Raw genomic sequence first — 57,671 nt, 5'->3', positions numbered from 1 at the left:
GATGTCGAAGGCCAGCTTGACCTTGTCGCTGACCATGACGCCACCGGTCTCCAGGGCGGCGTTCCAGGTCAGGCCCCAGTCGGAGCGCAGGATCTCGGTGCTGCCCTCGAAGCCGACGCGCTGGTTTCCGTAGACGTCGGTGGCCGAGCCGTTGAACTCCAGGTCGATGGCGAGCGGCTTCGTGACGCCCTTGATGGTCAGGTCGCCGACGATGCGGTACGTGTCGCCGCCGAGCTGCTCGGCGCGCGTGGAACGGAACGTCATGTGCGGGAACTGCTCGGCGTCGAAGAAATCGCCGCTGCGCAGGTGGCCGTCGCGGTCGGCGATACCGGTGTCGATGCTCTCGATCCGGATGTCGATGGCCGCGGTGGACTTCGACGGGTCGGTGCCGTCCAGGTGCAGCGTGCCCTCGTGCTCGGTGAAGGAGCCGCGCACGTTGGTCACCATGGCGTGGCGCACGGTGAAGCTGATGGCGCTGTGCGCCGGGTCGATGCTGTAGTCACCGGACAGGGCGGCCAGGGCGGGGTCCACCGGGAGGGTGGTGGCGGTGGCGGCCGGGGCGGTGGGGGACTTGCGGTTGAACAGAGCCATGGCTCCTCCTCGGGGACGGGTGGTGCGGGGGTGAGTGCACAGGTGGCGTCCAAGGTGGTTGTTTAACCTTCAACCTTCGACGGGATTCACTGTAAGGGCATCTGGTTCAAAATTCAACATCTTCGACGACGGGTGCGGAGGCGAGCGCGCGGATCGGTGTGCGATGCACGGTGACGGCCCTCTGGCGACGCGCGTAGAACTACGGCACTATCTGTCCCGCTCCACCTGCACAGCGGCCCCACAGGCAACGCGAACAACGCCGACATCGCACTCAATGCAGTCATCGCTGTCCTCGCAGTCATCAGCAGGAGGAATCCCCAATGAAACTCCGCCCGGTTCTCGCCGCACTCACGCTCGTCCTCGGTGTCCTCTTCGCGCCCGGCGTCGGCGTCCTCGGAGGCGCCACCGACGCCTTCGCCGTGACGAAGATCAGTCACGCCACCGCCACGTCGATGTTCCGCTCATCCGGCATCACCTGGTCGTCGTCCGGCGGCTGCTCCGACCGGAACGTCGCCACCTGCACCTCCTTCGACCAGCTCAACCTGGCCACCGCGCAGGGCGCCCAGACGCTGAAGGGGGCGCTCGGCTGCGCGATGAACATCACCGGAGGCACCGAGACGGGCCACGCGTCCGGCACGTACTCGCACTGGAACGGCTACAAGCTCGACATCGCCAAGACCACCTGCCTGACGAACTACGTCAAGAACACCTTCACGTACATCGGCCTGCGCGGTGACGGCTACCCGCAGTGGAAGTCCGGCGCTGGCAATGTGTACGCGGACGAGGGCAGCCACTGGGACGTCACGTTCTACAACTGCGGCGGCTGCTAAGGGCTGTCCCGCAATTCCTGGTGGATCAGCGCGCGGCGTCAGATGCGGTGCATCGCAAGGCGGAGGGACGTCCGCATACTGGATGTATGTGGACGTTCCGGCAACGCGGCGAGGTGCCGTAGCTGTCGTCGCGCGCCCGCCGGGAATTGCGGGACAGCCCTTAGGTAAGAAGGGCCCGTTTGTCTCACCGCTCAGCGGGTTCCCAGGCCCTGGGGAGACCACCACTCGGCCATGAAGCGGAACTCGATGGCGAGGACCAGTACTGCCTCGTGCAGATCTGGCGGATCAGTCAGACGTGACAACCTGTGGGCCGCTCCCAAAGGCGGCCCACAGTCCGGCCAGACCGCCTTCACGCATCTGATCCAGTCACCAATGGTGACGGCGAACGGGTCGTAATTCAGGATGCCGCCGTTCTCGTATCAGGCGCCGGGCCTCCTGGTCCTCCACCGGGTCGATGAAGCGCCGCGGGCCGGCTTACTGCTGGTCGGTGAAGTGCGGGTCCTTCTTCTGGTTGTAGATCTCCTCGCCCGACGCGTTGAAGGCATGGACGTAGGGGCTCGGGCCCGCATACTGCGGGCCGGGGTTGTCGGTGGAGCGAGCCGCCGCGTAGACGAACGCGCCGCCCGCCATGACCGCCGGGTACTGCTTCGGGTCGTCGCCGTAGCTGATGGCGATCTTGGCAATGTTGGATTTGTAGTGCCCGGCGCCCAGCATGAGGTATCGCCCCTGGCCGACGGGCTCGCGAACGGAGTCGAAATACTCGATCGTATGGCCGGTGCCCCACAGGCGATTGTTGATGAACGTGGGCGGGGAATCCTGGCTGTTGCCCTTGTCGCCCTTCGACTGGCACTGCACGTACTGATCGGCGGAGTTGACGGCGATGACCACGCCGTCCCCGTCCTGCGAGGCGACGGGAGCGCGGGCCGCGGCCACCGCGTGGTAGCGCGATGCATCCGAACCCAGGCAGGAGGCCAGGATCTTGGCGACGGTCCCGGCGTCGATCGGGGTCGTCGCCCCGCTGGTGATGGTGAATGCGTCCGGGGCGGAATCCGTACGGGCCGACGACGGCGCCGAGCCGGCTCCGCCCGACGTGGAGCCGCGCATTGTGCTCGGACTCGGTGACGCGACGGCGCTCGTCGGGTTTCCGGCGGGGCCGGCGAGAAGCGGCTTGGCATCCCCTGCCCCGCTGAAGACGGCCACGGCCGCGACGCTCACCGCCGCGACCCCGGCGGCAACACCTAGCGGCACTCCCATCCGCGTCGCAGCGAAGCACGGTTGTCCTCTGGACCGACCTTCATCAGTAGCTCCTCTCGGGTCCGCCGGTGGTTCGGCAGATCACGATCGGAAGGAGCCGCAGGCCACGGCAGAGCCGAGTCGCGGTCAAGCACCGTCTCCGATCGCCGGCGCCAGGCATGCAAGAACACGGTCGACGTGAGGTCTTCAGCCTCGGACCAGTCGGCCGTCCGCCGGAACAGGTAGTTGTAGACGGTCTTCCCATGACGGTCGAAGATCTGGCCGAACGCCTCCCGGTCGCCGTCGACGGCCCTCGCCCACAGCTCCCGGTCAGATGTCCCTCCGACCGGTACGGCGGGACCGGCGTTGTTCAGTTCCATGCTGTGTACGTGTCCGGCAACCGGCCGAAGGTTCCCGGACGTTGCTTGATGCCGCACCGGTTCTTCCCCGCACCGGCTTGGACTTTCGGACAGCGGCTGTTGGACTGCCGCTGTCCGCGGGGGCGTTGGGCGTTGACCGGGTGGTCAGGCGCGGATACCCAGTGACCATGTCCCGAAGATTCAGATCCGTCCGCGCGCTCGTCGCCGCGTCCTCCGCCGTATTCGCCCTGGCCGGGCCCCTCCCGTCCGCCTCCGCCACCACCGCGCCCGCGACCGGAGCCGCCGGGGGCGCGGCCGTCATCGGCTCGGCCCAGCTCTCGGTCGCCGTCGCCAGGGACTTCCCGCGGGTCGTCTCGTACACCGACCGCACCACCGGATCGCGGCTGCTCGGCAGTACGCAGCCGGTCACCGCAGTCACCCTCAACGGCAAGCCGTACCCGGTCCAGGTGAAGGGCGCGCCCGTCGTCCGGGCCGCGTCCGCCGCATACACCCTCACCTTCGCAGCCCTGGCCGGGGTCGAGATCGACGCGAAGCTCTCCGTCTCGGGACGCGTCACCACGTTCAAGGTGACCGCCGTACGGGACACCGCGGCGTTCCGGGTCGGGACCATCGACATCCCCGGCCACGACCTGGTCTCGGTGGGGTCCGACGACGCGGGAGCCGCCACCGCCTTCACCCGGCTCGACGCGGATTCGACCCGTACCGCCGATGTCTTCGGCAAGGTCACAGCGGACACCAAGGCCGACGCCTCGCCGGTCGGGGCGACGTACGCCATCGTCAGCACCGGGCAGCTCGCCGCGGCCGTCGAGTCCAACTCCTCGTACGACAAGCCGGCCGGCGCCACCAACGGCGACGCGGCCCGCTTCTGGCACCAGGCGCAGAAGGAGGCCGACGGCAGCGTCCGGGTCGGCGTCCGGTCCGGACAGTGGACCTACCGGGGCGCGGGCGCGGCCAAGCCGGAGACCGGGAACAACCTGCCCTGGGCGAAGGTCGTCGTCACCCCGGACGCCAACGGTGACAAGACCGTCGACTGGCAGGACGGCGCAGTCGCGTTCCGTACGATCGGCATCGAGCCCAAGGGCGGGAACGAGACGCCGGACCGGGTGATAACCCACATCCCGTTCAACTTCGCCAGCCAGGCCACCCACCCCTTCCTCCGCACGCTGGACGACGTCAAGCGCATCTCGCTCGCCACCGACGGCCTCGGTCAGCTCGCGCTGCTCAAGGGCTACCAGTCGGAGGGCCACGACTCGGCGCACCCCGACTACGGCGGCAACTACAACACCCGGGCCGGCGGCCTGACCGACCTGAACAAGCTTCTCAAGGACGGTAAGAAGTGGGGCGCCACGTTCGGGGCGCACATCAACGCCACCGAGGCCTACCCGGTCGCCCACCACTTCGACGACAGCCTGGTCGACAAGGGCGCACAGGGCTGGAACTGGCTTGACCAGAGCTACTACATCGACCAGCGCCACGACATCAACAGCGGCGACCTCGCCGCCCGGCTCCAGCAGCTGCGGAACGAGACCGACCCCAACCTCTCGCTGCTCTACCTGGACGTCTACTACACACACGGCTGGATCGCCGACAAGACCGCCGAGGCCGTCCGCGAGCAGGGCTGGAACCTGGCGTCCGAGTGGGCGGACAAGTTCGAGCGGGACACGCTCTGGTCGCACTGGGCCAATGACCTGGACTACGGCGACGCCCACAACAAGGGCCTCAACTCGAAGATCATCCGGTTCATCCGGAACGACGAGAAGGACGTCTGGAACAACGATCCGGTCCTCGGCCAGACCGCCATCCAGGAGTTCGAGGGCTGGACGGGCGAGACCAACTGGACGAAGTTCTACGACACCGTCTGGCAGAAGGACCTCCCCGCCAAGTACCTCCAGCACCAGAAGATCACCCGCTGGGACGGCAACGACATCACCTTCACCGGCGGGGTCACCGGCACGGTCAAGGACGGCAGGCGGGCCGTCTACGACCACGGGCGGCAGGTCATCGACGGGACCGGCTACCTGATCCCGTGGGACGGCGGAAAGAAGCTCTACCACTACAACGAGGCCGGCGGCACGACCAGTTGGGAGGTGCCGGGGAGCGGCGCGTACACCGTCTACAAGCTCACCGACAACGGCCGCACAAGCGTCGGCACCGTCAAGCCGGTCAAGGGGCGGATCACCCTGACAGCGGCCGCGGGCCAGCCGTACGTGCTCTACCCGGACCACGCCCCGAAGCAGGCCGACCCCCGCTGGGGCCAGGACACCCTGGTCAGGGACCCCGGCTTCAACGACGCGAAGCTGAGCGACTGGCAGCGGACCGGCACCGCCGTACGGGCCACCGACAGCCAGGGCCGCAACAGCGCCGCGCTCTCCGGAAGCGGCACGGCGGCCGTCTCCCAGCAGCTCAAGGGACTCAAGCCCGGGGCCCGCTACTCCGCATCCGCCTGGATCGAGGTCCAGCCCGGCGGTTCGAGGCGTACGACGCTCTCGGCGGGCGGGAAGTCGGTGGCGGTCGAGCGGTCGACCGCGAAGAACATGGTCGCCGCCTCCGACTGGCACGGCACGTACTTCCAGCGGGCGGCGGTCAACTTCACGGCGCCGGGGAACGGCGCCACCACGCTCAGGATCGAGGCCGCGAAGGGCTCGGCGGCCACCGTGCGGCTCGATGACATCCGGGTGGTGGCGAACGCTCCGACGGTCAGGGCGGGAACGGTCGCGTCCGAGGACTTCGAACACGTCGACCAGGGCTGGGGCCCGTTCCTCAAGGGCGACGCGGGCGGCGACACCGACCCCCGCACCCATATCGCGCAGAAACACGCCCCGTACACCCAGGCGGGGTGGAACGGGAAGGCCATCGACGACGTCGTCGGCGACGGCCAGTCGCTGAAGTCGCACGAGGAGAACACCGGCCTCGTCTACCGGACCGCGCCGTGGACCGTCCCGATGGCCGAAGGACACGCGTATCAGGTGCAGTTCGACTACCAGTCGAGCGACGCGGGCGCCTATGCGTGGGTCGACGGCTACGACCGTGCGTCGGGCTCCGGCGCCGCGTCGGTGGAGACCCGGAGCACCCCCATCGGCAGACAGCGGACCACCGGGCACTTCAGCGAGCAGCTCACGGCCGGCTGTGGGGACACCTTCACCGGGCTGCGCAAGGCCGAAGGGGCGCCCGACGGCGCCGACTTCGTGCTCGACAACTTCACGGTGACCGACCTGGGCCCGGCGAGCGGACAGGCCGCCTGCGGCACGCTCTCCGTCGACCCGGCCGGCCAGACACTGGAACCGGGTGCGAAGAACGAGGTCTCGGCCACCTTCACCAACTACGAGGCCACCGCGGCGACCGGTGTATCGGTGAGCCTGGACCTGCCCCACGGCTGGCAGGCCGAGCCCGCGGGGCCGGTCACCTTCGACACCGTGGCCCCTGGAGCCAAGGCCACCGGCAGCTGGCAGGTCACCCCGCCGGTGGACGCGGCATACCAGCCGTACGAGCTGCGCTCCACCGGCTCGTACACGGTCGGCGGCAGCACCCGGAAGCTGACCGCGTCCGCCTCGGTCCGCACGCTCCCGCCGCCGCCCACCGAGGACAGCTACGCGAGCGACCTCGACTGGACGTCCATGGTGAACGGCTGGGGACCGGCCGAGAAGGACATGGACAACGGCGAGACAGCGGCGGGGGACGGCACACCGCTGACCATCGGCGGCAAGGTGTACGCGAAGGGGCTCGGCACCGCGTCGCCCGGCACCATCCGCTACTACCTGGGCGGCCGGTGCACGTCCTTCACCGCGCAGGCGGGTCTCGACAGCTCGCAGGGGACGCGCGGCAGCGTGCAGTTGAGTGTGGTCGCCGACGGCACGGAAAAGGTGAAGTCGCCGGTGCTCAAGGGAGCCGACGGTGCCTGGCCGCTGACGGCCGACGTGACCGGGGCGAAGTACGTCGACCTCGTCACCGGTGACGGCGGCGACGGGCCGGGCAACGACCACGCGGACTGGGGCGACGCCCGCTTCCACTGCGGCGGCTGACGGGCCGGCCGCTGGCGGTTGAAGGGCGGCTGCTTGAAGGTCGGCCGCTTGAAGGCCGGCCGGGAAAGCGCTTGCTCCCGGTTCGCGGTGATCCGGGAGCAAGCGCTTTCTATTCGTCTTGTCCAGACCATTGCTAGGCCGTTGAGGCCCTGCTACACCAGCGGTTAGCAGATCCACGCAGATCCACGCCCCTGTCTCCGGGAGTCTCCTGTGCCCTCGCTGCCCCCTTGGTCCCGTCGTGCCTTCCTCGCCACCGCGGGCGCCGGCGCGCTCACGCTGACGTCTGTGCCGTTCGCGAACGCGGCCCCGTCCGCGCTGTCCGCCGCCGGGACGGCCGAGGCCGCGGGCACCGGCTCCGACGACGAGTTCGCGACGCTGCGCGGCCGCTGGCTGGAGCTGGCGCTCGGCACCGGCTACGACGCGACCGCCGAGCCGTACGCCTCCCAGCTCAAAGCGACCGGCCAACTCGCCGCGAAGTTCCGGGCATCGATGGCCCCGGCCGACAAGTCCCTCTGGGCGGACTACCCCTTCGACCCGCCGGCCGGTATCACCCAGAGCTACTCGCGGCTGTGGACGATGGCCCAGGGATACCTCCAGGACGGCACCGGGCTCACCGGAGACGCCGGCCTGCTCGCCGATGTGATCACCGGCATCGACCACCTCTCCGCGAAGATCTACAACCCCGCGACAACGGTCTACGGCAACTGGTGGGAGTGGCAGATCGGCAGCCCACGGCTGCTGATGGACCTGGTCGCCGCCCTCTACGAGCACCTGACCGACACCCAGATCCAGGCCGCCTGCGCGGCCGTCGACCACTTCATCCCGGACTCGGTGCTCGCCGACTACTCCGGCACGTCGACCGGCGCCAACCGGGTCGACCTCTGCCGCTCGGTCACCATGCGCGGGGTGAACGGCCGCTCCCCGGAGAAGATCGCGCTGGCCCGCGACGCTCTCTCGCCCGTCTTCCCGTACGTCACCAGGAGCGACGGGCTCTACCCCGACGGCTCGTTCCTCCAGCACACGTCGATCGCCTACTCGGGCACCTACGGCCAGGTCATGCTGGACGGCCTCGGCCGGCTCTTCACCCTGCTCGCGGGCTCCACCTGGGATGTCACCGACCCCAACCGGCAGATCATCCTGGACAGCGTCGAGCACGCCTACGCGCCCATCATCTACAACGGCCTGGCCATGGACAGCGTCAACGGGCGTGCGGTCAGCCGCGGTTACCTCGCCAACGACGACCAGCACGTGATGCGCAGCGACCACTTCCACGGGAAGGGGCTGATCGCCGCCATCGCGGTCATAGCGGGCGGTGCGTCCGATGCCGAGCGGCTGCGCTGGCAGGGGATGGTCAAGGGCTGGATCGAGCGGGACACCACGGCCCCGATCCTCACCTCGCCGCAGTTCGGCGTCGCCGACCTCTCCCGGCTGCACGCGGTCGCCGCCGCCCCGGTGGCGGCCGCCCCCGAACCGGTCGCCCACAACCTCTTCGCCTCCATGGACCGGGCGGTGCACCGCCGCCCCGGCTGGGCGGCGAACATCTCGATGTCCTCCGAGCGGATCTCGTACTACGAGTGCGGCAACGGCGAGAACCTGCACGGCTGGCACACCGGCGCCGGAATGCTCTACTGGTGGCCGGGCAAGCAGGCGAACGACCAGTACACCGACTGGTTCTGGCCGACCGTCGACCCGTACCGGATGCCGGGAACCACCGTGTCCACGAAGCGACTTGCTGACAAGGCGGGCGGTGAGTGGGGCGCCGCCAAGCCGGCGGTCCAGTGGGTGGGCGGGGCGAGCGACGGCGAGTTCGCGGCCGTCGGCCAGCATGTGAAGGGGCTGCTCTCCACCCTCCAGGCCCGCAAGTCCTGGTTCTGCGTCGGGGACACGGTGATCTGCCTGGGCGCGGGGATCACCGCCACCGACGGCGTCCCGGTCGAGACGGTGGTCGACAACCGCAACCTCGGAGCCGACGGCACGGGCGCGTTCACCCTGGACGGTGGCGGCCGGCCGCGCTGGGCCCACCTCGCGGGCCACGGCGGGTGGGTCTTCCCTGGCGGCACCGACGCGCTGCACACCCTGCGCGAGGCCCGCACCGGGGCCTGGCACGACATCAACACCACCAGCTCGACCGAGCGGCAGACCCGCACCTTCCAGACCCTCTGGCTCGACCACGGCACGGACCCGGTGGACGCCTCGTACGCGTATCTGCTGATGCCCGGCGCCTCCCCCCGCACGCTCGCGGCCCGCGCGGCCGACCGCGGCTGGCTGGAGGTACTGACCAATACGGCGGCACAGCAGGCGGTCGCCGTACGCTCGCTCGGGCTGACCGCGGTGAACTTCTGGCAGGCCGGTACGGTGGAGCGGCTCACCGCCTCCGCTCCGGCGAGTGTGCTGGTGCGGCGCAAGCGGGGCACCGCCACCCTGCACATCAGTGAGCCGCCCCGGACCGGAATGCCGGTGGAGATCGTCTGGAAGCAGCCGGTACGCAGGGTGACCAGCGCGGATTCCTCCGTTCAGGTGGTCTCGACCGGCGGCTCCCTGCGGCTGCGGATCGCCCCGGGCACATCGGGCGCGATGCACGCCTGCGAGGTCGTACTCGGCTGACCGGACACCGGAAGGCCCGGCCGCGCTCCCGTCCCGCCAGGGCAGCCCCCTCCCGAGACGCTTGTGGGGACTCCACAATCCAGGGTGGTGCTGGACTGGCACTTCGGCTGCGTCGCCGGGCTCTTCTGTCCAGGGCGGCCAGGAAACTGGTCCGGAGACTGTGCGAAGTGCACTGCGCGTTTTCTTGGCGCAGTTCGTAGGGTCGGGACATGACCGTTTTGGACGAGACCGCGGGCCGGAGCACCGACGCACGTGGACGGGTGGCGGAACTGCTGGCCCTGCGCGAGCAGGCCAGGAGCGGGCCCAGTGAGCGAGCGACCGAGGCCCAGCACGCGAAGGGCAAGCTGACCGCGCGCGAGCGCATCGAGCTTCTGGTGGACCCGGGCTCGTTCAAGGAGGTCGAGCAGCTGCGCCGCCACCGGGCGACCGGCTTCGGCCTGGAGGCCAAGAAGCCGTACACCGACGGTGTGATCACCGGGTGGGGCACGGTCGAGGGCCGGACGGTCTTCGTCTACGCGCACGACTTCCGGATCTTCGGCGGCGCGCTGGGCGAGGCCCACGCCACGAAGATCCACAAGATCATGGACATGGCCATCTCGGCGGGTGCCCCGCTGGTCTCGCTGAACGACGGCGCGGGCGCCCGTATCCAGGAGGGTGTCAGCGCTCTCGCCGGGTACGGCGGGATCTTCCAGCGCAACACGCGTGCTTCGGGTGTGATCCCGCAGATCAGTGTGATGCTCGGCCCGTGCGCGGGCGGCGCCGCCTACAGCCCCGCGCTCACGGACTTCGTGTTCATGGTGCGTGAGACGTCGCAGATGTTCATCACGGGCCCGGACGTGGTCCGCGCGGTGACGGGTGAGGAGATCACCCAGAACGGCCTCGGCGGCGCCGACGTGCACGCCGAGACCTCGGGCGTCGCGCACTTCGCGTACGACGACGAGGAGACCTGCATCGCGGAGGTCCGCTACCTCATCTCGATGCTGCCGTCGAACAACCGGGAGAACCCGCCCTCGCACCCCAGCGAGGACCCGGCGGACCGCCGCTCGGAGCGGCTGCTGGACCTCGTACCGGCGGACGGCAACCGCCCCTACGACATGCACCAGGTCATCGAGGAGCTCGTCGACGACGGCGACTTCCTGGAGATCCACGAGCGCTGGGCGCGGAACATCATCTGCGCGCTGGCCCGGATGGACGGCCAGGTCGTGGGCATCGTGGCGAACCAGCCGCAGGCTCTGGCGGGTGTCCTGGACATCGAGGCGTCCGAGAAGGCGGCCCGCTTCGTCCAGATGTGCGACGCGTTCAACATCCCGATCATCACCCTCCTGGACGTGCCCGGGTTCCTGCCCGGCGTGGACCAGGAGCACGGCGGGATCATCCGCCACGGCGCGAAGCTGCTGTACGCGTACTGCAACGCCACCGTCCCGCGGATCTCGCTGATCCTGCGCAAGGCGTACGGCGGCGCGTACATCGTCATGGACTCCCAGTCCATCGGCGCCGACCTCACCTACGCCTGGCCGACGAACGAGATCGCGGTGATGGGTGCCGAGGGCGCCGCCAACGTGATCTTCCGCAAGCAGATCGCCGAAGCCGAGGACCCCGAGGCCATGCGCGCCCGGATGGTCAAGGAGTACAAGGCCGAGCTGATGCACCCGTACTACGCGGCCGAGCGCGGTCTGGTGGACGACGTCATCGACCCGGCCGAGACCCGCGAGGTGCTCATCGCCTCGCTCGCGATGCTGCGTACGAAGCACGCCGACCTGCCCTCGCGCAAGCACGGCAACCCGCCGCAGTAATCCACAGCCACAAGCCACAGCACGTATGTCCCAGTAAGGGGAAAGACCTTGAGTACTCCCACCGCCGCCGCATCGCTGCTGCGCGTCGAGAAGGGCCACGCGGAGCCGGAGGAGCTGGCCGCGATCACCGCGATCCTGCTGGCCCGCGCCGGCAACCAGCCCGAGGCCCCGCTGCACACGCCCCGCACCACGGCCGGCTGGCGCCGCCTGGAGCGCACCCCGGGCTTCCGCGCCCCGCACTCCTGGCAGGGCTGAGCCCGCCGACAGCGGCCCGCCCGCACCGGACACAGCGAAAGGCGCCCGCATCCTCTCCGGAGGGTGCGGGCGCCTTTCGCTGTACGGCCTGGGCCCCGCTAACGCAGGCGGGCCATCAGTGCGTGCTCCACCAGCGTGATCAGCGCGCTCTTTGCGTCTGCGCGGTGTCGTGCGTCGGTGGTGAGGATGGGGGTGTCGGGGCCGATCTGGAGGGCTTCGCGTACTTCGTCGGGGGTGTAGGGCTGGTGTCCGTCGAAGCCGTTGAGGGCGATGACGAAGGGGAGGCCCGAGTTCTCGAAGTAGTCGACCGCGGGGAAGCAGTCGGCGAGACGGCGGGTGTCGACGAGTACGACGGCGCCGATGGCGCCGCGTACGAGGTCGTCCCACATGAACCAGAAGCGGTCCTGTCCTGGGGTGCCGAACAGGTAGAGGATCAGGTCCTGGTCGAGGGTGATGCGTCCGAAGTCCATGGCCACCGTGGTGGTGGTCTTGTCCCCGGTGTGTGTGAGGTCGTCGATGCCCGCGGACGCGGACGTCATGACTGCCTCGGTACGCAGCGGGTTGATCTCCGAGACGGCGCCGACGAACGTGGTCTTGCCCACGCCGAAGCCCCCTGCCACCACGATCTTCGCGGAGGTAGTGGAGCGGGCTGCACCGCCGCTAGAGCTTGCGAAGTCCACTGAGCACCCTTTCGAGCAGTGTCACGTCTGGCTGGCCGCCGACGGCATCGTCGCCGCCGGGCTGATGGATGGCGACAAGCCCGGCCTCCGCCAGATCGGCGACGAGGATCCGGGCGACGCCGAGAGGAATCGTAAGGAGTGCCGAGACCTCGGCAACAGACTTGATCTCGACACAGAGCCGGCAGATCCGCTGATGCTCGGGCAACTGCCCTTGCAGCTGCGACGGTTCTGCCGTGGTGCTGACCAGCGCCTCGATGGCGAGCTGGTAACGCGGCCGGGTCCGGCCGCCGGTCATGGCGTACGGGCGTACCAGGGGATTGCGGTCCTGAGCCGGAGCCGGATCGGGCTGCTGATGCGGCGTCCAGTGCGGCTGTACCGGCTGGATGCGCGGCGGCTGGTCGTACGGCGACGGGGGCTCCGGCTGCTGGTGCTGCCTGCCGTGTCTGCCCGGCGCGGAGGGAAGGTCGAAACGGTCCCGGTCGTACCCGCCCGGAACCCGCTGTTCACCGTAGTAAGGGTGACCGCCTGGGGGTGTTGCCACGTTTCCTCCTCCGACTGCCCGTCGCCTGTTCCTGTGGAGCGCGCCACCGCACCTTATGGCGCGGTGGCGAGAAACGCACTGTCTGTTTGCTAGTTGAGAAGACTGCCCTGCAGTTCGGCGCGGAGATCCGGGGTCAGGACACTGCCCGCACGGTCCACCAGAAGGGCCATCTCGTAACCCACCAGACCGATATCGGCCTCGGGGTGAGCGAGGACGGCCAGCGAGGAGCCGTCCGAGACGGACATGATGAAGAGGAAGCCGCGCTCCATCTCCACGACGGTCTGGTTGACATGACCGCCCTCGAAGATCCGGGACGCCCCCGCGGTGAGCGAGGTCAGCCCGGAAGCTACGGCCGCCAGCTGGTCGGCACGGTCACGCGGGAACCCCTCGGACATCGCCAGAAGGAGTCCGTCGGCGGAGACCACCACTGTGTGGGACACCCCGGGGGTGTTGTCCACGAAGTTGGTGATCAACCAGTTCAGGTTCTGCGCCGCCTGGCTCATCGGGCTCACACTAACGCTCCTGGTTGTAGGTGCTGTCAGGGCCGCCGTGGTGATCCCCGGTGGCCTGACTGTTCGTGTCACTACCTGCGTTGCGCCCCCGCAGGACCCCGCGGCGCAGGTTGCTCAACCTGCCCCCGACGTCCTCGGGCGCGCGGGAGACCTGGGGGCCGCCCTGCGGGGTCTGTTCGGCTTTGCCCTCGACCAGGTTGGCCTTGGGCACCCGCCGGGGGAGACCGGAGGGGGTGACCCCGCCCGCCTTCGGCTCGCGCAGCTTGTCCGCCCGCTGCCAGCGCTCGTCGTTCGACGAACGCCAGCCGTCGGGACGGCTGCTCTCCCCGCTGTCCTCCCCGTCGTTCTGCTCCTCAGGATTCCGCTGTCCGGCCTGGGGGCGACCGGAGTTCTGCTGACCGGGCCGGTGTGCTCCGGGGGCCGCCTTCGGGGCCTGCTGCTGACCGCCACGGCGGGGAAGGCCGGCGTCGGTCAGTTCGTGGGAGGTGCTCGGAGACGGTCCCGGACGGTCGAAGCCTACGCGTTCGGAAGCGGCTGCGGGAGCGCCCTGTGCAGATTCCGCCTCCGGCTGGTAAGCCGACCGAAAACCGTCCTGGTACGTGGCCTGACCAGCCCAGTCGCCCTGCTGGGACTGCGGCTCGAACGCGCTGTCGTACTGCGGCTGCCGGCCGTCGGACGCCGGGTGGCCGGATTCCGGATATGCCCCGTCCCGGTAGCCGTCCGGCGCCGTGTGGGCCGCGTAACCGTTCGGGTCGTACGGCGCCTGCTGTGCCTCCTGGCCGTACTGCGCGTAGCCGTTCCCGGGCTGCGTGTAGCCATTGCCGGGCTGCGGGTACTGCTGCCCCTGCCCGTACGGCTGCTCAGGCTCCGCCGCCTCGTCGCGGAACAGCGGCCTGCCGCCTCCGTCGTGGCCACCCTCCACTGCCGCCCGGCGTTCCTCACGCATCAGCGAGCGGTTGACCGGGTCAAGGCGGCGCGGTTCGCTGTCGCCGTAACGAGTGTCGTCGAAGCCGAGTTCGGCGGCCGTGCGCTGTGGAGCCTGCGGGAACGACTGCTGCTCGCGCGGCTGCTGCTCCGGGATGATCGAGGAGACGCTGAAGTCGTCCGCGGGCAGCTGCTCGCCGCCACCGCCGTGCGTGATGGCGTCCGGGAGCATGACGAGCGACGTGGTGCCCGCCTGCTCACCCGAGGGGCGCAGCTGCACGCGTACGCCGTGCCGGTCGGCGAGGCGACCGACCACGAACAGGCCCATGCGCTGCGAGATCGCCGCGTCCACGGTCGGCGGATTGGCCAGCTTGTGGTTGATGTCCGCGAAGTCCTCGGCGGTGAGGCCGATGCCCTTGTCGTGGATCTCGATCATCACCCGGCCGTCAGGCAGCCGGGTCGCCGTGACGCGCACCTTGGTCTGCGGCGAGGAGAACGTGGTGGCGTTCTCCAGCAGCTCGGCGAGCAGATGCACCAGGTCGGTGACGGACTGCCCGTGGATCTCGGTCTCGGGGACCCCGGTCAGCTCGATGCGCTCGTACGACTCCACCTCGGACGAGGCCGCCCTGAGCACATCGACCAGCGGGACCGGCTGGTTCCAGCGCCGCCCCGGCTCCTCGCCCGCCAGCACGAGCAGGTTCTCGCCGTTGCGGCGCATCCGGGTCGCGAGGTGGTCGAGCTTGAAGAGGCTCTCCAGCTGCTCAGGCTCGGCCTCGTTGTTCTCCAGGTCGGTGATCAGCGTCAGCTGGCCCTCGATGAGCGACTGGTTGCGGCGCGAGAGGTTGGTGAAGATCGCGTTGACGTTGCCCCGGAGCATGGCCTGCTCCGACGCGAGCCTGACCGCCTCGCGGTGCACCTGGTCGAAGGCGCGCGCCACCTCGCCGATCTCGTCCTGGGTGTGGATCGGAATGGGCTCGACCCGGGTGTCCACCCGGCCCGGCTCCGTGCGCGAGAGCTGGTCGACGAGCATCGGCAGCCGCTGCTCGGCGACCCCGAAGGCGGCGGTGCGCAGGCGCCGCATCGCCCGGCTCATCTGGCGGGCCATCATCCCGGCCAGGATGAAGGCGACCAGGAGGGCGACGAGGACGACCGCGCCGTTGGTGATGGCGTCGTTCTTCGCGTTGTGCGAGATCGTCGCCGCGTCGCCGACCGCGTTGTCGACCAGGTTCTTCTCGACCGTGCTGTAGCCGTTGAACCTGGTGCCGGCCACGATGGACCAGGACTCGGGGTCGATGCCCTTGGCCTTCAGCGCCGCGGGTGTCTGGCCCCTGCCGATCTCGGACGCGATGCCGTCGAACATCGACCCGCCCTTGGACGGCGGGTTCACATAGTGCTTCCCGGCACCCTTGGCCGCCTCCTTGTCGCGGGAGACATAGTTCTTGGCACTGGCGGCCTGAGCGGCCATCTCCGTCTTCAGCGCGGCGGCGTCCGCCTCGGTGCCGCCGGACACGTACTCCTGGAGCGCGATCTGCTCCAGGTAGTTGTACGAGTTGAAGGCGACGACCTGCGCCTGGAAGGTCGCGGGGTCCTGGCTCGGGCGCACCAGCAGATGCGTACCGATGGAGCGCTGAAGCGATTCTGCAGCCTGGGCCAGCTGGAGCGCGTAGACCGTGCGGCCGTAGCTGTTGATGTTGCTGGTGCCGAGGCCGAGTTCATTGGAGAACTCCATCAGCGAGTGCTGGACCTTGACGTAGCCCTCTTCGGTCTTCACCGGGTCCATCGCCGCGGTGTACGCGGTCTTGCGCAGCGTGGCGAGGGTGGGCTCCTCGTCGCGGAAGAGCTTGAGGCGGCGCTGGAGGTCCTTGGTCTTCGGCAGGTTCTTCACCGCGGCGTCGAAGGACTTGGCGGCCGCGTCGGTGCGGCTGTAGGCGCGCTTGACGTTGAAGTCAATACGGTGGTTGGAGAGCAACGGCTCAGCGCTGTTGTCACGCTCTTCCAGCAGCGCCTCGCCGTACGCCGAAGCGGCCCGTACGACGAGAGCGACCTGCTCGGCGTCCCGCGCGCTGTTCCAGGTGGTGATCGAGCTCTTGACCTGGAACCCGCCCATGACGAGGCCGACGATCACCGGGATCAGCAGAATCGCGTTGAGCTTGGTGGGCACACGCCAGTTGCGCGGCGCCAGCCGGCTGCCGCTCGCGCCGGTGTCACTGCCCCCGGCGGCGGAGCCGGACCGGGCGCCAGGAGACGTCGCCGACTGCGGCGGCGGCGTGAAGTTCCCCCGCGCCTGCTCCGCCGCGGAGCTCTTCGTGCTTCGCCTCACTCGACCAACAACCTCTCGGCGCCGGCACCAACGCTGTGCCGTCCATCATTCAGAGCCGTACTCGGACCGGCCGTCGGACGGTGGTCCTACTCAGGAGTTCGCCGAATTCCAGCACGTCGGGCGGCGTGGCTCCAAACAGCTGGAACCCGCCGCACCGAGTGGCGTATGCCTCAGATAAAACGGTCAAAAAGAGCGAGCGGCGCCAAAAGCAGAGGCGGGCGTGAGCGGAGCGGCACCATCTGGATGCAACGGGTGTCCGCGGTCGATGAATTCTCTGTCGAAACGTTATGAACATGGGGGCGGATCGTGTCAAAGACCACAGTCCGCCCCAGGTCGGCTACGACAACTGCCGTAGAAGGACGACTACTTGAGACGTGCCATCAGTGCGTGCTCGACGAGTGTGATGAGTCCGCTCTTTGCGTCTGCGCGGTGTCGTGCGTCGGTGGTGAGGATGGGGGTGTCGGGGCCGATCTGGAGGGCTTCGCGTACTTCGTCGGGGGTGTAGGGCTGGTGTCCGTCGAAGCCGTTGAGGGCGATGACGAAGGGGAGGCCCGAGTTCTCGAAGTAGTCGACCGCGGGGAAGCAGTCCGAAAGGCGGCGGGTGTCGACGAGTACGACGGCGCCGATGGCGCCGCGTACGAGGTCGTCCCACATGAACCAGAAGCGGTCCTGTCCTGGGGTGCCGAACAGGTAGAGGATCAGGTCCTGGTCGAGGGTGATGCGTCCGAAGTCCATGGCCACCGTGGTGGTGGTCTTGTCCCCGGTGTGTGTGAGGTCGTCGATGCCCGCGGACGCGGACGTCATGACTGCCTCGGTACGCAGCGGGTTGATCTCCGAGACGGCGCCGACGAACGTGGTCTTGCCCACGCCGAAGCCCCCCGCCACCACGATCTTCGCCGAGGTGGTCGATCTGGCCGCCCCGCCGCTAGAGCTTGCGAAGTCCACTGAGCACCCTTTCGAGCAGTGTCACGTCCGGCGTGCCGCCGGCCTCTCCGTTGCCCGGCTGGTGGATGGCCACCATGCCGGCCTCCGCCAGGTCGGCCACGAGGATCCGCGCCACACCCAGGGGCATCGAGAGCAGTGCCGACACCTCGGCCACCGACTTGACCTCACGGCACAGATGGCAGATCCGCTGGTGTTCGGGGAGCAGGCCCGCGAGGTGCACCGGGTCGGCCGTGGTGCTGACCAGCGCCTCGATGGCGAGCTGGTAGCGGGGCCGGGTCCGGCCGCCGGTCATGGCGTACGGACGTACCAGTGGCTGGTCGCCCTCACTGTCGTACGACGCGTCGTGCAGCACGCCGTACGGATCGTGAGAGGCGGGGGGCGGGGTCATGGATCCTCCGGGCGTGACAGCGAAGAGACGGAATGCCGTCTGACTGGGCCGGTGGGGGGCGGGATGCGGCCGGACGGTAGGTGATGAACGTACGGGCAGAACCTGTGGGGAGGCGTCTCTAGTGGAGCAGGCTCCCCTGGAGTTCGGCGCGCAGGTCCGGGGTGAGGACGCTGCCCGCACGGTCGACGAGCAGGGCCATCTCGTACCCGACCAGGCCGATGTCGCAGTCCGGGTGGGAGAGCACGGCGAGCGATGAGCCGTCCGAGACCGACATGAGGAAGAGGAAGCCGCGCTCCATCTCCACCACGGTCTGGGCGACTTCGCCGCCTTCGAAGATCCGGGAGGCGCCCGCCGTGAGCGAGGTCAGCCCGGACGCCACGGCCGCCAGCTGGTCGGCACGGTCACGCGGAAAGCCTTCGGACATGGCCAGCAGAAGTCCGTCGGCGGAGACCACCACTGTGTGGGACACCCCGGGGGTGTTGTCCACGAAGTTCGTGATCAACCAGTTCAGATTCTGCGCCGCCTGGCTCATCGGACTCAACTAGTGCTCCTGCTGGTGAGAGGGGCCGGTTCCGGCCTGGCGACCCTGTTGGATTCCGCGCCGGAGATTGGTCAGCCGGCCGCGTACGTCGTCGGGCGCACGCGAAACCTGCGGACCGGCCTGGTGGGCCTGCTGCTGTGCGGTGCCGGGCACCAGATTGGCACGCGGTACGCGTCGGGGCAGACCGGATGTGGTGACACCACCGGCAGCGGGCTTCTTCGCCCGCTCGGCCTGCCGTACGAGTTCATCGTTGGGCGATGCCCGCCAGTTGCTGCCTGGGGCAGTCTGGGCCATGGGGTCGCGGGGCGGCGCCGCGGGAGCGGCCTGCTCGGGCTGCTGGGGAGCGGCCGGTCCCTGCGGCTGTGCGGTCCTCGCGGACTGCGCGCCGTGGAACCAGTTGGTCTCCAGGGTGTCGTAGAGCGGGGTACGTCCGTCCCCGGGGCCGGCGGCCGGCGGCAGTGCGTCGTACTGCGGCTGCGCGGGCAGGCTCTGCGGCGCAGGCGGTCGCGGCGCACCGAAGTCGGCCTCGGTGCGGTCACGCTGCTGCGGGGCGCCGCCGGGACCCTGCGAAGGGGCGGGCGGGCGCGGGGAGTCGAAACCGCCGAAGTCCGACAGCCCGGCTCGCGGGAACTGCGCCGTGGACGCGGGGTCCTGCGACTGCTGCGGGTCCTGGTACGGGAGGTCCTGCTGGAACAGCTCGTCCTGGGGCCGGCCCTGCTGGAACCGGCCATCCTGCTGCTGGGCCTGCGGTATCTGCGGCACCTGGGGTATCTGCGGGCGCCGCTGCGGGCCGCGCACGTCCGGGCGCTCGAAGACGTCGGCACGCTCGAACCGGCCGGTGCTCCCCGGGGGCGGGCCGTCGAAGTCCGGGCGCTGGAACTCGGCGGTGGAGCCGGGGCCCTGGCGATCGGCGGAGAGCCGGTCGCTGCCGAACAGGTCGTCCGCCGGGGCGCGCTCGCCGGACTGGCGCCGCGGACGCAGCGGCTGGCGGTACTGGGCGCCGGAGTTGCCGGTGCCGGCCGCGCCGGAGTCGCTCGTACCCGGACCGAACGCGTCGGGGAACGCGCCGGTGTCCGGCTCCTCGTGGCCGCGCGGCATGTCCTGGGCCGCCCGCTGCGGCAGTTCATTGCCCCAGCTGGTGGTCTGCGGACGCTGCGGCGGCTGCGGGCCCTGCGGCTGCTGCGACTGCGGGCCGCGGGTCTGCGGACCGCCGGGGTTGCCGCCGGGCAGCTCCGCGCGCGGGCCACCGGTCGGCGGCAGCTGCTGCTGACGGTCGGCCGGGGGCTGGAACATGCTGTCCCCGGGCTGCTGCTGACGGTCGGCCGGGGGCTGGAACATGCTGTCCCCGGGCTGCTGCGGGCGCTGCGGTCCGTTGCCGCCGCGTCCCGGGGCGTCGCCCTGACCACCCTGGCCGCCGCGACCGCCCTGGGCGGCCCTGCGCGGCATGGGCGCCCCGGCGCCGAAGGCGTTGACCGCCGGAGCGGGTGCGGAGCCGCCCTGCGGCTGCCCCTGCTGCTGCGGGCCGCCGGGCTGGATGGAACGGTCACCGTCGCGGGCGGGCAGCGCTGCGCGCGGACCCGTACCCGAGACCTGACCGCGCGGGGCACCGGCACCGATACCGGCACCAGCGGGGGCACCAGCGCCGGCACCTGCGCGGCCCGGGGCGCCCGCGCCCTGCTGCGACTGCCCCAGCTGCTGCTGCGGCGGCTGCTGGCCACCGGGCACACCCGGCTTGGCCGGAGCCTTCTTGCCACCCTGCGCGACATCGACGGGCAGCATGACCAGTGCGGTCGTACCGCCGGAGTCGGAGGGGCGGAGCTGGATGCGGATGCCGTGGCGCAGCGAAAGGCGGCCGACCACGAACAGACCCATGCGGCGGGAGACCGAGACATCCACGGTGGGCGGCGACGCGAGCCGCTCGTTGATCGCGGCGAGGTCCTCGGGGGAGAGGCCGATACCGGTGTCGTGGATCTCGACGAGCACCCGTCCGTCGGGCAGCGCGTGACCGGTCACGCGGACCTTCGTCTGCGGCGAGGAGAACGATGTGGCGTTCTCCAGCAGCTCGGCGAGCAGGTGGACGAGGTCGTTGACGACGCGTCCCGCGACCTCGGTCGCAGGGACCGCCGCCAGCTCGATGCGTTCGTACTGCTCCACCTCGGACGCGGCGGCGCGGAGCACGTCGACCAGCGGCACGGGGCGGGTCCACCGGCGGCCGGGCTCCTCGCCCGCGAGGACCAGGAGGTTCTCACCGTTCCGGCGCATACGGGTCGCGAGGTGGTCGAGCTTGAAGAGCGAGGACAGCTGGTCCGGGTCGGCCTCGCGGGACTCCAGTTCGGAGATGAGCGAGAGCTGGCGCTGGATGAGGCCCTGGCTGCGGCGCGAGAGGTTGGTGAACATCGCGTTGACGTTGCCCCGCAGCATGGCCTGCTCGGAGGCGAGCCGGACGGCCTCGCGGTGCACGTCGTCGAAGGCCGTCGCGACCTTTCCGATCTCGTCCCGGCTGTGCACGCCGACGGACTCCACGGAGGTGTCGACGTCCTGCGGGTCGGTCTCGGAGAGCTGCTTGACCAGCTCGGGGAGGCGCTCACTCGCGACCTTGGTCGCGGTGTCCTGGAGCCGCCGCAGCGAGCGGATCATGGACCGGGCCACGACGAAGGCGCCGACCAGCGAGACACCCAGCACGAGCACGATGAGCGCGGCATTGATGATCGCCTCGCGCTCGGCGTCGTTGCGCAGCTCGCGGGCCTTCTGCTCCATCTCGCCGAGCAGCGTGGCCTCGATGGTCTTCATCGCCGTGATGCGGTTGCTGTCCGCGTCGTACCAGTCCTTGTACGAACGCGGGGTCTGGCTCTCCAGACCGCCCTTGTTCTCCAGCACGTGCTTCGCGTACAGGCTGGCGGCGGTGATCTCCGGGTTACCGGTGTCCAGCGGGGCGGTCAGAGCCGCCGCGTTGCCCGCGTAGACCAGCTTGAAGGACTTGAGCTCGTCCTCCTCGCTCTGCATGGCGGACTTGGCGAAGAGCCGGTCGCTCTCCTCCAGCTGGCCGTGGCCCTTGTTGCTCGTCGGCAGTGCGGCGGCGATGACCGCTCGCTGGATCGACGCGTACTCCTTGGCGGACGAGAAGGCCGCCAGGGCGCGGGTCCGCTTGATCATCTCCGGGTTGGCGGTCGCCTGGGCCATGTCCTGGGAGAGGCCGAGCAGCGAGTCGATCAGCTCGCTGTACTCGTTGACCGTCTGCGACGTGGTGGCGCTGCCCTGGTACGCGTCGGCGCGGATGGCCTTGAGCCGGGTCAGCTTGGTGGCGATACCCCGGAGGCTGCCGCGGATCGACTCGATCGAACTGTCGCGGTTCGCCTTGTCGAAGTCCGCGGTGCCCTTGAGGAAGGCCTGGTCGGCGAGGTCGGTGCGCTTGCGGGGCTCTTCGACGTTGAAGTCGTCGGCCTTCGCGCCGTGCGACAGCGGACCCGCGGACCTGTCGCGCTCCTCCTGGAGCGCGGCGGCCAGTTCGGTCGCCTGCTTGGTCATCTGGGTGAGCAGCTGCATGTGGTCCAGCTGCTGCATGTTGTCGAGCGAGTCGTTGATGCGCAGTCCGCCCAGGGTGGTCGCGGCGACCACGGGCAGCGCGAGCAGGGAGACGAGTCTGGTGCTGATGCGCCAGTTGCGCAGAGCTATTCGCGAGCCCGCGCCGGTCTGGCCCTTGGTCTTCGGCGCGGCCGGAGCCGACGGCCGGGCCGACGTACTGGACTCACCGCCGCTTGCCGGGGTCTGGCTGTGTCCACGGGGGGCCTGGGCGTGCTGGGCCGAGGAGCCGCGGTCGGATCCGCCGCGAGGCTCCTGTTCAGCCTCGGCTTCCCCTTGACCCTGGCGGGCCTGGGGAGAGCCCGTGCCATCCCTCTTGAAACGTCCCTGCACTAGCGTCGCAACCTCTGGACCAGGCGTTCCCCCGCACAGGCGGCGGAACGGTGTCGAGTCGTGGGGCGCGGCGCGCCCCATGGTGGTCGTCAGTGACCGGCGTGTTCTCCCCCTTCACCGCCGCCACTCGGCGCTGCGTCGCGCCCTTCGTGCGCCGGCCTGCCTGTGTTTTCACAAAGACTGCGCGGCAGTGCGTGGAATTCCAGCACAGCGACGGATCTCCAACAAGGCCCGTGTGCCGCGTTGTGAGCTTATTGACACGGTGTGAGCGGTGCATCACCAGGGGTAGAAATTCATCCCGGATGAATCGGACTTTTGTTTACGTACTGCTTACGGGGCAGGGGTGTCCCAGTCGCGATGATCAGGGGCGGAATGAACGGTTCACGTAGGTAATGTCCGCTTGTTGAGGGGTAGTTGACTGCCCGCAATGCCCTAAATATCCCTCAACTCGTGAGCAAACTCACACCTAGATCGTTGTCCTGTCCACGCTTCCGCGGGGAATCAGATGTTTAGCCTGACGCTTTACAGGGATGGCGAATCCGACAACCGGCGCCCCGGCGCCGCCCGAACCGACAGGGCCTCACAAGCAGATGAAGACGACGACGTTGTTCCGCAACACTGCCAACCCCCGCCGCACGACGCTCGCCCACCTCACGGACGCCGAGCAGCTGCAGCGCCCCGAGCAGCCGGAGCACGCCACCACCCTGCCGGCCGCGACGGCCAACCCGCGCCGCACGATCCTGATGGAAGCACCCGCCCAGACGCAGGTCACCCCCGCCGAGTAACGCGCGGTAATCGCACGGCAGCCCCTCGCCACCCGCGTTAGCCTGAAGCGTCAGAACTCCAGCCAGCCAGTAAGTGAGGGGCGCCAGCACTCGTGCGCATCGCCAGATTCTCCATCGACGGCAATGTCGCCTTCGGCGTGGTCGAGGGCGAGGGCTCCCATCCCTCGGGCGACCTCGTCCTCGACATCATCAAGGGCATCCCGTACTCCGACTTCGAGCTCTCCGGTGTCAAGGTCCCGCTGAGCAAGGTCCGGCTGCTGCCCCCCGTGCTCCCCAACAAGGTCGTGGCCTTCGGCCGCAACTACGCGGAACACGCGGCAGAGCTCGGCAACGCGGTCCCGGACGCGCCGTTCGCCTTCTTCAAGCCCACCACATCGGTGATCGGCTCGGGCGACGCCATCGAGTACCCCTCCTTCTCCAGCGAACTGCACCACGAGGCCGAACTGGCCGTCGTGATCGGCCGGATGTGCCGCGAGGTCCCGCACGACCGCGTCAAGGACGTCGTCTTCGGCTACACCTGCGCCAACGACGTCACCGCCCGTGACGTCCAGAAGCGCGAGAAGCAGTGGGCCAGGGCCAAGGGCTTCGACACCTCCTGCCCGCTCGGCCCGTGGGTGGAGACCGACCTCGACCCGTCCGACCTGACCATCCAGGCCACGGTCAACGGCGACCAGCGACAGCTCGGCCGCACCAGCGAGATGATCCACTCCATCGCGGATCTGATCGTGAACATCTCCGACGCCATGACGCTGCTCCCCGGAGACGTCATCCTGACCGGCACCCCGGCCGGCGTCGGACCGCTCAACGTCGGCGACGAGGTCGCCGTCTCCATTGAAGGCATCGGCACTCTCACCAACAAGGTGATCAAGCGTGGCTAACGCGACACACCCCCTCAGGCTCTCGGCTTCGCTCGACGGGCAGGGGGTGCCCCCCCGCGTACGTTTCTGTCCCTCCCCGACCGGCAACCCGCACGTGGGACTGGTCCGCACCGCCCTGTTCAACTGGGCCTTCGCCCGGCACACCGGCGGTTCCATCGTCTTCCGCATCGAGGACACCGACGCGGCCCGCGACTCCGAGGAGTCGTACAACCAGCTGCTCGACTCGCTGCGCTGGCTCGGCCTGGACTGGGACGAAGGGCCCGACGAGAAGGGCGGCCCGCACGCGCCGTACCGCCAGTCGCAGCGGATGGACATCTACGCGGACATCGCGAAGAGGCTCCAGGACGCGGGTCACGCGTACAACTGCTACTGCACCACCGCCGAGCTCGACGAGCGCCGCGACGCCGCCCGCAAGGCCGGCCGTCCCTCGGGGTACGACGGCCACTGCCGTGACCTCAGCGCGGAGCAGATCGAGGAGTACCGGGCGGAGGGCCGCACCTCCATCGTCCGCTTCCGGATGCCCGACGAGACGATCACCTTCAACGACCTGGTACGCGGCGAGCTCACCTTCTCCCCGGAGAACGTCCCGGACTACGGCATCGTCCGGGCCAACGGCGCGCCGCTGTACACGCTCGTCAACCCGGTCGACGACGCGCTGATGGAGATCACGCACGTACTGCGCGGCGAGGACCTGCTCTCCTCGACCCCGCGCCAGATCGCGCTGTACAAGGCGCTGATCGACATCGGCGCCGCCAAGGAGATCCCGCTCTTCGGACACCTTCCCTACGTGATGGGGGAGGGCAACAAGAAGCTCTCCAAGCGCGACCCGGAGGCGTCCCTCAACCTCTACCGCGAGCGGGGCTTCCTCCCCGAGGGGCTGCTCAACTACCTGTCCCTGCTGGGCTGGTCGTTCTCGGCGGACCAGGACATCTTCTCGGTCGCCGACCTGGTCGAGAAGTTCGACATCGCGGACGTGAACAGCAACCCGGCCCGCTTCGACCTGAAGAAGGCCGAGGCGGTCAACGCCGACCACATCCGGCTGCTGGACGTACGGGACTTCACCGAGGCCTGCACCCCGTGGCTGCGCGCCCCGCACGCCAACTGGCCGGAGGAGAACTTCGACCAGGCCGCCTGGGAGGCGATCGCCCCGTACGCGCAGACCCGCCTCACGGTCCTCTCGGACATCACCGCCAACGTCGACTTCCTCTTCCTGGACCAGCCGGTCGAGGACGAGGCGTCGTGGGTGAAGGCGATGAAGGGCGACCCGGTGGCCCTGCTCACGACGGCCCGCGCCAGGCTCGCCGACGCCGACTGGACCAGCCCCGATGCGCTCAAGGCGGCCGTCCTGGCGGCCGGCGAGGAGCACGGCCTGAAGCTCGGCAAGGCCCAGGCCCCGGTCCGTGTCGCGGTCACCGGCCGCACGGTCGGCCTGCCGCTCTTCGAGTCCCTGCAGATCCTGGGCAAGGAGCGCTCACTCCAGCGCATCGACGCGGCACTGGCGAAGCTGGCCGCCTAAGCTGAGTACATGCCCATACGTGCGGTCCTCTGGGACATCGACGACACGATCTTCGACTACACCACCGCGGACCGCACCGGGCTGCTGGAGCATCTGAAGACCGAGGGCCTGCCCGACGAATACACCTCCGTCGAGCAGGCCCTCGGCCGTTGGCGGGAGATCACCGAGCTGCACTGGGCGAGGTTCGCCGAGGGGGAGACCGACTGGGAGGGCCAGCGCCGCGAGCGGGTCCGGTCCTTCACCGGTACGGAACTGAGCGACCAGGAGGCCGACGCCTGGTTCGCCCGGCACCTGGCGCACTACGAGGCGGCCTGGTCGCTCTTCCCGGACGCCGTGCCGACGCTCGACGCCCTCGCGGCCGACTACCGGCACGGCCTCCTCTCGAACTCGGCCGCCCACAACCAGGACCGCAAGTTGCGCACCATGGGCGTTCGGCACCGGTTCGAGGTGCTCGTCTGCGCGGCCGATCTGGGGGTGGCCAAACCCGCGCCCGGCGCCTTCCACGCCGCCTGCGACGCCCTGCGGCTCGCCCCCGGGGAGGTCCTGTACGTGGGAGATCATCCGGACATCGACGCCGCCGGGGCGCTGGCGGCCGGACTGAGGGCGGTCTGGCTGGACCGGGCGGACCTCGGCGGCCGGCCCGAGCTGGAGCGGATCACCGCGCTGGGGCAGCTTCCCGGGCTGCTGCGGGGCGATACCCGTTTTGGAGCGCCGTCCACCTTCGGGTAATGTTCTTCTTGCGCCGCCCGAGTGGGCCGGAAGGCCGGAGCGGACAGCGCGAGATGAAAACAAGACCCCCAAGGGTTGCGTTTCATTGGGCTATGGTGTAATTGGCAACACAACGGTTTCTGGTACCGTCATTCTAGGTTCGAGTCCTGGTAGCCCAGCGCAAGATCAGCAGTAACCACCTTGCAGTACAAGCCCCCGTTGTGTAGCGGCCTAGCACGCTGCCCTCTCACGGCAGTAGCGCCGGTTCGAATCCGGTCGGGGGTACAGATCCTTCCCGTGAGTTGCTCAGGGTCGCACCCGGTCAACTTGATGCAGGATCGCTAGGGCCCCCGTTGTGTAGCGGCCTAGCACGCTGCCCTCTCACGGCAGTAGCGCCGGTTCGAATCCGGTCGGGGGTACTCCACCATGGGCTATGGTGTAATTGGCAACACAACGGTTTCTGGTACCGTCATTCTAGGTTCGAGTCCTGGTAGCCCAGCGCAAGATCAGCAGTAACCACCTTGCAGTACAAGCCCCCGTTGTGTAGCGGCCTAGCACGCTGCCCTCTCACGGCAGTAGCGCCGGTTCGAATCCGGTCGGGGGTACAGGAGCAGGAAAGGCCCTTCACTTCGGTGAAGGGCCTTTGCTCATAGCCCGGTTGCGCGGGTCGCACGGCCCGGCTGTCTGGCCGGACTGGCGGCCGGATGCCCGAACTCCCGCCGGTTCAGAGCCCGTAGCGCCGCGCGACTCCTCCTCCTGCGCCGGCCTGGGCGGCGAAGTCAGCACCGGCTCGTCCAGCACGGTGGCCACGACGGCCGTCTCCACCTGCTCTTGCTCGGAGGGGTACGTCTCCATCAAGTCCAGGCCCTGGACGGCCACTTGATACATCAGCTGGGCTGCCGGTCTTCCTGGCGATGCCGCGCATGCTCAGGGAGTTGGGCAGGAACAAGGATCGCGGACTCCTCGGCCACACGCTGCTGACCGGCTCACCGCGGACGTACTACGTCGTGCAGTACTGGGAGTCGAAGGAGAAGCTGCTCGCGTACGCGGCCGCCCCCGACATGTTCCACCGCACCGCGTGGACCATGGTCAACCGCAGGGAGCGGAAGTCCCGGCAGCACGTGGGGCTGTGGCACGAGACGTACATCGTGCCGGAGGGGTCGCACGAGTCCATCTACGCCGATATGCCGGCCTTCGGGCTGGCGGCGGCGACCGGTGTGCTCCCGGTCGAGCGGCGGGGCCGCGCGGCGGCGGACCGTCTCGCGCACCGCGCCGGCGCCGGCTCACGGCCCGAGGCGGGCTGAACGGACCGGACCTTGGCTGCGATGCGCCGGGCCGCCACGACGCTGGGGCTGCCGGTGTGGGAGCGACTGGGCGGAGTGACTGAGCGGAGCGGTCACGGAGCCCTGCGTGAGCGGCCCCCGCGTCAGCTGGAGCGGCGCAGGGCCTCGGAGAGCCGTCCGGCGGCGTCGATGACCGCCTGGGCGTGCATCCGGCCCGGGTGGCGGGTGAGCCGTTCGATCGGGCCCGACACCGAGACGGCGGCGACCACCCGGTTCGAGGGGCCGCGCACCGGGGCGGAGACCGAGGCCACGCCCGGTTCGCGCTCGCCGATCGACTGGGCCCAGCCCCTGCGCCGTACGCCGGAGAGCGCGGTCGCCGTGAACCGGGCGCCCTGGAGTCCGCGGTGGAGCCGCTCGGGCTCCTCCCAGCCCATCAGGATCTGCGCCGACGAACCGGCCTTCATGGTGAGCGTCGAGCCGACCGGGACGGTGTCCCGCAGCCCGGAGAGCCGCTCGGCCGCCGCCACGCAGATCCGCATGTCGCCCTGCCGCCGGTAGAGCTGGGCGCTCTCGCCCGTGACATCGCGCAGATGCGTCAGTACGGGGCCCGCCGTTGCGAGCAGGCGGTCCTCGCCCGCCGCCGCTGCCAGCTCCGAGAGCCGTGGGCCGAGAATGAACCGGCCCTGCATGTCCCTCGCCACCAGCCGGTGGTGTTCCAGGGCCACGGCAAGCCGGTGTGCCGTGGGTCGTGCCAGCCCTGTTGCCGCGACCAGCCCGGCGAGGGTGGCCGGGCCGGACTCCAGAGCACTCAATACCAGAGCTGCCTTGTCGAGAACGCCGACGCCGCTAGAGTTGTCCATGCAACGATACTCGCGTCTCACTCTGTGAAACGCAAGTTCAATTTTCCAGGGAACTTGCCAACCTGTAGGGGCGGCCGTACAACGGCTCGCAGTTGCCGCCCGGTACGGGGGTCCGGACGGGGCGCCCGATTTCTAGTTGGGCCGGCGAAGACGCCGGCCGGAGGGAAAGCGATGGGTAGGACACTCGCGGAGAAGGTCTGGGACGACCATGTCGTCAGGCGCGCCGAAGGCGAGCCCGACCTTCTCTTCATCGATCTGCACCTGCTGCACGAGGTGACCAGCCCGCAGGCGTTCGACGGTCTGCGCCAGAACGGCCGGCCGGTGCGGCGACTCGACCTCACCATCGCCACCGAGGACCACAACACCCCGACCCTCGACATCGACAAGCCGATCGCGGACCCGGTCTCCCGTGTCCAGCTGGAGACGCTGCGCAAGAACTGCGCGGAGTTCGGCGTACGGCTGCACCCGCTGGGCGACGTCGAGCAGGGTGTCGTCCATGTCGTGGGACCGCAGCTGGGCCTGACCCAGCCGGGCACCACCGTGGTCTGCGGTGACAGCCACACCTCCACGCACGGCGCCTTCGGCGCGCTGGCGTTCGGCATCGGCACCTCCCAGGTCGAGCATGTGCTGGCGACCCAGACGCTGCCGATGGCCCGTCCCATGACCATGGCCATCACCGTGGAGGGCGAACTGCCCGACGCGGTCACGGCCAAGGACCTGATCCTGGCGATCATCGCCAAGATCGGCACCGGCGGCGGACAGGGCTACATCCTGGAGTACCGCGGCTCCGCCATCGAGAAGCTCTCGATGGAAGCCCGGATGACCATCTGCAACATGTCGATCGAGGCGGGCGCGCGGGCCGGCATGATCGCCCCCGACCAGACCACCTTCGACTACCTCAAGGGCCGCGACCACGCCCCGCAGGGTGCGGAGTGGGACGCCGCGGTCGAGTACTGGAAGACCCTGCGCACCGACGACGACGCGGTATTCGACGCCGAGGTGTTCATCGACGGTGCCGAGCTGGCCCCGTTCGTCACCTGGGGCACCAACCCCGGCCAGGGCGCACCGCTTTCCGCCAGCGTCCCCGACCCGGCGACGTACGAAGACGCGTCGGAGCGTCTGGCCGCCGAAAAGGCCCTGGAATACATGGGGTTGACCGCGGGCCAGCCGCTGCGCGACATCAAGGTCGACACGGTCTTCGTGGGTTCCTGCACCAACGGCCGCATCGAGGACCTGCGCAGCGCGGCAGCCCTGCTGCAGGGCCGCAGCGTCGCCGACGGTGTGCGGATGCTGGTCGTCCCCGGCTCGGTACGGGTCGCCCTGCAGGCCGTGGAGGAGGGTCTGGACAAGGTCTTCACCGCCGCCGGCGCCGAATGGCGGCATGCGGGCTGCTCGATGTGCCTGGGTATGAACCCCGACCAGCTCGCGCCCGGTGAGCGCTGCGCCTCCACCTCCAACCGCAACTTCGAGGGCAGGCAGGGCAAGGGCGGCCGTACCCACCTGGTCTCCCCGCAGGTGGCCGCTGCCACCGCGGTGCTGGGTCATCTGGCCTCGCCCGCCGACCTGTCCGACGCCCCGACTCTCGTGGAGGCCTGATTTCCATGGAAGCTTTCACCAAGCACACCGGCCGGGTCGTCCCGCTGCGCCGCAGCAACGTCGACACCGACCAGATCATCCCGGCCCACTGGCTGAAGAAGGTCACCCGCGACGGTTTCGAGGACGGGCTCTTCGAGGCATGGCGCAAGGACCCCGAGTTCGTGCTCAACCGCCCGGAGCGCGCCGGTGCCTCGGTGCTGGTGGCGGGTCCCGACTTCGGTACGGGCTCCTCCCGCGAACACGCGGTGTGGGCCCTGCAGAACTTCGGCTTCAAGGCCGTCATTTCGTCCCGGTTCGCCGACATCTTCCGTGGGAACTCGCTGAAGAACGGCCTGCTGACCGTGGTTCTCGACCAGAAGGTCGTGGATGCCATCTGGAAGCTGACGGAGGCCGACCCGGCCGCCGAAGTCACCGTCGACCTGGAGGCCCGTCAGGTCCTCGCGGAGGGCATCGCCGCCGACTTCGAGCTGGACGAGAACGCCCGCTGGCGGCTGCTGAACGGCCTGGACGACATCAGCCTCACCCTTCAGAACGAAGCGGACATCACGGCCTATGAGGCGGCCCGACCCGCCTTCAAGCCCCGCACAATTGAGGTCTGAGCAGCACGTTTTCAGGACTGCGCCCCTTGCCGACCGGCAGGGGGCGCAGTCGCTTGTTGAGCCCCCGCCGGGCGACAACTCGCCCCAGATGGCACAATCGGCGCATGGAACGCGACAACCAACTCAAGCTTTACGCGGAAGTCGCCGAACAAATGAAAGAAGCGCACGCAAGGGTGCGTGAACTGCAAGTCCCGGAGGGCGTACGGATGGCGCTGTCCCGGAAGCTGTTGGTCATCACGGCCGCGGCGAAGCACGATCTCACCGATGCAGCAACGCGGCTGGACCGGTTGATGAAGGACCTCGACGAGGGTCGATTCCCCGATGGCAACTCCCTTGGTGGATCTCCGTGACGGTTGAGTTCGTTGCGGCACAAGGGTGATTAGACCGTTTCGTGTTTGATTTGCGGTATATATCTGCCTAACGTGCGAAAAAGCCTGGACAGTTTCGTTCAGGCAATGTCTCCGAAGGGGAAGACGTGAACAAGGCGCAGCTCGTAGAGGCCATCGCCGACAAGGTCGGTGGCCGCCAGCAGGCCGCAGACGCTGTCGATGCCGTACTGGACGCGATCGTCCGCGCAGTTGTCGGCGGCGACCGTGTGTCGGTCACCGGCTTCGGCTCGTTCGAGAAGGTCGACAGGCCTGCCCGGTACGCCCGCAACCCGCAGACGGGGGAGCGAGTACGGGTCAAGAAGACCTCGGTGCCGCGCTTCCGTGCGGGCCAGGGCTTCAAGGACCTCGTCAGCGGCTCGAAGAAACTCCCGAAGAACGACGTGGCTGTGAAGAAGGCGCCCAAGGGCAGCCTCTCGGGCGGTGCTTCCACCCGTACGACGGTCAAGAAGGCGGCCGCGAAGAAGGCCACCACTGCCAAGAAGGCGGCCGCGAAGAAGGCCACGACCGCCAAGAAGACGGTGGCGGCCAAGAAGGCCACCGCGGCGAAGAAGGCCACCACCGGCAAGAAGACGGCCGCGAAGAAGACGGCCCCGGCCCAGAAGACCACTGCCAAGAAGGCGACCGCGAAGAAGACGGCGCCGGCGAAGAAGGCCGCGGCGAAGAAGGCCCCGGCCAAGAAGGCCACGGCGCGCAAGACCACCGCCAAGAAGGCCACCGCCAGGAAGAAGTAAGCGGCAGAGCCACACGCGTCGGGCCGGACTCCCCCTGGGGAGTCCGGCCCGCGGTGCGTTGTGGGCCTCAGACCGCGGGCGTCAGAGCGTCACCAGCGTCACCAGCGTGATCCGCGGGGCTTCGCCGGCGGCGCCGTTGTCCGCCGTCTCGATCCGTACCCGCTGCCCGGGCCGCAGCAGCCGCAGACCGCCCGCGTCGAAGGCCGCAGCACCGAAATCCACCGGGGTGCCGTCGTCGAGCAGCACACTGCCGCTGCGGGTCTCGGAGTCGTACGTGTACGCGGTCGCCTGCATGAGCGCAGCTTACGGCGTCCGGTGACGGCCTTCCCGGCCGCGGACGGGCCCCGGCCCCCCGGCGACCGCCGCGTACCTGCGGGCCGTGTACTGGCCGAGCCCCAGGGCCACCGCGGCCAGCAGATCGTCGCCGGTGTCCACGTCCTGGCGCACCGATGCCACGCCGTCGAGCAGTATTTCCACCGCCCCCGACGCGGAATGCCGCGCCCGTGACAGCCCGCCGAATGCCGGGCTCAATTCAGTTTCCGCCCGCGCGGTCAGCAACGTCGTGCCGATTCCGGCGGCATCCGTCAGAAATGCACGGGGGAATTCAGTCGCCCGGTCGAGCACCCGTCGCAATTCCGCCGGGCGCAGTGCGGGAAGGTCGGCGTTGAGTGCGGCAACGGCGGCTCCGGGGCGCAGCTCGCGGACGGAACGCGCACCGAGCGCCAGTGCGGGGTTCAGTCCCGCCGCTGCCCTGTCCGGCACAATCCGGGCACCCAGTGAGGCGAGTTCGGCGGCGGCCAGCGCGTCGTTGGTGACGACGGCCACATCCCGCACGGCGGAACAGGCCAGCGCCGCCGCCACGGTGTCCTGCGCGAAGGCCAGGGCGAGCCCCGGACGCACCGCGTCGGACGCCGTCGGTGAGAGTCTGCTCTTCGCCAGCGACAAGGGCTTCAGGGGTACGACCAGGGACCAGTTGGGGGTCCGATCCGTGTTCGGCATCGGCCCCATTGTGGCCCGAGCCCGCGATACCGGGCGGGCCGGGCCGGGCGTACGGTGTTCTCGACAGAGCAGGGGCCCGGTGCGACAGGTGACGTCAGGAAGCCAGGCAGCGTTGAGGTCCAAGAGGAACAAGAGGAAGGTGTCCGAGTGTCCGGCCGCAGAATCGGCTTCTGGTACCGCCTGGCGGCGGTGATTGCTAAACCGCCGCTGCTGGTTCTGTTCAAGCGGGACTGGAGCGGAATGGAACACATTCCGGATGACGGCGGGTTTATCACCGCTGTCAATCACAACTCATATCTCGACATGTTCTCCTACGGTCACTTCCAGTACAACACGGGCAAGGTGCCGCGCTTCCTGGCCAAGGCCGCGCTCTTCAAGGTGCCCGTCGTCGGACTGCTGCTGCGCGGCACCGGACAGATCCCCGTCTACCGGGAGTCCTCCAACGCCTTCGGTGCCTTCCGGGCCGCCGTGGCCGCCGTCGAGAAGGGCCAGTGCGTCGCCTTCTACCCCGAAGGCACCCTCACCCGTGACCCCGGGCAGTGGCCGATGACCGCCAAGAGCGGAGTCGCACGGGCGGCTCTGCTCACCAAGGCGCCGGTCATCCCGGTGGCCCAGTGGGGTGCCAACCTCGCGATGCCGCCGTACGCCAGCGGCAAGAAGGTCCACTTCTTCCCTCGCAAGACCCTTCAGGTCAAGGCCGGACCGCCGGTGGACCTGGCGCGGTTCTACGGCAAGGACCCGACGCCCGAGGTGCTGCGGGAGGCGACCGAGGCCATCATGGCCGCCGTCACCGCCCTGTTGGAGGACCTGCGCGGCGAGCAGGCCCCCACCGAACCGTACGACCACCGCAAGGCCCGCGCCGCAGAGCGCCGCAAGGCCGCAGGAGAGGGCACCAAGTGACGCGAGCAGCCGTCTTCGGCAACGGATCCTGGGGCACGGCTTTCGCCATGGTCCTCGCCGACGCGGGGTGCGAGGTGGCCCTCTGGGGGCGCCGCGCCGCTCTCGCCGAGGCCATCAACACCACCCGTAATAACCCGGACTATCTGCCGGGGATCGAACTCCCGGCGTCGGTGCGGGCCACCGCCGACCCCGCCGAGGCCGCCCGCGACGCGGAGTTCACCGTGCTCGCCGTCCCGTCGCAGACGCTGCGCGCCAACCTGGCCGACTGGACCGGGCTGCTGCACCCCGGCACCGTACTCGTCTCGCTGATGAAGGGCGTCGAACTCGGCACGGCCAAGCGGATGAGCGAGGTCATCGAGGAGGTCGGCAAGGTCCCCGCCGAGCGCGTCGCCGTACTCACCGGGCCCAACCTGGCCAAGGAGATCGCCGGCCGGATGCCCGCTGCCGCCGTCGTCGCCTGCCGGGACGAAGCGGTGGCCCAGCGGCTCCAGGCCGCCTGCCACACCGCGTACTTCCGCCCGTACACCAACACCGACGTCATCGGCTGCGAACTGGGCGGCGCCGTCAAGAACGTGATCGGCCTCGCCGTCGGGATCGCCGACGGCATGGGGCTCGGTGACAACGCCAAGGGTTCCCTGATCACCCGGGGACTCGCCGAGACCACCCGTCTGGGCCTGGCGATGGGCGCTGATCCGCTGACCTTCTCCGGACTCGCGGGCCTGGGCGACCTGGTGGCCACCTGCTCGTCGCCGCTCTCCCGCAACCACACCTTCGGCACCAACCTCGGCCGGGGCATGACGCTGCAGGAGACCATCGCGGCCACCAGTCAGACGGCCGAAGGCGTCAAGTCCTGTGAGTCGGTGGCCGATCTGGCCCGCCGGCACGGCGTCGAAATGCCCATCACGGAAACTGTTGTGGACATCGTCCACAACGGGAAGGCGCCGGTCGTTGCGCTGAAGGAACTGATGTCCCGCAGCGCCAAGGCCGAGCGACGCTGACTCGATACGTACCAGCAGGTACTCTCAACGCGATATGAGCAGCGAGAACTCATCCCAGAGCCCTGAGCAGCAGCGTCGTAAGCCGCGTGTGGCGGTTGTCTTCGGCGGGCGCAGCTCCGAACACGCTATCTCGGTGGTCACTGCGGGCGCTGTCCTGCGCGCCATCGACCGGACGAAGTACGACGTACTGCCCATCGGCATCACCACGGACGGCCGCTGGGCGCTGACCGCGGACGATCCCGAGCGGATGGCCATCAGCGACCGCACCATGCCGTCGGTGGCCGCCATCGCCGAGGGCGCCGAGGGTGCCGTGGTGCTCTCCGTCGACCCCGGAAACCGCGAAGTGGTCTACAGCGAGCCGGGCTCGGTGCCCAAGGTGCTGGGCGACGTCGACGTGGTCTTCCCGATGCTGCACGGCCCCTACGGCGAGGACGGCACCCTCCAGGGCCTGCTCGAACTCTCCGGAGTGCCCTACGTCGGCGCGGGCGTCCTCGCGTCCGCCGTCGGCCAGGACAAGGAGTACATGAAGCGGGTGTTCCTCTCCTACGGGCTGCCGGTCGGCCCGTACGAGGTGATCCGCCCCCGCGAGTGGAACCTGGCCCCGGCCGCCGCCCGCAAGAAGATCGTGGACTTCGCCGGTGAACACGGCTGGCCGCTGTTCATCAAGCCCGCGCGCGGCGGTTCGTCGATGGGCATCACCAAGGTCGACTCACTGGCCGGTCTCGACGACGCCGTCGAAGAGGCCAGGCGCCACGACCCCAAGGTGCTGGTCGAGGCGCTGCTGCGGGGCCGCGAGATCGAGTGCGGAGTGCTGGAGTTCGAGGACGGTCCGCGGGCGAGCGTGCCCGCCGAGATCCCGCCGGTCACCTCGCACGACTTCTACGACTTCGAGGCGAAGTACATCCCCGGTGAGTCGGCCGAGGGCATGGTGCCCGCACCGCTGACGGACGAGGAGACCGCCGAGGTGCAGCGGCTCGCCGTCGAGGCGTTCGAGGCGGTGTCGTGCGAGGGGCTGGTGCGCGCCGACTTCTTCCTCACCGAGGACGGCCGGTTCGTCATCAACGAGATCAACACCATGCCCGGGTTCACACCGATCTCGATGTACCCGCGCATGTGGCAGGAGAGCGGCGTCGGCTACCCGGAGCTGGTGGACCGGCTGATCCAGGCCGCGCTCAGCCGGTCGACGGGGCTGCGCTGAGACCGTACGCCGGCCGGCCCTCAGAGGCTGGACGGATCCGTCTTCCTGATGGCGCCCGCGAAGTCGGAGAGCGGGGTGGCGTCGTGGGCGTACTTCTGCCCCAGGGTCACCTCCACGTAGGCCTTGCGGTACGTGGTCGTGAACCGGGGTCCGCTGTCCCGCTGCTCCAGCAGCCAGTTGACCCCGTTCGCGTCCACGGCCCTGGCCCGGGAGTCGTCCATCTCCGCGGGCCGCGGGACCCCGCAGCGCAGTACGATCGCCGCATCCCCCCAGGCGGCGGTCAGTTCGGACTTCGGTGCCGGATCGCCGCGGGTCAGTCCCGCGACGGTCTTCGGCAGCTCCTTGTCGAGCGCCCCGCAGAGCTTGACCTGGGCCGCGGGAGGCTCGGGAACCGCGACGGACGTGCTGCCGTCCGTCGAGGAACAGCCCGCGGCCGCCAGCAGCAGGGCGGCGGCGGAAAGGGACAGGCGCCGGCGGCGATCGGTCTTCACCGGCTCAGCGTAGAGGGGGCTACAGATGGACGACCGGGCAGGTCAGGGTCCGCGTGATGCCTTCCACTTGCTGGACCCTGGCGACCACCATGCGGCCGAGCTCGTCGACGGTGTCGGCCTGCGCGCGCACGATCACGTCGTACGGACCGGTGACGTCCTCTGCCTGGATCACTCCGGGGAGTTTCCCGACGAACTCGGCGACCGCTGTCGCCTTGCCCACTTCGGTCTGAATGAGGATGTACGCCTGTACCACGGAACCTCCAAGGCGGCCACGAGGATCATGTGGGGGAGAGAAAGGGACGCCACGGTATCGCGTAGCTCCGGGCGGCGGGGAGACCCGCGCACCCGGCAGTCACACGCGTACGGGGTGTATGGGATACAGAGTTGACGTACCTGATTGACGGTACCCGCGGCAGTGGGAGTCCGCGAGCGCCGGCCGATCGGGGCATACAGGGTGTACGGGGCATCTCCCCTGGCAGGCAGGCCGGCGAACAGCCCGGACACGAGGTCCGGATCACGAGGAGAGGCGACGGGCGATGAAGGGCACTGTGGGGGAGCTCGGGGAGTTCGGGCTGATCAGAGAGCTCACCTCCCGGCTCACGACGACCCCGGCGGTACGGCTGGGGCCCGGCGACGACGCCGCGGTCGTGGCCGCCCCCGACCGGCGGGTCGTGGCGAGCACGGACATCCTGCTGGAGGGGCGGCACTTCCGCCGGGACTGGTCCACCGCGTACGACGTGGGCCGCAAGGCGGCGGCGCAGAACCTCGCGGACATCGCGGCCATGGGCGCGGTGCCCACCGCGATACTCCTGGGGCTCGTCGTGCCCGCCGAGCTCCCGGTCACCTGGCCCACCGAACTGATGGACGGCATCCGCGACGAGTGCCAGGTCGCGGGAGCCGCCGTGGTCGGGGGTGATGTCGTACGGGGAGACACGATCACCGTGTCCATCACCGCGCTCGGCGATCTGCGCAACCACGAACCGGTCACCAGGTCCGGCGCCAGGCCCGGCGACGTCGTGGCCGTCACCGGATGGCTCGGCTGGTCCGCCGCCGGGTTCGCGGTGCTCTCCCGCGGATTCCGCTCACCCCGCGCCTTCGTGGAGGCGCACCGGCGCCCCGAGCCCCCCTACCACGCCGGCCCCGCGGCCGCCGGCCTCGGCGCCACCGCGATGACCGACGTCAGCGACGGTCTGGTGGCCGACCTCGGGCACATCGCCGAGGCCAGCAAGGTCCGGATCGACCTGCGGGCGGGGCTCATCGACATCCCCACGCAGATGAGCGACATCGGCCAGGCCGTCGGTGTGGACCCGCTCCAGTGGGTGCTCACCGGGGGAGAGGACCACGCGATCGTGGCGACGTTCCCCCCGGAGGTGAAACTGCCCGCGCGCTGGAAGGTGATCGGCGAGGTGGTCAACCCCTCCGCGCTGCCCCATGTGACGGTCGACGGGGCGCCATGGACCAGCAAGGGCGGCTGGGACCACTTCGGGGAGGACCCGTCATGACGGCGCCACCGCTGGTCCTGACCGTCGCCGGATCGGACTCCGGCGGCGGCGCGGGCATCCAGGCCGACCTGAAGACGATGCTCGCCCTCGGGGTGCACGGCATGAGCGTGCTCACCGCGGTCACCGCCCAGAACTCACAGGGCGTGCACGGCGCGTGGGAGCTGCCCGCCGACGCCGTACGCGCCCAGTACCGCGCGGTCGTGGACGACATCGGCGTCGACGCGGTGAAGACCGGGATGCTGTCGTCGGCGGAGCTGGTGGAGACGGTGGCCGGGCTGCTCGCCGGGACCCGGGCCCCGGTGGTCGTCGACCCGGTGGGGGTCTCCAAGCACGGCGACCCGCTGCTCGCGGCATCGGCGCTCGACTCCGTACGGAAGCGGCTGCTGCCGGTGGCCACGGTCGCCACCCCCAACCTGGACGAGGTGGCGCAGCTCACCGGCGTACGGGTGGAGTGCGAGGCCGATCTGCCGCGTGCGGCGGCGGCCGTGCTGGCCCACGGGCCGCAGTGGGTGCTGGTCAAGGGCGGTCATCTCGCGGGTGACGCGGTGGACCTGCTGACCGACGGCGGCGCGGAGCACTGGCTGCGGGCGCCCCGGCTAGACAACCGCCATACGCACGGCACCGGATGCACGCTGGCCTCGGCCGTCGCGGCGCAGCTGGCGCACGGTCTGGCCGTGCCCGAAGCGGTGGCCGCGGCCAAGGAGTACGTCACGGGCGCCATCGGCGCCGGATTCCCGCTGGGCTCGGGCATCGGCCCGGTGGACCACGGCTGGCAGTTCCGCCGGTGAGCTGCCCGCCCGGGTGAGGACGGGGACGGGTCCGGGCAGCCGGGCCCGCCCTTCAGCGGGCGCTCAGGGGGAATGCGTGGAAATGAGTGCGTAGGAATACACGTGGGAATGCGCGTGGGAATGCGAAAAAGCCGGTCCACCGAGGTGGACCGGCTTTTCAAGGCAACCGCAAGGGGCTGCGCTACGACGAAACGTCGGCGGGATCAGTCCCCGCACAGGCGGGGAGCAACCACAGATTAGCGCGAGACCTTGCCGGCCTTGATGCACGAGGTGCAGACGTTGAGCCGCTTCGGCGTCCGACCGACCACTGCACGCACGCGCTGGATGTTGGGATTCCAACGACGCGGAGTACGGCGGTGCGAGTGCGAAATGTTGTTGCCGAAGCCCGGCCCCTTGCCGCAGACGTCGCAGTTGGCAGCCACGGGTCACTCCAAAGACTTCAGGTGCACTTACAGTGAATTCCGGCGCGCCGGAATCATTAACTGAAGTGGCGGTACCGGAGGAATGGCCCGATTCTCATCGGGCAACCGAAGCAGCATACAACGACTGCGCCGGTGGAACGAAACTACCACGGTTGGCACCGCCCCCCTCCCGGTCCGGGCTCCGCTGCCCGCCTCGCGGCCGAGGGCTACCCTGCGGTTCAACCCCGCTGCTCAAGGAGGCTTCAGGTGCCGCAGCCGCCCGACGATATGGATGCCGTCGTGGTCCGCACCTGGTGCTCGCTGGCGCTGGACGCGCTGGGCAGGGACCGCGAGGAGATCGACGCGATCAACGTCTATCCGGTCGCCGACGGGGACACCGGCACCAACCTCTATCTGACCGTGGAATCCGCGGCCCAGGCAGTGGAAGCGGTCTTCGTGGCCCACGGGACGGTGGGAGCTGCCGGAACCTCTGACGGAGCTCTCGCCGGCTCGGACGGCGGGGGCTCGACCCCGGCGCTGGCGGACGCGGTACGGGCGATGGCACACGGCGCGCTCATCGGAGCCCGCGGCAACTCGGGCACGATCCTGGCCCAGTTGCTGCGCGGCATGGCAGAGGTGCTCGGGGCGCCCACGGGTGACGATGATCACGCGGAACTGCTGAGCGAGGCCCTCCGCCGGGCGGCGGAATCGGCGTACCAGGCGGTCGCGCACCCGGTGGAGGGCACTGTTCTGACGGTGGCCACCGCAGCGGCCGAAGCGGCCGCGGCGGCGGCCCGTACTGACACATCCGCCCCGGCAGGCGCCGGCTGCACGGCGGTGGCACGCGCGGCATACGAAGGGGCGCGTAGGGCGCTGGACGCGACCCCCGGACAGCTGGCCGTACTCGGCCGCGCGGGCGTCGTGGACGCGGGCGGCCGGGGCCTGGTCGACGTGCTCGCCGCGCTGGCCGGGGCGTTCTCCGGTGAAGCCCCGGCCGCCGAGCGGCGGCGGGCCCCCACCGTGCTGCCCCCGCACTTCACCGAGGACTGCCCGGCCGACGGCGGTCCGGCCTTCGAGGTGATCTACCTCCTGGAAGCGGACGACGACGCCGTGGCCCGGCTGCGCACCCGGCTGGACGGCATCGGCGACTCACTGGTCGTTGTCGGCGGTGACGGCCTGTGGAACGTCCATGTCCATGTGGACGACGCCGGGGCCGCCGTGGAGGCCGGAGTCGACGCCGGGCGCCCGTACCGGATCCGTATCACCCACTTCGGCGCGGCCGGCACCCCGGCGCCCGAGCAGGTCCAGCGCGCGGTGGTCGCCGTCGTCCCCGGCGAGGGTCTGGCGGCCCTGTGCCAGGAAGCCGGTGCCACCACCGTGCTGGCCCGCCCGGGAGAGCCGCCCGCGAGCGGCGAACTGGTCGACGCGATCCGGCGCGCGCACGCCCGTGAGGTGGTGCTGCTGCCCAACGACGCCGAACTGCGCCACACGGCGGCGGCAGCGGCCGAACAGGCCAGGGCGGAGGGCGTACGGGTGGCCCTCGTACCCACCCGGGCGGCCGTCCAGGGCGTCGCGGCGCTGGCCGTGCACGAGTCCGAGCGTCGGTTCGACGAGGACGTCGTCGCGATGACCGCGGCGGCGGGCGCCACCCGCTACGCCGAACTGGCCGTCGCCGAGCGGCAGTCCTGGACGTCGGCCGGTATCTGCCAGGCCGGCGACGTGCTGGGTCTCATCGACGGTGATGTGGCGGTGATCGGGGCCGATCTGGTCACGACGGCCGAGACGGTGCTGCACCGGATGCTCTCCGCGGGCGGCGAGCTGGTGACACTGGTCCTGGGCGACGGGGTGCCGGTGGCGGTCGCCGACCGGCTCGAAGGGTTCGTACGGGGCGGCCACCTGGCGGTCGACACGGTGGTCTACGACGGCGGCCGTCAGCTGGCGCCGCTGCTGATCGGCGTCGAGTAGCGGGAGGCCCACCGGACGGGGCACCGGGCGATACGGTGTCCGGCCCGGGACGGGGCAGGGGACCGCGGCCGGGGAAATACGCCCGCTGTCGGACCCATGGTGTGCAATGGACCGCGTGCCCGCGCTCGATGAACCTCTCAAGAACACGCTCGGCGCCCCCACCGCCAAGGTGATGGCCGAGCACCTCGACCTGCACACGGTCGGCGACCTGCTGCACCACTACCCCCGGCGATACGCCGAGCGCGGTGAACTCACCCAGCTCGCCGAACTGCCCCTGGACGAACACGTCACCGTCTTCGCCCAGGTCGCCGACGCCCGGGTGCTCACCTTCAACCAGGGCAGGGGCCGGCGCCTGGAGGTGAACATCACCGACGGCAGCGGCCGGCTGCAGCTCGTCTTCTTCGGCAAGGGCATCCACAAGCCCCACAAGGAACTGCTCCCCGGCCGCCGCGCGATGTTCGCGGGCAAGGTCTCCAAGTTCAACCAGAAGTTCCAGCTCGCCCACCCCACGTACGAACTGCTGGACGCCGACACCGACGCGGACACCGTCGAGGCCTGGGCGAACGAACTGATCCCCATCTACCCGGCCTGCAAGGGGCTGGAGTCCTGGAAGATCGCCAAGGCGGTCGACGCCGTACTTCCCGCCGCCCAGGAGGCCGCCGACCCGCTGCCGCCCGCGCTGCGCGACGGACGCGGACTCACCACGCTGCCCGACGCGCTGCTCAGGGTGCACCGGCCGCAGACGAAGGCCGATGTCGCGGTCGCGCGGGACCGGCTGAAGTGGGACGAGGCCTTTGTCCTCCAGGTCGCGCTGGCCCGGCGGCGGTACGCCGAGACCCAACTGCCCGCGATGGCACGGAAACCCGTACCGGGCGGACTGCTCGACGCCTTTGACGCCAAGCTGCCGTTCACCCTCACCGAGGGCCAGCAGAAGGTCACCGCGGAGATCTTCGCCGGTCTGGCGACCGAGCACCCGATGCACCGGCTGCTCCAGGGAGAGGTCGGCTCGGGCAAGACCATGGTCGCGCTGCGCGCGATGCTCACGGTCGTCGACGCGGGCGGCCAGGCCGCGATGCTCGCGCCCACCGAAGTGCTCGCCCAGCAGCACCACCGCTCCATCACCGAGATGATGGGCGAGCTGGCCGAAGGCGGGATGCTCGGCGGCAGCGAGCAGTCCACCAAGGTCGTGCTGCTGACCGGCTCCATGGGGGCGGCCGCCCGTCGCAAGGCGCTGCTCGACCTGGTCACCGGTGAGGCCGGACTCGTCATCGGCACACACGCGCTGATCGAGGACAAGGTCCAGTTCCACGACCTCGGTCTGGTCGTGGTCGACGAGCAGCACCGCTTCGGTGTCGAGCAGCGGGACGCGCTGCGGGGCAAGGGGAAGCAGCCGCCCCATCTGCTGGTCATGACGGCCACACCCATTCCCCGTACGGTCGCCATGACCGTCTTCGGGGACCTGGAGACCTCGGTGCTCGACCAGCTCCCCGCCGGCCGTTCCCCGATCGCCACCCATGTCGTACCGGCCAAGGACAAGCCGCACTTCCTGGCCCGCGCCTGGGAGCGGGTGCGCGAGGAGGCGGAGAACGGTCACCAGGCGTACGTGGTGTGCCCGCGCATCGGGGACGGCGAGGACGAGCCGAAGAAACGGAAGCCCGCAGCTGAGGAAGCGGTCGCGGAGGCCGGGGCCGACGCGGACAAGCGGCCCCCGCTCGCCGTGGTCGAGACCGCCGAACAGCTCAGGAACGGCCCGCTCAAGGGGCTGCGCATCGAGCTGCTGCACGGGCGGATGGCGCCGGACGACAAGGACGACGTCATGCGCCGCTTCGCGGCGGGCGAGGTGGACGTCCTGGTCGCGACGACGGTCATCGAGGTCGGGGTCAACGTGCCCAACGCCACCGTCATGGTGATCATGGACGCCGACCGGTTCGGCGTATCGCAACTGCACCAGCTGCGCGGACGGGTGGGCCGCGGCTCGGCGCCCGGTCTCTGCCTCCTGGTGAGCGAGGCGCACGAGGCCGGTCCCGCGCGCGCCAGGCTCGGCGCGGTGGCCGCCACTCTCGACGGCTTCGAGCTGTCCCGTATCGACCTCGAACAGCGCCGTGAGGGCGACGTCCTGGGCCAGGCCCAGTCCGGTGTGCGTTCCTCGCTGCGGATGCTCGCCGTCATCGACGACGAGGAGGTCATCGCGGCGGCCCGCGAGGAGGCCGCCCAGGTGGTCGCCGCCGATCCGGAGCTCACCCGGCTGCCCGCCCTGCGCATCGCCCTGGACGCCCTCCTCGACCAGGAGCGCGAGCGGTACCTCGACAAGGGCTGAGAGACTGGCCGGGACAGGAGCCCGGACAGGAGGGCTCCCTCACCGACTCCGCCCACCGAGTTCCGCCCACCCGAGTTCCGCCCACCCGAGTTCCGCCCACCCGAGAAGGACTGAGATGACCCGCGTGATCGCCGGTACGGCCGGCGGGCGCCGCCTCGCCGTACCGCCGGGCAACGGCACCCGCCCCACATCCGACCGTGCGCGCGAAGGGCTCTTCTCCACCTGGGAAGCGCTGCTGGGCACCCTGGACGGGGCCCGGATCGCCGATCTGTACGCAGGGTCGGGCGCCGTCGGCCTGGAGGCGCTCTCCCGTGGCGCGGCGCACGCGCTGCTCGTCGAGGCGGACGCGCGGGCGGTGGCCACGGTCCGTGACAACGTCCGTACGCTCGGTCTCCCAGGAGCGGAAGTGCGGACGGGCAAAGCCGAGCAGATCGTGACAGGACCGGCGCCGGACGCCCCGTACGACGTGATTTTCCTCGATCCGCCGTACGCCGTCACCGATGACGATCTTCGCGAGATCCTGCTCACAATCGGTGCTCAGGGCTGGCTCACCGGCGATGCGCTCGTCACGGTGGAACGGAGCACAAGAGGCGGAGAGTTCAAGTGGCCCAAGGGATTTGAGCCGCTGAGGGCCCGCCGGTACGGCGAGGCCACGCTTTGGTACGGTCGCGCCGCCTCTACGTGCGAAGACGCACGATGACCGGACCCGGGAGCGAGGGACTTCAGTTGCGCCGCGCCGTCTGTCCGGGGTCATTCGACCCCATCACCAATGGACACCTCGACATCATTGGCCGTGCCTCCAGACTGTATGACGTCGTACACGTGGCCGTGATGATCAACCAGTCGAAGCAGGGCCTGTTCTCCGTCGAGGAGCGGATGGACCTGATCCGCCAGGTCACGGCCGATTTCGGGAACGTCGAGGTCGAGTCCTTCCACGGCCTTCTCGTCGACTTCTGCAAACAGCGCGACATCCCGGCCATCGTGAAGGGTCTCCGCGCGGTCAGTGACTTCGACTACGAGTTGCAGATGGCCCAGATGAACAACGGTCTTTCCGGGGTCGAGACACTGTTCGTCCCCACCAACCCGACCTACAGCTTCCTCTCCTCCAGCCTGGTCAAGGAGGTCGCGACCTGGGGCGGGGACGTCTCGCACCTGCTGCCTCCGCTGGTCTGCGAAGCCCTGGCGCAGCGGCTCGGCGAGAAGCGGGAAGCAGGCTGACGGCCGTATGACGGCGCCGGGTTGAACTGACGGCCCGTCACCAGGTGTCGGGCGGGCGCCGACTGGCCGTACAGTCGTCCCCGTCCGTCTCCAGGCCGGAAGAACAGGTGGCGCCCACGGTGGACGTGCAGAAGAAACTGGACGAGATCGTCGACACGGTCGGCAGTGCCAGGTCCATGCCCATGTCGGCCTCCTGCGTGGTCAACCGCGCCGAGCTGCTGGCGATGCTCCAGGAGGTGCGCGAGGCTCTGCCGGGCTCTCTGGCACAGGCCGAGGAGCTGATCGGCGGCCGCGAGCAGCTGGTCGAGCAGGCCCGGGACGAGGCCGAGCGGATCATCGAGGCGGCGCACGCCCAGCGTGGCTCCCTCATCTCCGACACCGAGGTCGCCCGGCAGTCCCAGGACGAGGCCGACCGGCTGCTCGCCGAGGCCCGGCGGGAGGCCGAGGAGATCCGCGCCGAGGCCGACGACTACGTCGACTCCAAGCTGGCGAACTTCGAGGTCGTCCTCACCAAGACCATCGGCTCCGTCGACCGGGGCCGCGAGAAGCTGCTCGGCCGCGGTCCCGGCCTGGACGACGAGGGCTATGAGGACCCGGAGGCCCCGGAGCGCAGCCAGGACCCCGAGACGCTGCGGATGCGCGCCGACGAGTACGTCGACACCAAGCTCGGAGCCTTCGAGGCCGTGATGGCCAAGACCCTCGAAGCGGTGGGGCGCGGCCGGCAGAAGCTGCACGGCCGGGTCGCCTCCGACGAACTGGGCGTGCACATGGCCGAGCAGGACGAGATGGGCCGCAGGCACAGCAGCGACGCGGACTTCCTCTCGGACCTGGCGGAACCGCAGGCCCCGGCGGCGGTCCAGCCGTCCGCCCAGGCGCCCGTCCCGATGGCCGCCCAGCTGCCGCCGGAGGAGCCGCCGCAGCACCTCGCCGACGTACCGGTCCAGCAGATGTACGACCCGTACGGCTACCAGCAGCAGCCCCAGGACCCGTACGCGTACCAGCAGCAGCAGTACGCGTACCAGCATGACCCGTACGCGTACCAGCAGCAGGCCCAGCAGCAGGCCCAGCAGCAGGACGGCTACGGCTACCCGGGGCCCGGCCAGGTCCAGCAGCCCGAGCAGGTCCAGCACATGCAGCCGCCGCACCCCCAGCAGCAGGGCGCTCTCGACGAGACCAGCCTGTTCGACACCAGCATGATCAACCTGGATCAGCTGCGCGAGTACGAACAGGGGCGCTGAACCCAGGGGGACCCTGAGGCCCGAAGGGGCCGATTGGGTCTACGGCGGCCGGTCCAGTATCCTGGCTCTTCGGTCGCCCGTACCTCCGCGATCTGTGCTGCCCGTTCCGATGGTCTCCGGACGGTTCCCGACGAGGCGGCGCCTCATTCCCCAGTCTTCAGCGATCCGAAAGCAGGAAGAGCCCTGAACGCCCGCCTCGACCACCGCAACCCCCTCGTGTTCGACACGCACGAGCTGGGCCGGCGTCCCGGTGCGCTCCAGCGGCTTACCCGCTCGGTCGCAGCCCCCAAGGATCTCGGTCTCGACGGGGTCATCGGAGTGCCGGAAGGTACTCCCGTGGAACTGCAGCTCCGCCTTGAGTCGGTCATGGACGGGGTGCTTGTCACAGGCACCGCCCGTTCAACCGCCAAGGGGGAGTGCGTAAGGTGTCTGGAGCCGCTGGAGCGAGAGCTCGAAGCGGATTTCCAGGAGATGTTCTCGTACCCCGAAGCCGACGACCGGGGCCGCAGCAAGAAGGCGGACCCGGCTGACAGTGCCGACGACGAGGACGAGGAAATCACCCCCCTTGAGGACGGCTTGTTCGACCTCGAACCCGTGCTGCGTGATGCGGTGGTGCTCGCACTGCCGATGCAGCCGGTGTGCCGGGAGGATTGCGCCGGCCTGTGTTCCGAATGCGGAATCAGGCTGGACGACGAACCCGGTCACCACCATGACGCCGTCGACGCACGTTGGGCGGCACTGCAGGGACTCGTCGGGACCGGCCAGGTCGACGAGAAGGACAACGTTGACGGCGCCGAACCTGGCGTCGACGAGAAGCAGGAGAAGTAGCCGTGGCTGTTCCGAAGCGGAAGATGTCGCGCAGCAACACGCGCCACCGCCGGTCGCAGTGGAAGGCTGCGGTCCCCACCCTGGTTGCGTGCGAGCGCTGCCAGGAGCCGAAGCTCCAGCACATCGCGTGCCCGAGCTGCGGCACCTACAACAAGCGCCAGGTCCTCGAGGTCTGAGCGGCTGGTGAGAGGCGCAATGTCTGACGTCAACAAGACGGACAATGCCTCGTCCCACACGCTTCTGGAAGGGCGGCTCGGGTACACACTCGAGTCCGCCCTTCTGGTGCGTGCGCTGACCCACCGTTCGTACGCGTACGAGAACGGCGGTCTGCCCACCAACGAGCGGCTGGAGTTCCTGGGGGACTCCGTGCTCGGCCTGGTGGTCACGGACACGCTCTATCGCACCCACCCCGATCTCCCGGAGGGCCAGCTGGCCAAGCTCCGGGCGGCGGTGGTCAACTCGCGTGCGCTCGCAGGGGTGAGCCGTGGCCTCGAACTCGGTCTCTTCATCCGGCTCGGCCGGGGCGAAGAAGGCACGGGCGGGCGGGACAAGGCGTCCATCCTCGCCGACACCCTGGAAGCGGTGATCGGCGCCGTCTATCTCGATCAGGGCCTCGAAGCGGCGTCCGAGCTGGTGCACCGGCTCTTCGACCCCCTCATCGAGCTGTCCTCCAACCTTGGTGCGGGCCTGGACTGGAAGACCAGCCTCCAGGAACTCACCGCAAGTGAAGGGCTCGGGGTCCCGGAATACCTGGTCAGTGAGACAGGTCCGGACCACGAGAAGACCTTCACAGCTGCCGCTCGCGTCGGTGGTGTCTCGTACGGCACCGGCACCGGCCGCAGCAAGAAGGAAGCGGAACAGCAGGCGGCGGAGTCCGCGTGGCGTGCGATCAGCGCCGCGGCGGAAGAGCGGGCGGTGGCGGCCGAGACCGCCCCCGCCGCCCACGGAGAGGACGCCGACACCTCTTCGGCTCCGGCCGCCGGCACGGCCTCGGCCTGACACCGGTTCTTTCCCCGCCCGTCCCCTCCGGGGGGCGGGCGGTTCTTTTCGTGGTTCTTTTCATCGTTCATTCCATGGTCCCTCTCAGCCTCCTCACCGTTTCGCCGGTGAGCCACCCCTGAGGAGCAGCGTGCCCGAGTTGCCCGAGGTCGAAGTCGTACGGCGTGGACTGGAACGCTGGGTCTCCGGCCGTACCGTCGCCGATGTGCAGGTGCTGCACCCCCGAGCGGTCCGCCGGCACACCGCGGGCGGTGAGGACTTCGCCGCTGCCCTGCGCGGGCACCGGTTCGGCGTGGCCCGCCGCCGGGGGAAGTACCTCTGGCTGCCGCTGGAGGACGCAGGCACCGATACCGCTGCCGCCTCCGCCGGTGGGGAGGCCGGGGCCGCGTACTCGGTCCTCGGTCATCTCGGGATGAGCGGGCAGCTCCTGGTCCAGCCCGAGGGGGCGCCCGACGAGAAGCACCTGCGGGTCCGTATCCGGTTCGACGACATCGCGGGCACCGAGCTGCGCTTCGTCGACCAGCGGACCTTCGGCGGGCTCTCGCTGCACGCGAACACCCCCGACGGGCTCCCCGACGTCATCGCGCACATCGCCCGCGACCCGCTGGACGAGGAGTTCGACGACGCCGCGTTCCACGCAGCGCTGCGGGTGCGCCGCACCACCATCAAGCGCGCCCTGCTCGACCAGTCACTGATCAGCGGGGTCGGCAACATCTACGCGGACGAGGCGCTCTGGCGCGCGCGGCTGCACTATGAGCGCCCCACCGCCACGCTCACCCGCGCCCGGACCGTGGAACTCCTGGGCCATGTACGGGACGTGATGAACCAGGCCCTCGCCGTCGGCGGTACCAGCTTCGACAGCCTCTACGTCAATGTGAACGGCGAGTCCGGCTACTTCGACCGGTCGCTCGACGCCTACGGGCGGGAGGACGAGCCGTGCCGCCGCTGCGGCACCCCCATGCGCCGCCGCGCCTGGATGAACCGGTCCAGCTACTTCTGCCCGCGCTGCCAGCGCCCGCCCGCCGGGTCGGTTCAGTAGCCGAAGTCCTGGGTCCACCAGGGCCCGCCGGTGCCGAAGTGGACACCGACACCGAGCGTCTTGAAGTGGCAGTTGAGTATGTTCGCGCGGTGGCCCGGGCTGTGCATCCAGGAGTCCATCACGGCGGCGGCGTCGGCCTGGCCGCGTGCGATGTTCTCGCCGCCCAGGCCCTTCACGCCCGCTTTGTCCGCCCGGTCCCACGGGGTGGCCCCGTCGGGATCGGTGTGGTCGAAGAAACTCCGGGACGCCATCTCGGCGCTGAAGGCCCCGGCCAGCGAGGCGAGGCTCATGTCCGCCCGCACGGGCCGGCAACCGGCCTGGGCCCGCTGCTGGTTGACCAGGCTGAGAACCGCCGCGGCCGCGGTGCTCTCGGTGCTGGTCACCGCCGCGGTGCGGGCGGACTCGGTGGGTCCGGACACCGCGGTGGGCGCCGCCGTACGGGCTGGTGCCGCGCTGCGCGAGGCGCTCCGTGCGGCGGGGCTGCCCGTCTTCCGCTGCGACGGTACGGCGGGAGCCTCCGGCTTCTGCGGGGACGGCGCGGCCGCCGGGGCGTGCGCGCGGGCGGAGGACAGGCCGGCCGGTGCGGACGGGGTGCCCGGTGCGGACGGGGTGTCCGATTCCGGTGTGGCCGACGATCCGCCCTGGGTCTGGAGGTCCGGTACGCCGTCGGCGCGGACCTGACCGCTGCCGCCCGAGCCGCCCATCGTGTAGGTGTCGCCGCCGGGCAGCAGCCCCGATGCCATCGCCACGGCGCCCACCGCGACGGCCGCCGACACCCCCAGCAGCCCGGTGCGTACGGGCGCGGAGCTCCGGCCCTTGCCCTGCGCCCGGTTCCGCCGCCGGTTCACGGCGGCCGCCGGATCGTCAGCGGCGTCGGGTCCGGCGGCGGAGCGGCTGTGGCGTCCCATGCGCGGTGCCCTTCCTCGTGCTCGGCGTCGGCGTGACTAACCCGTACAGGTGAAGCTCATTGGCCAGGGACTGTAGTCCATGGGCCATGGGGGCGAAGTGCTGCTGGGGCAATTGGCCGGTTAGCGTGCAGATATGAACGAAGATGTACGGCTCGCCGCCTGGGTGCGGGGCAAGGTTCAGGGCGTGGGGTTCCGCTGGTTCACCAGGGCCAGCGCCCTGCGGATCGGTGGGCTCACCGGATTCGCCAGCAATCTGGAGGACGGCAGGGTGCAGGTCGTCGCCGAAGGGCCGCGGGAGAAGTGCGACCTTCTCCTGGAGTGGTTGAGGTCGTCCGACACACCCGGCCGCGTCGACGGTGTGTCTGAGATCTGGGACACCCCGCGCCACATCTACCAGAGCTTCGAGATCCGCTGAAGGGGCCGGTCGTGGCGGCGGTCGCGGGGTCCCGCTGTTCTGCCTCTGGCATATGTGAGAGGCAGAAAGTGCCTGGTGGTTGCCAAGAAGCGCGCTCCGTGCCAGGCTGCCGCAGTAGGAATGATCTCCACGCCCCCTGGGCCCCGAAGGAGAGCCGCACCGGACCCCGTCCGGCGTGCGCCCCCGGGTCTGCCCATCGATACGGGGTGTGATCGTGTTGACCGTCAAACTTTTTGGTGAGACTCTGGAAGCCCCGCGCACCTCAGCTGCTCGGCAGCGAGAAACGCAGAGAAAACAGCAGAGAAGACAGAGGCTGCCGAGTTCCGCGGGTGCGATTCCCCCTACGACCACCACTCTTCGGTCGGTCACTCAGTGTGGAGGACCATCCATCATGGCAAAGGCGCTTCTCGGTTACGTCGGCGGTTCCGACCCGCGACTTCTCTCCGAGATGCGACGGCTTCAGCAGCGCGTCCAGGACCTCGAATCCGAGCTCGTACGGATTCAGTCCGAGAACGACGCGCTGGCCGCCGCAGTCCAGCACCACGGAGACTCGTTGCTCGACGGTATCGACATGGACGTACCCCAGGCGGAGCCTGCGCTCACCTGACCCGCACCCCACAAGGGTAACGGCGGGCTGATCCGTACAGCCGCTTGAGATCCAATGCGCAAGGATATGCAAGGGACGCTTCGGCGTCCCTTCTTTCTGCCCGCTTCTCTTTTCCCCCGCTTTCCCCGTCGCTCACGGCCGGCCTCCGGTCGCCCGCCGCCCCCTCACACACTGCCGCGAGTGCTTCCTTTAACGTCTGATGTGCCCTGCACCTTCATGGGTGAAACCGGCAGTGAAAGGTAGAGTCCGGCGGCGTGCACCTCAAGGCCATGACCCTCCGCGGGTTCAAATCCTTCGCCTCGGCCACCACCCTCCGGTTCGAGCCCGGCATCACGTGTGTCGTGGGGCCCAACGGATCGGGCAAGTCCAACGTGGTCGACGCGCTCTCCTGGGTCATGGGGGAGCAGGGCGCCAAATCGCTGCGCGGCGGCAAGATGGAAGACGTCATCTTCGCCGGGACGACCGGCCGGCCGCCGCTGGGCCGCGCCGAGGTCTCGCTCACCATCGACAACTCGGACGGTGCGCTGCCCATCGAGTACGCGGAAGTCACCATTACCCGGATCATGTTCCGCAATGGCGGCAGCGAGTACCAGATCAACGGCGACACCTGCCGGCTGCTGGACATCCAGGAGCTGCTGTCGGATTCCGGGATCGGCCGCGAGATGCACGTCATCGTCGGGCAGGGGCAGCTCGACTCCGTACTGCACGCGGATCCCATGGGGCGCCGCGCCTTCATCGAGGAGGCCGCGGGCGTACTGAAGCACCGCAAGCGCAAGGAGAAGGCGCTGCGGAAGCTGGACGCGATGCAGGCCAATCTGGCGCGGGTCCAGGACCTCACCGATGAACTGCGCCGCCAGCTCAAGCCGTTGGGCCGGCAGGCCGCGGTCGCCCGGCGCGCCGCCGTCATCCAGGCCGACCTCAGGGACGCGCGGCTGCGGCTGCTCGCCGACGACCTGGTGACGATGCGCAGGGCGCTGCGGAGCGAGATCGCCGACGAGGCGGCGCTGAAGGAGCGCCGGGAGACGGCGGAGACGGCGCTCAAGGCCGCGCTCGCGCGCGAGGCCGGCCTTGAGGACGACGTGCGGCAGCTGGCCCCGAGACTCCAGCGGGCCCAGCAGACCTGGTACGAGCTGTCGCAGCTGGCCGAGCGCGTGCGTGGTACGGTCTCGCTCGCCGACGCGCGGGTGAAGAGCGCGTCCGCCGCCCCCGAGGAGGAGCGGCGGGGCCGTGATCCCGAGGACATGGAGCGCGAGGCCGCCAGGATCCGGGAGCAGGAGGCCGAGCTGGAGGCCGCGCTGGAGTCGGCCGAGCGCGCGCTGGAAGACACCTCGGCGCACCGGGCGGAGCTGGAACGGGAGCTCGCCGCCGAGGAACGCAGGCTCAGGGACGCCGCCCGGGCCATCGCCGACCGGCGCGAAGGGCTCGCGCGACTGAACGGGCAGGTCAACGCGGCCCGAAGCAGAGCCGGTTCGGCGCAGGCAGAGATCGACCGGCTCGCCGAGGCGCGGGACGGGGCCCAGGAGCGCGCCGAAGCGGCCCAGCAGGAGTACGAGCAGCTCAAGGCCGAGGTCGAGGGGCTCGACGCGGGCGACCTGGACCTCGCCGACCGGCACAGCACGGCGAAGTCCGCGCTGGCGGAGGCGGAGACCGCGCTCACCGTGGCCCGGGAGACGGCCACGGCCGCCGAGCGGGAGCGGGCCGCGCTTACGGCCCGGCACGAGGCGCTGGCGCTCGGGCTGCGCCGCAAGGACGGCACCGGTGTGCTGCTCGGAGCCGAGGACCGCCCGGCCGGTCTGCTGGGCCCGGTCGCGGAGCTGCTGACGGTGGCCGCCGGGTACGAGGTCCCGGTGGCCGCCGCCCTGGGGGTGGCGGCCGACGCGCTCGCGGTGCGCGACACGGCCACCGCGGCGGACGCGATCCGGCGGCTGCGCAAGCAGGACGCCGGCCGGGCGACGCTGCTCCCCGGCACGGCGGCCGCCCCGGCGCGCGAGTCCGGCGCCGCAGTTCTGCCCGGCCAGATCCGTACGGACGGCCAGGGGCAGCCGGGCAGCGGGGCTCCCGAGGTGCCGGACGCCCGGCACGGCGACGGTGCGGGGGTGGTTCCGGGGGGCCATTCAGGGGGCGGCCGGTCCGGTGGGTATTCCGAAGGTCAGCCCGGAGATCTTTCGGGCAGTGGTGCCGATTCCCTCCCGTCCGGCGGGACGGCGCCGAGACCGTACCGCGCCGCCGTCGCTCTCGCCGCGCCCTTCGCCGTCGATCTGGTCGGCGGCCCCGCCGAGCTGCTGCCCGGGGTGCGCAGACTGCTGCGCGACATCGTCGTCGTAAGCACCCTCGAAGACGCCGAGGAGCTGATCGCCGAACGGCCCGGGCTGACCGCCGTGACCTCCGAAGGTGATGTCCTGGGAACGCACTTCGCACACGGCGGGTCCGCCGGCGCGCCCAGCCTGCTGGAGGTGCAGGCGTCCGTGGACGAGGCCGCCGCCGGGCTGGCTGAGCTGGCCGTACGGTGCGACGAGCTGGCCGGAGCGCAGCGCGCTGCAACCGGCCGGCGCGCGGAGTGCGCGGCGCTCGTCGACGAGCTGGCGGAGCTGCGGCGCACAGCCGACCGGGAGAAGTCGGGTGTCGCCCAGCAGCTCGGTCGCCTCGCCGGGCAGGCGCGCGGCGCGGCGGGCGAGGCCGAGCGGTCGGCGGCTGCCGCCGCCAAGGCTCAGGAGGCCCTGGAGCGCGCGACCGGCGAGGCCGAGGAGCTGGCCGAACGTCTCCTTGTGGCCGAGGAGGCGCCCATGGAGGAGGAGCCGGACACCTCCGTACGGGACCGGCTCGCCGCCGACGGGGCCAATGCCCGGCAGACCGAGATGGAGGCCAGGCTCCAGGCCCGTACCCATGAGGAGAGAGTCAAGGGGCTCGCGGGGCGGGCCGAAGCACTCGACCGGGGAGCGCGCGCCGAGCGTGAGGCCCGGGCGCGCGCCGAGCAGCGCCGCGCCCGGCTGCGCCACGAGGCCGCGGTCGCGTCGGCCGTCGCGGACGGGGCGCGCCAGCTGCTCGCGCATGTCGAGGTGTCGCTGGTCCGCGCCGAACAGGAGCGGGCCGCAGCCGAGGCAGCGAAGGCAGGGCGCGAGCAGGAGCTGACGGCCGAGCGGAACCGGGGCCGCGACCTCAAGGCCGAACTCGACCGGCTCACCGACTCGGTGCACCGCGGCGAGGTGATCGGAGCCGAGAAGCGGCTGCGGATCGAGCAGCTGGAGACCAGGGCGCTGGAGGAGCTGGGTGTGGAGCCGGCCGGTCTTGTGGCCGACTACGGCCCGGACCAGCCGGTGCCGCCGTCCCCGGCCGCCGAGGGGGAGGAGCTGCCTGACGATCCGGACCATCCGCGGAACCAGCCGGTGCCGTTCGACCGGGCCGGGCAGGAGAAGCGGCTCAGGTCGGCTGAACGGGCGTACCAGCAACTCGGAAAGGTGAATCCGCTCGCTCTGGAGGAGTTCTCCGCGCTGGAGGAGCGGCACAAGTTCCTCTCCGAGCAGCTGGAGGACCTGAAGAAGACGAGAGCCGACCTGCTGCTGGTGGTCAAGCAGGTCGACGAACGCGTCGAGCAGGTCTTCACCGAGGCGTACCGCGACACCGCACGCGAGTTCGAAGGGGTCTTCGCCCGGCTCTTCCCCGGCGGCGACGGACGGCTGATCCTGACCGACCCCGGCAACATGCTCACCACCGGTGTGGACGTCGAGGCCCGGCCGCCTGGCAAGAAGGTCAAGCGCCTCTCGCTGCTCTCCGGCGGGGAGCGGTCGCTGACCGCCGTGGCCCTGCTGGTGTCGATCTTCAAGGCCAGGCCCAGCCCGTTCTACGTGATGGACGAGGTGGAGGCCGCGCTCGACGACACCAACCTCCAGCGGCTGATCCGGATCATGGAGGAGCTCCAGGAGAGTTCCCAGCTCATCGTGATCACTCATCAGAAGCGCACGATGGAGGTGGCCGACGCGCTCTACGGCGTCTCCATGCAGGGCGACGGGGTCTCCAAGGTCATCAGCCAGCGTCTTCGCTGAACCGGTCCGGCTGGGCAACCCGTCCAGACCGGGCTACCGGCCCCGGCCGGACTGAGTGGTCCTCAGAACTGCCGGTCCTCAAGTGGTGCGCGCCCGGAAGCTGTGCGGAACTGGAGGGGCTCGTACCCCCATGGCCGTCATCACCGACGGGCCCGAGGAGCTCATGTGACCAGCACGGCGAACACACCGCAGGCCGGCGGCGCCCCGGCTGCCCCTGAGCATCTCGCGCACGTCATCTTCATCACGGCCGCGGCCGCCATGGGCGGGTTCCTGTTCGGCTACGACAGCTCGGTGATCAACGGAGCCGTCGAGGGCATCCGGCACAAGTACAACGTCGGTTCGGGGACCCTCGCCCAGGTCATCGCCGTCGCCCTGATCGGCTGCGCGATCGGGGCCGCCACGGCCGGCCGCATCGCCGACCGCATCGGGCGCATCCGCTGTATGCAGATCGCGTCCGTGCTGTTCACCATCAGCGCCGTCGGCTCCGCGCTCCCCTTCGCCCTGTGGGACCTCGCTCTCTGGCGCATCATCGGCGGTTTCGGCATCGGGATGGCATCGGTCATCGGCCCGGCCTATATCGCCGAGGTCTCCCCGCCCGCGTACCGCGGCCGGCTCGGGTCCTTCCAGCAGGCGGCGATCGTCGTCGGCATCGCTGTCTCACAGCTCGTCAACTACGGCATTCTGCAGACGGCCAACGGCAACCAGCGCGGCCATCTGCTGGGTATCGAGGCCTGGCAGCTCATGCTCGGTGTGATGGTGATCCCGGCCGTGATCTACGGGCTGCTGTCCTTCGCGATCCCCGAGTCGCCCCGCTATCTGATCTCCGCGGGCAAGACGGACCGGGCCAGGAAGGTGCTGTCCGAGGTCGAGGGCTCGCACATCGATCTCGACGCGCGGGTGGCCGAGATCCGCCTCGCCATGAAGCGCGAGCACAAGTCGACGTTCAAGGACCTGCTGGGCGGGGGCTTCTACTTCAAGCGCATCGTCTGGATCGGTATCGGACTCTCGGCCTTCCAGCAACTGGTCGGTATCAACGTCGCCTTCTACTACTCCGCGACCCTGTGGCAGTCCGTCGGTATCGACCCGTCGACCTCGTTCCTGTACTCCTTCACCACGTCCATCATCAACATCATCGGCACCGTGGTCGCCATGATCCTGGTGGACCGGATCGGCCGCAGGCCGCTGGTGCTGATCGGCTCCACGGGCATGGTCATCGGGCTCGCTCTGGAAGCCTGGGCGTTCTCGTACCATCTCGTCGGCGGCAAACTGCCGACCGTCCAGGGCTGGGTCGCGCTCGTGGCCGCCCACTGGTTCGTGTTCTTCTTCGCGATGTCGTGGGGCGTCGTCGTCTGGGTCTTCCTCGGCGAGATGTTCCCGAACAAGATCCGTGCCGCCGCCCTCGGGGTGGCCGCTTCGGCCCAGTGGATCGCCAACTGGGCGATCACGGCCAGCTTCCCGAGCCTCGCCGACTGGAACCTCTCGGCGACGTACGTGATCTACACCGTCTTCGCCGTGCTCTCGATCCCCTTCGTGCTGCTGTTCGTGAAGGAGACCAAGGGCAAGACGCTGGAGGAGATGGGCTGAGGCCCCGGCCTGTGCCTGCTCCCGCCGGCCCGCCCCGGCTCAGCTCTTGAGCCGGGGCAGTACGCGTTCGGCGAAGAGATGCAGACTGCGCCACCCCTCGTCCACCGGTATCCCGCCGCACAGCGGATGCAGTACGAGGCTCCCGGCGCCGCCCTCGGCCAGGGCCACGCACTCGTCGGGGGTGACGATCCGGTAGACGCCCTCCGCGCGCAGCCCGTCCACCGTATCCGCGGCCGAACGGACCGCCGAGTGGATATCCGCGGACTGCCATGAGGAGTAGGTGCGCGCTTCGTGCAGGAAGTACTCGCCGTACTCGGCCCAGGTCCGGTCGGGATCCTCCGCGATGTGCAGCAGCGGGGTCTCGGCCTCCGGCATCATGCAGAAGCCCTCGGTCCCGTACTCCGCGCGCTGCTGGTGGTAGTACGCCTCCAGTTCCGGCAGATACGCGCTCGGGAACAGCGGCAGCCCCAGCCGCGCGGCCCGGCGGGCCGCCGCCCTGGACGAGCCGCCGACGAGCAGCAGCGGGTGCGGAGCGGTGTACGGGCGCGGGGTGACCCGGACCGTACGCCCCCGGTACGCGAACGGCTCGCCGGTCCACGCGGCCAGCAGGGTCTCGAGCAACTCGTCCTGGAGCCGGCCGCGCCGGGTCCACTCGACGCCCTGCTGCGCGTACTCGTCGGGCCGGTAGCCGATGCCCGCGACCGTGGCCAGCCGGCCCGCGCTGATCAGGTCGAGGACGGCGATGTCCTCCGCGAGGCGCAGCGGGTCGTAGAGCGGGCCGATGATCGCGGAGACGGTGACCGCGATCCGGCGGGTGGCCCCGAAGACGGAGCCCGCGAAGACGAACGGGGACGGCAGCCAGTTGTTGCCGACGCCGTGATGCTCCTCGGTCTGGACGGTGTCGACGCCGCGGTCGTCCGCGTACGCGGCCATCTCAAGGGCGGTGCGGTAGCGGGCGGAGAGTGACTCGGGGGTCGCCCGCGGATCGACGAGATTGAACCTGACGACTGTGAAGGCCATGACGGGAAGTCCCCCTTCGCCGGGTGGGAGCTGGCGAAGGGGGACGGTAGCTGACGTGGCGTCAGATAGGTAGCCCCGCAGGCTCACGGTCCGCGTCGGGACCCTGGCCCGCCGAGCCGCCCTGGGGCTTCGGTTCCGGCTTCGGGAGTACGGCGTAGAGCACGCCCGAGACCAGGATGGTGACCACCCAGCCGAGGCCGTTGCGGCCCAGCCAGGTGTCCGCGAACGGCCCGCTGAACCATGCGGAGCCCGCGGTGCCGGCGGTGGTGAACAGCATCCCGGTGACCAGCGCGGCGAGCCAGGCGCCGACGGCGGCGGGGCTGAAGCCGCCCCGGTACCAGTAGGCGCTGGTCCGGGTGGTGTCCATCAGGGCCACCGGGTCGTACTTCCGGCCGAGCAGCAT

Annotated in this window: 51 protein-coding genes, 5 tRNA genes and 1 pseudogene (2 of these 57 cut by a window edge); 37 read left to right on the top strand and 20 right to left on the bottom strand. The window is 70.0% G+C overall.

Annotation, left to right across the window (positions count from 1 at the left end; genetic code table 11):
• A protein-coding gene (locus OG452_RS08775) for a YceI family protein (RefSeq protein WP_327295043.1) crosses the window boundary here: on the bottom strand, positions 1–591 show its 5' portion. The gene continues 21 nt to the left of window position 1, outside the view; only the first 591 of its 612 coding nucleotides appear in the window; it begins with the start codon at positions 589–591; its stop codon lies off the left edge, out of view.
• 320 nt (positions 592–911) lie between these two features.
• Between OG452_RS08775 and OG452_RS08770 the strand changes: the two genes are divergently transcribed.
• Complete coding sequence (locus OG452_RS08770; protein ID WP_327295042.1) at positions 912–1,421, top strand: hypothetical protein; 510 nt, start codon at positions 912–914, stop codon at positions 1,419–1,421.
• 474 nt (positions 1,422–1,895) lie between these two features.
• Here OG452_RS08770 and OG452_RS08765 read toward each other — a convergent pair whose 3' ends face one another.
• Both OG452_RS08765 and OG452_RS08760 read right to left on the bottom strand, forming a co-directional pair.
• Positions 1,896–2,675, bottom strand: a complete 780-nt coding sequence (locus OG452_RS08765; RefSeq protein WP_327295041.1) for a hypothetical protein — start codon at positions 2,673–2,675, stop codon at positions 1,896–1,898.
• Positions 2,660–3,034 (bottom strand): RNA polymerase sigma factor, encoded by a 375-nt coding sequence (locus OG452_RS08760; RefSeq protein ID WP_442809982.1) that lies wholly within the window; start codon positions 3,032–3,034, stop codon positions 2,660–2,662. Before OG452_RS08760 ends, OG452_RS08765 begins: the two co-directional genes overlap by 16 nt.
• A gap of 167 nt (positions 3,035–3,201) precedes the next feature.
• On the opposite strand from OG452_RS08760, the gene OG452_RS08755 reads away from it, so the two are divergent.
• The 4 genes from OG452_RS08755 (at position 3,202) to OG452_RS08740 (ending at position 11,705) form a co-directional block, all read left to right on the top strand.
• Entirely contained in the window at positions 3,202–7,053 is a 3,852-nt protein-coding gene (locus OG452_RS08755; RefSeq protein WP_327295040.1) for an endo-alpha-N-acetylgalactosaminidase family protein, read from the top strand.
• Positions 7,054–7,263: 210 nt separating this feature from the next.
• Complete coding sequence (locus tag OG452_RS08750; protein ID WP_442809981.1) at positions 7,264–9,657, top strand: polysaccharide lyase 8 family protein; 2,394 nt, start codon at positions 7,264–7,266, stop codon at positions 9,655–9,657.
• A 209-nt stretch (positions 9,658–9,866) separates the two neighbouring features.
• Positions 9,867–11,450 (top strand): acyl-CoA carboxylase subunit beta, encoded by a 1,584-nt coding sequence (locus OG452_RS08745; protein ID WP_327295039.1) that lies wholly within the window; start codon positions 9,867–9,869, stop codon positions 11,448–11,450.
• A gap of 48 nt (positions 11,451–11,498) precedes the next feature.
• Positions 11,499–11,705, top strand: a complete 207-nt coding sequence (locus tag OG452_RS08740; protein ID WP_327295038.1) for an acyl-CoA carboxylase subunit epsilon — start codon at positions 11,499–11,501, stop codon at positions 11,703–11,705.
• A gap of 98 nt (positions 11,706–11,803) precedes the next feature.
• Here OG452_RS08740 and OG452_RS08735 read toward each other — a convergent pair whose 3' ends face one another.
• From OG452_RS08735 to OG452_RS08700, 8 genes are all read right to left on the bottom strand, one after another.
• Complete coding sequence (locus tag OG452_RS08735) at positions 11,804–12,385, bottom strand: GTP-binding protein (protein ID WP_014048542.1); 582 nt, start codon at positions 12,383–12,385, stop codon at positions 11,804–11,806.
• On the bottom strand, positions 12,366–12,926 hold the full coding sequence (locus OG452_RS08730) for a DUF742 domain-containing protein (protein WP_327295037.1): 561 nt from the start codon (positions 12,924–12,926) through the stop codon (positions 12,366–12,368). The genes OG452_RS08735 and OG452_RS08730 overlap by 20 nt, the downstream gene beginning before the upstream one ends.
• 89 nt (positions 12,927–13,015) lie before the next feature.
• A complete protein-coding gene (locus tag OG452_RS08725) occupies positions 13,016–13,429 on the bottom strand; it encodes a roadblock/LC7 domain-containing protein (protein ID WP_164260062.1) in 414 nt (137 codons plus the stop codon).
• A gap of 10 nt (positions 13,430–13,439) precedes the next feature.
• A complete protein-coding gene (locus OG452_RS08720) occupies positions 13,440–16,682 on the bottom strand; it encodes a sensor histidine kinase (RefSeq protein ID WP_327295036.1) in 3,243 nt (1,080 codons plus the stop codon).
• A 363-nt stretch (positions 16,683–17,045) separates the two neighbouring features.
• Positions 17,046–17,627: a GTP-binding protein gene (locus OG452_RS08715; RefSeq protein WP_164259978.1), complete on the bottom strand. Its 582-nt coding sequence runs from the start codon at positions 17,625–17,627 to the stop codon at positions 17,046–17,048.
• Positions 17,608–18,015 (bottom strand): DUF742 domain-containing protein, encoded by a 408-nt coding sequence (locus OG452_RS08710; RefSeq protein WP_164259976.1) that lies wholly within the window; start codon positions 18,013–18,015, stop codon positions 17,608–17,610. The genes OG452_RS08715 and OG452_RS08710 overlap by 20 nt, the downstream gene beginning before the upstream one ends.
• Before the next feature lie 118 nt (positions 18,016–18,133).
• Complete coding sequence (locus OG452_RS08705; RefSeq protein ID WP_164260060.1) at positions 18,134–18,547, bottom strand: roadblock/LC7 domain-containing protein; 414 nt, start codon at positions 18,545–18,547, stop codon at positions 18,134–18,136.
• Positions 18,548–18,556: 9 nt separating this feature from the next.
• The gene (locus OG452_RS08700; RefSeq protein ID WP_327295035.1) at positions 18,557–22,468 is read right to left on the bottom strand and encodes a sensor histidine kinase; all 3,912 of its coding nucleotides are present in this window, start codon (positions 22,466–22,468) and stop codon (positions 18,557–18,559) included.
• A gap of 590 nt (positions 22,469–23,058) precedes the next feature.
• On the opposite strand from OG452_RS08700, the gene OG452_RS08695 reads away from it, so the two are divergent.
• From OG452_RS08695 to OG452_RS08650, 10 genes and pseudogenes are all read left to right on the top strand, one after another.
• Positions 23,059–23,253 carry a hypothetical protein gene (locus OG452_RS08695; RefSeq protein WP_327299559.1) on the top strand — a complete coding sequence of 65 codons (195 nt, stop codon included), beginning with the start codon at positions 23,059–23,061 and terminating at the stop codon, positions 23,251–23,253.
• Positions 23,254–23,345: 92 nt separating this feature from the next.
• Positions 23,346–24,131, top strand: a complete 786-nt coding sequence (locus OG452_RS08690) for a fumarylacetoacetate hydrolase family protein (protein ID WP_327295034.1) — start codon at positions 23,346–23,348, stop codon at positions 24,129–24,131.
• Positions 24,124–25,647, top strand: coding sequence for a glutamate--tRNA ligase (gltX, locus tag OG452_RS08685; RefSeq protein WP_405563340.1), 1,524 nt, complete (start codon positions 24,124–24,126; stop codon positions 25,645–25,647). The genes OG452_RS08690 and gltX overlap by 8 nt, the downstream gene beginning before the upstream one ends.
• Positions 25,648–25,656: 9 nt before the next feature.
• A complete protein-coding gene (locus OG452_RS08680; RefSeq protein WP_327295033.1) occupies positions 25,657–26,376 on the top strand; it encodes an HAD family hydrolase in 720 nt (239 codons plus the stop codon).
• An 86-nt stretch (positions 26,377–26,462) separates the two neighbouring features.
• Positions 26,463–26,534: transfer RNA gene (locus tag OG452_RS08675), tRNA-Gln, on the top strand.
• A 33-nt stretch (positions 26,535–26,567) separates the two neighbouring features.
• Positions 26,568–26,640, top strand: a tRNA-Glu gene (locus tag OG452_RS08670).
• Positions 26,641–26,701: 61 nt separating this feature from the next.
• Positions 26,702–26,774 (top strand) — tRNA-Glu (locus OG452_RS08665).
• 8 nt (positions 26,775–26,782) lie between these two features.
• Positions 26,783–26,854: transfer RNA gene (locus tag OG452_RS08660), tRNA-Gln, on the top strand.
• Between the two features lie 33 nt (positions 26,855–26,887).
• Positions 26,888–26,960 (top strand) — tRNA-Glu (locus OG452_RS08655).
• Between the two features lie 291 nt (positions 26,961–27,251).
• Positions 27,252–27,659: pseudogene (locus OG452_RS08650) on the top strand (DUF4188 domain-containing protein); the annotation flags it as partial.
• Between the two features lie 122 nt (positions 27,660–27,781).
• On the opposite strand, the gene ndgR reads toward OG452_RS08650, so the two are convergent.
• Entirely contained in the window at positions 27,782–28,498 is a 717-nt protein-coding gene (gene ndgR, locus OG452_RS08645; RefSeq protein ID WP_327295032.1) for an IclR family transcriptional regulator NdgR, read from the bottom strand.
• A 171-nt stretch (positions 28,499–28,669) separates the two neighbouring features.
• Between ndgR and leuC the strand changes: the two genes are divergently transcribed.
• The 4 genes from leuC to OG452_RS08625 all read left to right on the top strand — a co-directional run bounded on the left by leuC (position 28,670) and on the right by OG452_RS08625 (position 31,813).
• The gene (leuC, locus tag OG452_RS08640) at positions 28,670–30,094 is read left to right on the top strand and encodes a 3-isopropylmalate dehydratase large subunit (RefSeq protein ID WP_327295031.1); all 1,425 of its coding nucleotides are present in this window, start codon (positions 28,670–28,672) and stop codon (positions 30,092–30,094) included.
• A gap of 5 nt (positions 30,095–30,099) precedes the next feature.
• Complete coding sequence (gene leuD, locus OG452_RS08635) at positions 30,100–30,693, top strand: 3-isopropylmalate dehydratase small subunit (protein ID WP_327295030.1); 594 nt, start codon at positions 30,100–30,102, stop codon at positions 30,691–30,693.
• Between the two features lie 104 nt (positions 30,694–30,797).
• Positions 30,798–31,043, top strand: coding sequence for a hypothetical protein (locus tag OG452_RS08630; protein WP_266852593.1), 246 nt, complete (start codon positions 30,798–30,800; stop codon positions 31,041–31,043).
• A gap of 125 nt (positions 31,044–31,168) precedes the next feature.
• Positions 31,169–31,813, top strand: a complete 645-nt coding sequence (locus OG452_RS08625; RefSeq protein WP_327295029.1) for an HU family DNA-binding protein — start codon at positions 31,169–31,171, stop codon at positions 31,811–31,813.
• 81 nt (positions 31,814–31,894) lie between these two features.
• Here OG452_RS08625 and OG452_RS08620 read toward each other — a convergent pair whose 3' ends face one another.
• Together OG452_RS08620 and cofC are read right to left on the bottom strand one after the other, a co-directional pair.
• Complete coding sequence (locus OG452_RS08620; protein WP_327295028.1) at positions 31,895–32,107, bottom strand: hypothetical protein; 213 nt, start codon at positions 32,105–32,107, stop codon at positions 31,895–31,897.
• A 9-nt stretch (positions 32,108–32,116) separates the two neighbouring features.
• Complete coding sequence (gene cofC / locus OG452_RS08615) at positions 32,117–32,812, bottom strand: 2-phospho-L-lactate guanylyltransferase (protein ID WP_327295027.1); 696 nt, start codon at positions 32,810–32,812, stop codon at positions 32,117–32,119.
• Positions 32,813–32,959: 147 nt separating this feature from the next.
• On the opposite strand from cofC, the gene OG452_RS08610 reads away from it, so the two are divergent.
• From OG452_RS08610 to OG452_RS08600, 3 genes are read left to right on the top strand one after another with little or no spacing between them, the layout of a single operon-like run.
• Positions 32,960–33,712 (top strand): lysophospholipid acyltransferase family protein, encoded by a 753-nt coding sequence (locus tag OG452_RS08610; protein WP_327295026.1) that lies wholly within the window; start codon positions 32,960–32,962, stop codon positions 33,710–33,712.
• Positions 33,709–34,710, top strand: a complete 1,002-nt coding sequence (locus OG452_RS08605) for an NAD(P)H-dependent glycerol-3-phosphate dehydrogenase (protein WP_327295025.1) — start codon at positions 33,709–33,711, stop codon at positions 34,708–34,710. The genes OG452_RS08610 and OG452_RS08605 overlap by 4 nt, the downstream gene beginning before the upstream one ends.
• A 34-nt stretch (positions 34,711–34,744) precedes the next feature.
• A complete protein-coding gene (locus tag OG452_RS08600; protein WP_327295024.1) occupies positions 34,745–35,908 on the top strand; it encodes a D-alanine--D-alanine ligase family protein in 1,164 nt (387 codons plus the stop codon).
• A 20-nt stretch (positions 35,909–35,928) separates the two neighbouring features.
• On the opposite strand, the gene OG452_RS08595 is transcribed toward OG452_RS08600, so the two are convergent.
• Both OG452_RS08595 and OG452_RS08590 read right to left on the bottom strand, forming a co-directional pair.
• Positions 35,929–36,399 carry a DUF3515 domain-containing protein gene (locus OG452_RS08595; protein ID WP_327295023.1) on the bottom strand — a complete coding sequence of 157 codons (471 nt, stop codon included), beginning with the start codon at positions 36,397–36,399 and terminating at the stop codon, positions 35,929–35,931.
• Between the two features lie 19 nt (positions 36,400–36,418).
• A complete protein-coding gene (locus OG452_RS08590) occupies positions 36,419–36,652 on the bottom strand; it encodes an Lrp/AsnC family transcriptional regulator (RefSeq protein WP_327295022.1) in 234 nt (77 codons plus the stop codon).
• A gap of 283 nt (positions 36,653–36,935) precedes the next feature.
• Between OG452_RS08590 and OG452_RS08585 the strand changes: the two genes are divergently transcribed.
• Together OG452_RS08585 and thiD are read left to right on the top strand one after the other, a co-directional pair.
• The gene (locus tag OG452_RS08585; protein WP_327295021.1) at positions 36,936–37,901 is read left to right on the top strand and encodes a thiamine-phosphate kinase; all 966 of its coding nucleotides are present in this window, start codon (positions 36,936–36,938) and stop codon (positions 37,899–37,901) included.
• Positions 37,898–38,689 carry a bifunctional hydroxymethylpyrimidine kinase/phosphomethylpyrimidine kinase gene (gene thiD / locus OG452_RS08580; RefSeq protein WP_327295020.1) on the top strand — a complete coding sequence of 264 codons (792 nt, stop codon included), beginning with the start codon at positions 37,898–37,900 and terminating at the stop codon, positions 38,687–38,689. The genes OG452_RS08585 and thiD overlap by 4 nt, the downstream gene beginning before the upstream one ends.
• Positions 38,690–38,925: 236 nt before the next feature.
• Here thiD and rpmB read toward each other — a convergent pair whose 3' ends face one another.
• On the bottom strand, positions 38,926–39,111 hold the full coding sequence (rpmB, locus tag OG452_RS08575) for a 50S ribosomal protein L28 (protein ID WP_015036441.1): 186 nt from the start codon (positions 39,109–39,111) through the stop codon (positions 38,926–38,928).
• 246 nt (positions 39,112–39,357) lie between these two features.
• Between rpmB and OG452_RS08570 the strand changes: the two genes are divergently transcribed.
• From OG452_RS08570 to mutM, 9 genes are all read left to right on the top strand, one after another.
• Complete coding sequence (locus OG452_RS08570) at positions 39,358–41,055, top strand: DAK2 domain-containing protein (RefSeq protein ID WP_327295019.1); 1,698 nt, start codon at positions 39,358–39,360, stop codon at positions 41,053–41,055.
• Positions 41,056–41,161: 106 nt separating this feature from the next.
• A complete protein-coding gene (recG, locus tag OG452_RS08565) occupies positions 41,162–43,372 on the top strand; it encodes an ATP-dependent DNA helicase RecG (protein ID WP_327295018.1) in 2,211 nt (736 codons plus the stop codon).
• 115 nt (positions 43,373–43,487) lie between these two features.
• Positions 43,488–44,072, top strand: a complete 585-nt coding sequence (gene rsmD / locus OG452_RS08560; protein ID WP_327295017.1) for a 16S rRNA (guanine(966)-N(2))-methyltransferase RsmD — start codon at positions 43,488–43,490, stop codon at positions 44,070–44,072.
• Between the two features lie 26 nt (positions 44,073–44,098).
• Positions 44,099–44,590, top strand: a complete 492-nt coding sequence (gene coaD / locus OG452_RS08555; RefSeq protein WP_327299557.1) for a pantetheine-phosphate adenylyltransferase — start codon at positions 44,099–44,101, stop codon at positions 44,588–44,590.
• Between the two features lie 119 nt (positions 44,591–44,709).
• Positions 44,710–45,828 (top strand): ATP synthase F0 subunit B, encoded by a 1,119-nt coding sequence (locus OG452_RS08550; RefSeq protein WP_327295016.1) that lies wholly within the window; start codon positions 44,710–44,712, stop codon positions 45,826–45,828.
• A 183-nt stretch (positions 45,829–46,011) separates the two neighbouring features.
• Positions 46,012–46,656: a YceD family protein gene (locus tag OG452_RS08545; protein WP_327299556.1), complete on the top strand. Its 645-nt coding sequence runs from the start codon at positions 46,012–46,014 to the stop codon at positions 46,654–46,656.
• 2 nt (positions 46,657–46,658) lie between these two features.
• Positions 46,659–46,832, top strand: a complete 174-nt coding sequence (gene rpmF, locus OG452_RS08540) for a 50S ribosomal protein L32 (RefSeq protein ID WP_030753522.1) — start codon at positions 46,659–46,661, stop codon at positions 46,830–46,832.
• Between the two features lie 19 nt (positions 46,833–46,851).
• Positions 46,852–47,655 (top strand): ribonuclease III, encoded by an 804-nt coding sequence (gene rnc / locus OG452_RS08535; RefSeq protein WP_266852564.1) that lies wholly within the window; start codon positions 46,852–46,854, stop codon positions 47,653–47,655.
• A gap of 130 nt (positions 47,656–47,785) precedes the next feature.
• Entirely contained in the window at positions 47,786–48,694 is a 909-nt protein-coding gene (mutM, locus tag OG452_RS08530) for a bifunctional DNA-formamidopyrimidine glycosylase/DNA-(apurinic or apyrimidinic site) lyase (RefSeq protein WP_327295015.1), read from the top strand.
• Here the strand turns inward: mutM and OG452_RS08525 are convergent.
• On the bottom strand, positions 48,688–49,602 hold the full coding sequence (locus OG452_RS08525; RefSeq protein WP_327295014.1) for a CAP domain-containing protein: 915 nt from the start codon (positions 49,600–49,602) through the stop codon (positions 48,688–48,690). The two genes, mutM and OG452_RS08525, sit on opposite strands and share 7 nt — an antisense overlap.
• A gap of 133 nt (positions 49,603–49,735) precedes the next feature.
• Between OG452_RS08525 and OG452_RS08520 the strand changes: the two genes are divergently transcribed.
• The 4 genes from OG452_RS08520 to OG452_RS08505 all read left to right on the top strand — a co-directional run bounded on the left by OG452_RS08520 (position 49,736) and on the right by OG452_RS08505 (position 56,248).
• Positions 49,736–50,017 (top strand): acylphosphatase, encoded by a 282-nt coding sequence (locus tag OG452_RS08520; protein ID WP_327295013.1) that lies wholly within the window; start codon positions 49,736–49,738, stop codon positions 50,015–50,017.
• Between the two features lie 391 nt (positions 50,018–50,408).
• Positions 50,409–50,624 carry a hypothetical protein gene (locus OG452_RS08515; RefSeq protein WP_164267867.1) on the top strand — a complete coding sequence of 72 codons (216 nt, stop codon included), beginning with the start codon at positions 50,409–50,411 and terminating at the stop codon, positions 50,622–50,624.
• Between the two features lie 254 nt (positions 50,625–50,878).
• A complete protein-coding gene (locus OG452_RS08510) occupies positions 50,879–54,664 on the top strand; it encodes a chromosome segregation SMC family protein (protein ID WP_327295012.1) in 3,786 nt (1,261 codons plus the stop codon).
• A gap of 165 nt (positions 54,665–54,829) precedes the next feature.
• Complete coding sequence (locus tag OG452_RS08505) at positions 54,830–56,248, top strand: sugar porter family MFS transporter (protein WP_327295011.1); 1,419 nt, start codon at positions 54,830–54,832, stop codon at positions 56,246–56,248.
• A 39-nt stretch (positions 56,249–56,287) separates the two neighbouring features.
• On the opposite strand, the gene OG452_RS08500 is transcribed toward OG452_RS08505, so the two are convergent.
• The gene (locus OG452_RS08500; protein WP_327295010.1) at positions 56,288–57,268 is read right to left on the bottom strand and encodes an LLM class flavin-dependent oxidoreductase; all 981 of its coding nucleotides are present in this window, start codon (positions 57,266–57,268) and stop codon (positions 56,288–56,290) included.
• A 61-nt stretch (positions 57,269–57,329) separates the two neighbouring features.
• Positions 57,330–57,671 carry the end of a purine-cytosine permease family protein gene (locus OG452_RS08495; RefSeq protein ID WP_327295009.1) on the bottom strand. 1,134 nt of this gene lie beyond the right edge of the window, so the window shows 342 of its 1,476 coding nt (coding positions 1,135–1,476); its start codon lies off the right edge, out of view; the stop codon is at positions 57,330–57,332.

Origin of the sequence: Streptomyces sp. NBC_01197, assembly GCF_036010505.1 — a bacterium.
Taxonomy (GTDB): Bacteria; Actinomycetota; Actinomycetes; order Streptomycetales; family Streptomycetaceae; genus Streptomyces.
The sequence above is the reverse complement of the archived record's forward strand: the minus strand, read 5'-3'. Positions and strand labels throughout refer to the sequence as shown.

What these genes read in the sequence shown, in the direction of transcription:
- OG452_RS08770 (WP_327295042.1), top strand. Translation starts at nt 912, where the DNA reads ATGAAACTCCGCCCGGTTCTCGCCGCACTCACGCTCGTCCTCGGTGTC.
- OG452_RS08500 (WP_327295010.1), bottom strand. Translation starts at nt 57,268, where the DNA reads ATGGCCTTCACAGTCGTCAGGTTCAATCTCGTCGATCCGCGGGCGACC.
- ndgR (WP_327295032.1), bottom strand. Translation starts at nt 28,498, where the DNA reads ATGGACAACTCTAGCGGCGTCGGCGTTCTCGACAAGGCAGCTCTGGTA.
- OG452_RS08765 (WP_327295041.1), bottom strand. Translation starts at nt 2,675, where the DNA reads ATGGGAGTGCCGCTAGGTGTTGCCGCCGGGGTCGCGGCGGTGAGCGTC.
- OG452_RS08705 (WP_164260060.1), bottom strand. Translation starts at nt 18,547, where the DNA reads ATGAGCCAGGCGGCGCAGAATCTGAACTGGTTGATCACGAACTTCGTG.
- cofC (WP_327295027.1), bottom strand. Translation starts at nt 32,812, where the DNA reads ATGCCGAACACGGATCGGACCCCCAACTGGTCCCTGGTCGTACCCCTG.
- rnc (WP_266852564.1), top strand. Translation starts at nt 46,852, where the DNA reads ATGTCTGACGTCAACAAGACGGACAATGCCTCGTCCCACACGCTTCTG.
- OG452_RS08745 (WP_327295039.1), top strand. Translation starts at nt 9,867, where the DNA reads ATGACCGTTTTGGACGAGACCGCGGGCCGGAGCACCGACGCACGTGGA.
- leuC (WP_327295031.1), top strand. Translation starts at nt 28,670, where the DNA reads ATGGGTAGGACACTCGCGGAGAAGGTCTGGGACGACCATGTCGTCAGG.
- OG452_RS08520 (WP_327295013.1), top strand. Translation starts at nt 49,736, where the DNA reads ATGAACGAAGATGTACGGCTCGCCGCCTGGGTGCGGGGCAAGGTTCAG.
- OG452_RS08620 (WP_327295028.1), bottom strand. Translation starts at nt 32,107, where the DNA reads ATGCAGGCGACCGCGTACACGTACGACTCCGAGACCCGCAGCGGCAGT.
- OG452_RS08515 (WP_164267867.1), top strand. Translation starts at nt 50,409, where the DNA reads ATGGCAAAGGCGCTTCTCGGTTACGTCGGCGGTTCCGACCCGCGACTT.
- thiD (WP_327295020.1), top strand. Translation starts at nt 37,898, where the DNA reads ATGACGGCGCCACCGCTGGTCCTGACCGTCGCCGGATCGGACTCCGGC.
- OG452_RS08725 (WP_164260062.1), bottom strand. Translation starts at nt 13,429, where the DNA reads ATGAGCCAGGCGGCGCAGAACCTGAACTGGTTGATCACCAACTTCGTG.
- OG452_RS08630 (WP_266852593.1), top strand. Translation starts at nt 30,798, where the DNA reads ATGGAACGCGACAACCAACTCAAGCTTTACGCGGAAGTCGCCGAACAA.
- leuD (WP_327295030.1), top strand. Translation starts at nt 30,100, where the DNA reads ATGGAAGCTTTCACCAAGCACACCGGCCGGGTCGTCCCGCTGCGCCGC.
- OG452_RS08695 (WP_327299559.1), top strand. Translation starts at nt 23,059, where the DNA reads ATGAAGACGACGACGTTGTTCCGCAACACTGCCAACCCCCGCCGCACG.
- OG452_RS08760 (WP_442809982.1), bottom strand. Translation starts at nt 3,034, where the DNA reads ATGGAACTGAACAACGCCGGTCCCGCCGTACCGGTCGGAGGGACATCT.
- OG452_RS08755 (WP_327295040.1), top strand. Translation starts at nt 3,202, where the DNA reads ATGTCCCGAAGATTCAGATCCGTCCGCGCGCTCGTCGCCGCGTCCTCC.
- OG452_RS08525 (WP_327295014.1), bottom strand. Translation starts at nt 49,602, where the DNA reads ATGGGACGCCACAGCCGCTCCGCCGCCGGACCCGACGCCGCTGACGAT.
- OG452_RS08585 (WP_327295021.1), top strand. Translation starts at nt 36,936, where the DNA reads ATGAAGGGCACTGTGGGGGAGCTCGGGGAGTTCGGGCTGATCAGAGAG.
- OG452_RS08600 (WP_327295024.1), top strand. Translation starts at nt 34,745, where the DNA reads ATGAGCAGCGAGAACTCATCCCAGAGCCCTGAGCAGCAGCGTCGTAAG.
- OG452_RS08710 (WP_164259976.1), bottom strand. Translation starts at nt 18,015, where the DNA reads ATGACCCCGCCCCCCGCCTCTCACGATCCGTACGGCGTGCTGCACGAC.
- recG (WP_327295018.1), top strand. Translation starts at nt 41,162, where the DNA reads ATGGACCGCGTGCCCGCGCTCGATGAACCTCTCAAGAACACGCTCGGC.
- OG452_RS08680 (WP_327295033.1), top strand. Translation starts at nt 25,657, where the DNA reads ATGCCCATACGTGCGGTCCTCTGGGACATCGACGACACGATCTTCGAC.
- rsmD (WP_327295017.1), top strand. Translation starts at nt 43,488, where the DNA reads ATGACCCGCGTGATCGCCGGTACGGCCGGCGGGCGCCGCCTCGCCGTA.